Source organism: Pseudomonas sp. P97.38, from assembly GCF_001269745.1.
GTDB classification, from domain to species: Bacteria; Pseudomonadota; Gammaproteobacteria; order Pseudomonadales; family Pseudomonadaceae; genus Aquipseudomonas; species Aquipseudomonas chlororaphis_E.
The window spans coordinates 1-56,837 of sequence record NZ_LHVJ01000027.1 but is presented as its reverse complement, the minus strand read 5'-3'; the positions used below and the strand labels follow the sequence as shown (position 1 = coordinate 56,837).

Here is a 56,837-nt window from a genome sequence, read left to right as displayed (position 1 = left end):
CAAGTGATCGTGCCCGTATAGCCTGACCACGCCATCGACGGTGGAGCGAATGATCGAATCGCCCGACATCGCGCCCGGCAGATCGTGATTGAACAGGTTCTCCTCGGACAGTGGCCGGCCGATCCGCGCCTCATCGAAGGGGCGACGGGCCAACAGCGTCCCGTCGGACAAGGCCAGGGCCATCTCGCCTTTATCGTCCAGGCTGAAGCTTCTGAAGAACTTCTCGAAGTAGGACATCTTGATGCCGGCCATCAGGACGCCCTGGAAATCACCGTTCGCATCGTTCAGGCGCCGGGAGATCGGAATGATCCATTCACCGTTCTGGCGGCTGTGAATCGCTGGCCCGATGTGGGCGATCAGGGACGCATTCTGTTGGTGGAAACGGAAGTACTCCCGGTCCGCCACCCCTGCCCCCCTTTGCAGATTGTCAAAGGAGGTCACGACCCAGTGGCCGTGCTTGTCGAACAGAAACAGACCATGCAACTGCTCGAGCGATTGCACCCGGCGAGCGAAGTTGTTTTGCAGGCGCGACTGCAAGGCCGGACCGAACCCATCGACCTGAATCCAGTCCGCCAGGCTGTCGAGGACCACGTCGGCCTGCAGGAACGTGTCCTGGGCCTGTTGGGCCATGGCCCGGGTCAGGTTGGCCGAGGCGATCCGCGCCGTCTCCAGGTCGTGACGGCGGGACTGCTCCACTTGCAGGTAAAGCAGACCACACAGGCACAGGCACACCGCCGCAATGAAAATGACTGCGGCCTTGAGCAAGGGTAGGCGTTTGAGGGCACCGCCGGGGGGATGGAACGGGTCGATAATGGGGATAGGCAAGCGAATTCCTGAGGGGGGCAAAACCCTGGGCAAACCGCTCAAAGCCCCCAATGCGCAAGAGCTTAGCCTACCGCTTGTGGAGCAGCAATTTGCCTGTATTTGCCAGCCGATAGGTGGCGTAATGGATCCAAAATCCGCCCGTGGGTCGCGACACGTTACGGGCAAAAAAAGCGCATGGTCTTGCTTGACTGCCCGACATCAGCCCGGCTATCTAGGTCAACCCGCGCCTGCCGGCGCAACTCGTCCTCGACTGCCAAGTGCCCTCGCCGACCATGAACACACCGACCCGAACCGTCGACGAAGCCTTGTCCCGCCCTTCTGCCGTAGGCCTGCGTGAAGCCTTCTGGTTCTGGCTCAAACTGGGTTTCATCAGCTTCGGCGGCCCCGCCGGACAAATCTCGATCATGCACCAGGAACTGGTGGAGCGCCGGCGCTGGATCTCCGAGCGACGCTTTCTGCACGCGCTCAACTACTGCATGGTGTTGCCCGGGCCGGAAGCCCAGCAACTGGCGACCTACCTGGGCTGGCTGATGCATCGCAGTTGGGGTGGCGTCATCGCCGGAGCGCTGTTCGTGCTGCCCTCGTTGTTCATTCTCATCATCTTGTCGTGGCTGTACATCGCCTTTGGCGAAGTGCCGGTGGTGGCGGGCCTCTTCTACGGAATCAAGCCGGCCGTGACAGCCATCGTGGTGCATGCCGCCCACCGGATTGGTGCCCGCGCGCTGAAGAACAGCTGGCTGTGGGCGATCGCCGCCGCCTCGTTCACCGCCCTATTCGCCTTCAACGTGCCCTTCCCGCTGATCGTGCTGGGTGCCGCTGCCGTCGGTTACCTGGGCGGCCGCTGGGCGCCGGAAAAATTCAGCCTGGGCGGCCAGGATGCCAGGCACTCATCCTTCGGCCCGGCGCTGATCGATGACGACACCCCGCCCCCGGACCATGCCCGGTTTAGCGCCTTCAGGCTCTCTCGGTTGGCGATCGTCGGCGCCCTGCTCTGGATCTTGCCAATGGGGCTGCTTACCGCTGTGTTCGGCTGGGACGGCACCCTGACGCAAATGGCCTGGTTCTTCACCAAGGCCGCGCTGCTGACCTTTGGTGGCGCCTACGCGGTCTTGCCCTACGTGTACCAGGGCGCCGTCGAACACTTCGGCTGGCTGACGCCGACCCAAATGATCGACGGCCTGGCCCTGGGCGAAACCACCCCTGGCCCGCTGATCATGGTGGTGGCGTTCGTCGGTTTCGTCGGCGGCTATGTGACGCAAGTGTTCGGCCCCGACCAGGTTTTCCTCGCCGGCGCCATGGCCGCCGCGCTGGTGACCTGGTTCACCTTCCTGCCGTCGTTCCTGTTTATCCTGGCGGGTGGCCCCCTGGTGGAATCGACCCACAACGCGCTGACATTCACCGCACCGCTCACCGCAATCACCGCCGCCGTGGTCGGGGTGATCCTCAACCTGGCCTGCTTCTTCGGCTACCACGTGCTCTGGCCCCAAGGCTTCTCCGGTGCCTTGGACTGGCCCTCGGCAATCATCGCCTGCGCCGCGGCCGTGGCCCTGTTCCGCTACAGGCGCGGAGTGATCCAGGTGTTGCTGGCGTGCGGGCTGACCGGGTTGGCGGTGCATCTGTTGCGTTAGCTTTATCCACGATAACGTCGGCTACCGCCTCGACCATCGCAACCGCACAGCAGCGCTCATGACGCAGCGCAAGACGGACGCAGGTGTCCTTAAGCTAAGCTCAACCCCATCATCACGACAGGGACAATCGACATGAGCAAGGCAGACGAGCTGGCCACCAAACTGAGGCAAGCCCAGCAGACCCAGGCCGACAACGACCACTGCGCCGACCTGGCAATCGAACACTGGCCCGCCCAGGTCAACGAGCTGTACCGCCAGATCGAAGCCTGGCTGGCCCCGGTCTGCGAGGCCGGCCTCGACATTCGGCGTAACCCTACCCACGTCTTTGAAAGTCATTTCAGCGGGTCGACATACAACTATGCGATCGATCAACTGGTCATCGAGGGCAATGCCCGGCGCCTGACCTTCGATCCCGTTGCCCGCTTCACCCCAGGCGGCGCCGGGCGCATCGACATTCACATGACCGGCCAGCAAAGCTGCCTGCTTCGCAGCCTGGGTGAACATGGCGAATCGGTGTGGCACATAAAAACCGTGGATCAAGCCGAGCAGTCGCAGCCTGACCCCATTGCCATGGACGAAGAGGCGATGCTTTCGGTGGTGGAAAAAGGCCTGGGCCTTTAATGAAAAGGGGCGACCTTCACAGGTCGCCCCTTTTCGTTGAACAGAACCGATCAGCCGCCGGTTGGCGTGGCGGTGGCGACGAGCACATCGGGCAGGATGTCGATCGACGAGGGTGTCACTCGCGTCGCCGACCTGCCTATCAGCAGGTTCAAGGCGTTGTCGATTTCGTCCGCCGCGCCTTGGGCGTAATGGGCGTTCGCCCAGCTCCAGTAGCGTTCGGACACCAGCCCGCCGACCGCCTGTGCGCACAATTCGTCACTGCTGAGACCCATCTTTCCCGCAGCAGCGATCACGGCCATAAGGGCTTGTTCCAAATGGGAAATACGCTCGGTGGTCACAACGAAAAACTCGGAAGATCACGAGCACGAAGTTTACCAGCATATCAATATGCCACCAACCACAGGCGCTCAACGGTCGTCGCCTTTCGCCGCGCGGGAGCGCCTTCGTAGGCCGGCGGGCATTGGTCATGAATACACTCTTTAACAACTTAATCACTGCTGGCGCCTAAAGCCCCTCGTTAGCGAGCCGATAGCCTCGAACACCTACACATTCAGGCGTGAACATGATCAACATCAACGCACAAATCTCCAGCAGCCTCCAACAATCGCTGATCAAACTGGAGCCCAAGAAGTCCGAAGATGAATCGCAGACATCGGCGATCGCCCCCGCCACCGGCGCGCCGGTGGCGGGCGTGAAGGTCTCGCTGTCGGGTGTCGGCCTGCAAAAATCCGCAGATGAACGCGCAGCCAATGCCAACAAGGACATTGAAGAAAGCGGGCTGCCTGACACCGTGCAGAAGATCCTGAAAATGATCCGGGAACTGAAGCAGAAGATCGCAGAGAAGCAATCGGAAATGCAGGCGCTGATGGCCGACCAGAGCATGACTCCAGAGACCAAGCAGACCAGGATGGGCGCGCTCCAGGCAACGCTTTCCACCCTGACCGCCAGCCTGCTGACAGCGACCGCGTCCCTGGACAAACTCACCAAGAACGGCAACTTGTCCGCTACCCAGGTGCAACAGGCCAGTCAGTTGGCGATGAAGGGCTAAAGCGCGAACCCGTTACGCTCACAAAACCCTACCCATGGTGCGGATGGGGGGATTGAAAAGCAGCTAGCAGCCCTGACGGAAGAGTTGCATAGAATGTTCGCTACGCCCAAGCCTGGCCCATTCAAAGCCCAGGCCTGGATGTGAGCTGAAAAGCCCAATCAATCAGGCGTGAGGCACACGCCCAACGAGGTGCCGTCATTTCTCGCGGCCACCACAATCCGCTTGCCTGCCTGCTCCTTCACCTCTATCGCCTGCCCATCACGCTGCTTACCCTGGCGCGCCTGCCCGACCAATTGGGGAATCAATCCGCCCTCCGGCAGGTGCTGCCAGAAGCGTCCGGGCATGTGCTGGCGCAACGCCTGGGGATTGAGCCGCGCCGGGTTGAAGATGTGTCGGTAATAGGTGCGCCACAGCTCGGCGCCCGGATCGTCGGCGTGACGTGCCCATTGTCGCCACTGCTCAGGGCACTGGCGCCGGTAGTCAAGTGACTGGCCGTCGAAGCGGATACCGTCGCGGGGCGTTGCGATCAGCCAGCGTTGCCGTCCCAGTCGTTCGGCAAAATGACCACTGGCGCTCTCGAGAATGTCATGGGCGGGCTCATGGAACGACACAAGGTCCAGTTGCAGTCGCTCGGCCAACGCGGGTGGCAAAGGAACGAAGCGCACGAAGGCGTGCAGGTGATGAGCTTCGCGACTGACCTGTTTGATCCGTCGCTGCAGTTCACTGCCCAGGCGATCGCCGGCGAGCATGGCGGTGCGGTCGCCATGGGCCACGCGCCAGAGCACTTCATACAGCAGGTTCCAGCGTTGTTCGCCGAGGTAACGGCCCGCCTGTTCGAGTTGCGCCAACAAGGCCGCCGGCACCCGCGTGCGGAACGGGCCAGGGCCTGATGGCAGCGGCATCGGCACGGCCAACAGGTCGGTGATCGGACCTTGGGCCCATGTCACGTCACTGGGGTCGATGCCATGCCCAAGCAGCGTCCGGGCCTGGTCGCGCCAGGTCGAAAAGTCGTCATCGCAATCCAGCGCGATCATCCCCATAGCCCCATCTGCACAGGTCGCTGGGGATCGCGCAGACGCGCCCGCAAAAGGCCGCTGCGCACCTGGGCTTCAGCGGGTCGGTAGTCACTGGTGATGATGAACGGCCGCGCCTTTCCCAGTACGCAACGCAACTGCACCAGGTCGTCATAGCGGACCCGACGCTCCCGGCGTAGCGCCACCAGTCGTTGCACGCTGCGCAGGCCGATCCCGGGAATACGCGCCAGCAACGCAGGCTCGGCGCGGTTCACATCCAGCGGGAAAACCTCCCGGTTGGCCAGCGCCCAGGCGAGCTTGGGGTCGATGTCCAGATCGAGGTTGCCGGCGTTACCCAAGAGTTCGCCGGCCTTGTAGCCGTAGCCGCGCATGAGAAAGTCAGCCTGGTAGAGCCTGTGCTCGCGCAACAAGGGCGGCGCCGCCAACGGCACGCTGGCGGGGCTATCGGGAATAGGGCTGAACGCCGAGTAATAGACCCGGCGCAAACCATAGCCCTGGTACAGCGATTCGGCGTTCTGCAAGATGGCATGGTCATCGGTGGCATCGGCGCCGACGATGACCTGGGTGCTTTGCCCGGCTGGCGCGAACCGCGGCGCCCTCGCCTCCCCGGCCACCGCCTGCTGTCCGTCATGGATGGTGCCCATGGCCTGGCGAATCGTGGTCAGTTGCTTTTCCGGCGCCAGGCGCTTGAGGCTCGCCTCGCTGGACAGCTCGATATTCACGCTCAAGCGATCGGCCAGCCGCCCGGCCTCTTCGATCAACAGCGGGTCGGCGTCGGGAATGGTCTTGAGGTGGATATAGCCACGAAACTGATGGTCCTCGCGCAGCAACCGTGCCACCCGCACCAATTGCTCCATGGTGTAGTCGGCCGAGCGAATGATGCCGGAGCTCAGGAACAGGCCACTGATGCAATTGCGGCGATAGAAATCGAGGGTCAAGCGCACCACTTCCTCTGGCGTGAAGCGCGCCCTCGGCACGTTGCTGGAACGACGGTTGACGCAATACTGGCAGTCATACAAGCAAAAATTGGTCAGCAGCACCTTCAACAGCGACACACAACGCCCATCCGGCGTATAGCTATGACAAATGCCCATGCCATCCGTAGCGCCCAAGCCATCGCGCCCCCGGGAGCTGCGCTTGGGGGCACCACTGCTGGCGCAGGAAGCATCATACTTGGCAGCGTCGGCGAGAATGCCGAGCTTGGCGATAAGTTGCATGAAGGCCTCTCGATACTGGTTATAAATACAGTATTTTGAGATGCACGGCATTGCAAGGGCCATTGATCAGCTCAATTCCCCAAGGAAGGCCCATAGAGGCTGTGACATAGGCCCGGCCTCGCGAGATGGGCTATAATCGGCCTACGTTCGCCATTGAGATCAAGCCCATGGGCACTGTCAGCCTTGAAGCGAAAAAGGCCTACGCGGCCAGGACACGTCGTTCCAACTATGCCGCCAGCCTGCGCCTGGAAGGTTTCAAAGTGAGCTTTTCCGAGAGCGATTGCAAAATGCCAACGCGCGAAGAAGTGTTGAAGACCTTCACCAAGACCCGAGCCTGATGCCGGACAAATATGGTGTCGGCGAAGACGCCTATTGCTACCCCGGCTCTACAATCCTGCGTAATAAACTCGATATCCGCGACGAGTCGACCTTGAGCGAAGCCGAACAACAGCTCTCGGCCATCGCCGCGGACAACGTCGAATTCAGCCCTCCCCCTTATAGCCTGGGTTATCTTCAGAGCATTCATCAGGTGCTCTTCTGCGACCTGTATGAATGGGCCGGACAATTGCGAACCGTTGGAATGGCCAAGCAGGACACCCGTTTCTGCCAGCCGTCATTCATGGAGGCGCAAGCCGGAAAAATCTTCAAGGGCATGGCTGCACAAAACTGGTTTGAAGGCATGGGTCGCGCAGACCTGATAAACGCCGTGGCAGAGGCCTATTCAGAGATCAACGTCATCCATCCTTTTCGCGAAGGCAATGGCCGTGCTCAAAGGATTCTCTTCGAACACCTCATCATGAACGCCGGTTTTGAGATCAGTTGGTGGGGCATTGAGAAAGAACAGTGGATCGACGCCAACATCGCGGCTTATCACTGCATGCTCGAGCCCATGCAGCACGTGTTTGAAAAATGTATTGGCAGCCCGATTCGCCCGTAAGATAGCACCGGTCATCTGAAACGCGTTTTCCACAATCTTGCTTGCGACTTCCCCCCTAGAACATCGGCATGAATACAATAAGCACATTTCCCTCCAACCCAGAAGGCCGCGACTTTGTCGTGGGGGACGTTCACGGCCACTTCAAACTTTTAAGCATCCTGCTGGAACGCTCGAAGTTCGACGTGGAACGGGACCGTCTTTTCTCCGTCGGCGACCTGATCGACCGCGGCCCCGACTCCCTGGAAGTGCTCGACTGGCTTTCGCAACCCTGGTTTCATGCCGTGCGAGGCAATCATGAACAGATGCTGATCGACTGCATCAGCGGCGACGGCGACATTCCCAGACATACCCGCAACGGCGGAGCCTGGCTCTATGAACTACCGCCCCCCGTCCAGCAGGAACTTTCCAAGGCTCTCCAGGCGCTGCCATGGATCATCGAAGTCGACTTGCTGGACGGCAACACCGTCGGCGTCGTGCATGCCGAAGCGCCACAAACGCAAAAAGGGGACGACTGGCAGAAAGCCAAAGCAGCCTTGCAAGGGCAACTGGGAGAGATTTGCCGCCTGCGCGCGCTAAGCATGGCGCTGTATGCCAGGGAAAGGATCGAGGAGCAAAACAATGACCCGATCAAGGGAATACACCAACTCTACGTCGGTCACTCGACCGTACCGAGCGTGAAGCGCCTGGGCAACGTCGTCTACATCGACACCGGCTGCTCCTTTGGCGACGGTGCCTTGAGCCTGATCGAGCTCAACAGCGAAACCGTCACCCACCTGCGCATGAGTCCATGATCGCTGCGCCACACAGGGCTCCGTGCCCATTCAATCGGCTTTGAATCAACGATATTCAACTCGCGCCGCCGTGAACAGGAGAACGCCATGCATGAGCAGCCTCAAAACCACCGCATTCACGAACTGCTGACCCTCGTCGGCCTGCGTGTAGCGCCACAAGTGGCAGCCACGTTTCGCCCACCCGCCACTCACGCAGATATCACCCGGATCGAACAAACCCTGGGCGCGCCACTGCCGCCGAGCCTGGCTCAGCTATTGCTTTGGCATGACGGACAAGAATGGAACGCCCCACTGCGCGACAGCGACAACCGCCGCCTCCTTGCAGCCCATGAAATTGTCGAGGTGATGACGTTTTTCCTCGATCCAGAGGAGGAATTTCTCGAGCCATGGGGGCGCTATTGGGTGCCGTTTTTGACCAATGATTCGGGCGACTATGTGGTCGTCGATGCCTCGCCAACAGGCCACGGGGAGCTCATCGCCTATTGGCACGACTGGGAAAACCGGGATGTGGAGCATTCGTCCTTGCTTGACTGGGTGGCTGAGTGGGTTCAAGAGATCGGGTGATCGATTGGAGAAGGCTTCGAGCGCCGCTCAGGTCTTGTTGCCACTGTGCGCGGCAACGAACATCGCGACGGCCGACCGACAGTACGATTCGATCTCATGGTCGTCCTGTGCTTTCGCCTCATCAAAGCGTGCAATGATCAGGAGATCGGATCCTTTGATGAGCGCGGCAAACAAGCGAGCGGACTGGAGGGGATCGGGCACGTTCAAAACAGCCTTCGCGTGCAGCTGTTGCAGCAGGGCCTCGATTTGGGCGATGACGTGGGCGGGGCCGGCTTCGTATTGGAGCTTGCCCAGCGACTTTTGATTCGTCTTGTCAGCCATGATCATGGCTTCGACACCGCGGACGTCCGGGCTCATGAGCGTGCGCATCAAGGATGATCCCACCGCCATGAGCTGATCTTCGGCCGAACCGTCTACGCCTTCAGAAAAATCCTGCGGTGCAAACTGATGACAGCGGGCCGCGATAGCCGCGCTGAACAGTGCTTCCTTGTTCTCGAAGTGCCGATAGATGCTTAGCTTGGATATCTTCGCGCGCTGGGCGACCTTGTCCATCGTCGTCGCTTGAAAACCCAGCTCCACAAAAAGTTCGCATGCGGCGTCGACTATCGTTTGGCCAAGCGCCTCGTTGGCGGGCCGGCCGCGCCGGGCCCGACTGTTTTCGGTCATAAAAATTCCAGTACTTGACAGTATTCCAATTCGTGAATTAGGGTACTTCAAAGTATCTTAAGCGTACAAGCCGATGCTCAGGTTTCTGCCTGTTTTTCCAGCCAGGCTCCTGGGCGGCACGGCGGTATCGACGCCTATCGTTGGATGACCTTGCGCACCACCCTGGTCCTCGCACCTTCACCCAAAGCACGGAGCCCCATCACCATGAATGACGTCGTTATCATCGGTGGCAGCTTTGCCGGTCTCGCCGCCGCCCTGCAACTCGGTCGTGCCCGCCGCAAGGTCACCGTTCTCGATACCGGAAGGCCGCGCAACCGCTTTGCCGGTCATTCGCATGGTCTGCTCGGCCACGATCACAAGCCACCGTTGGACATCCTGGTCGAGGCGCGGCAGCAACTGGCACGCTATCCAACGATCAGGCTGGTCAATGCCCGAGCCGAGAGCGTGTCTGGCGCAATCGACGATTTCTGCGTCTTCACCGACGACAACGAATGCCTGAAGGCACGCCGCGTGATCCTGAGCTACGGCGTCGTCGACCAGATGCCTGAGGTACCGGGCTTTGCCGAAAACTGGGGCAAGGCCATTGTGCCCTGCCCCTATTGCGATGGATTTGAAGTCGCCGATCAGCATTGGGGCCTCGTCTGGTCCGGCCCACAGTCGCACAATTACGTCAGGCTGTACCACGATTGGACCGATGCGCTAACGGTCTTCGCCGATGGTCACGAGATTGCACCCGATATCCGGGCCGATCTGGCGAGCCGTCGTATACCTGTCGTCGAGGGCCGGATCACCGAAATCGCCCGACACGGGGACCATAATGCCACCGTCAGGCTCGATACCAGCCCCCATGTTGCAGTCGATATCCTGTTCGCGCATCCGCGCAACACGCCATCCGCAAGCCTGCATGAATCACTGGGTCTCGCCACAGTTAATACACCCTTCGGTATCGCCCTCAAGGTCGACGAGCGTCGCGAAACCAGCGTACCCGGTATCTACGCCGCAGGTGACCTCGCAAATCCCCTCATGGCTTCGGTCACCCTGGCAACGTCGCACGGCGCGACGGCAGGTATCTTCGCCCAGCAATCGATGTTGGTTTGAGAGCAGATTACCTTCTGTGAAAAACGAAACAGAGCAAGGAGATCCCATGACAGATCACAATGCCTATCAGGTCGCCGATTGGAATGGCCGAAGCGGGGAGTACTGGGTCGCCAACCAGGCCCGGCTCGACGCCATGATGGCGGTGTTCGGCCAAGCCGCGATTGAAGCCGCCGCACCCGCGACGGGCGAACACGTGCTGGACGTTGGCTGCGGCGCTGGGGCGTCCAGTCTGGATCTGGCCGCCCGCGTCGGCGCGAGCGGCCAAGTGCTGGGCGTGGACATCTCCGAACCGCTGATCGGCCAAGCACGCCTACTGGCGCCACAAGATACGCCGGCCCTGTTCCAAGTGGCCGATGCCAGCAGCGCCGAACTGCCCGTGGCCGCGTTCGACATCCTGTTCTCGCGTTTCGGGGTGATGTTCTTCGAGGATCCGACAGGCGCGTTCGCCCACATGCGACGCGCCCTCCGGCCCGGCGGGCGGGTCGCTTTCGTCTGCTGGCGCAGCGTGACCGAAAACGATTGGGTGCGCCTGCCGATGGCCGCGATCAAGGGCATCATTCCAGCAACCGCACCGCGCGATCCCGAAGCGCCCGGCCCCTTCTCGTTCGGCGACCGGGCGCGCGTAGCCCGCATCCTGACAGCGGCCGGCTTCACCGATATCGCTATTGCACCTTTCGATGCGCTCATCTCGTTCGGCAAGGGCGAGACGCGCGACGCGGCGATCGACGATGCGGTGAAAATGGCGTTCGAGGGCGGTCCGCTGTCGCTGGTGCTCGCTGATCAGCCCGATGACATCCGCGCCCACGCATGGGCCGCGGTTCGTGCCGCCTTCGCGGGCCTGCCCGGCGAGCGGTCGGTGATGATCGACGGCGCAACATGGATCGTCACGGCACGCAATCCGGCAAACTGACGGGGTTCCATTCCTGATAAACTGCGCCCCTCCGCCTTCCCACCCAGATCCCCGATGCCTTTATACCCAGTACCTCAGCAATCCTTGTCTCGGCGCTTCAGTGTGGCGCCGATGATGGACTGGACTGACCCCCACTGCCGCTACTTCCTGCGCATCTTGTCCAAGCACGCCCTGCTCTACACCGAGATGGTCACCACCGGTGCCTTGCTCAACGGTGACCATGAGCGTTTCCTGCGGCATCACGAAGCCGAACATCCCCTGGCGTTGCAGTTGGGCGGCAGTGTTCCGGCCGATCTGGCCGCTTGCTCGCGCATGGCCCAGGAGCACGGTTATGACGAGGTCAATCTCAATGTCGGCTGCCCCAGCGACAGGGTGCAGAACAATATGATCGGCGCGTGCCTGATGGGGCATCCGGGCTTGGTGGCCGATTGTGTGAAGGCCATGCGTGATGCGGTGTCGATTCCGGTGACGGTCAAGCATCGGATCGGGATCAACGGGCGTGACAGTTACGAGCAGTTGTGCGATTTCGTGGGGACTGTGCGTGACGCTGGCTGTACCAGTTTTACCGTTCACGCGCGGATCGCCATCCTGGAAGGCCTGTCGCCGAAGGAGAATCGCGATATCCCGCCGCTGCGTTATGACGTGGTGGCGCGGTTGAAGGCGGATTTTCCAGAGCTGGAAATCGTGCTCAACGGCGGGATCAAGACACTGGCGGCCTGCCATGAGCACTTGCAGACCTTCGACGGGGTGATGCTGGGCCGCGAGGCGTATCACAACCCGTATCTGCTGGCCGAGGTGGACCAACAATTGTTCGGCAGCACCGCGCCGGTCATCAGCCGGGCCGAGGCATTGGCGCAGCTGCGACCTTATATCGCCAGCCACCTGGCCGCCGGTGGCGCGATGCACCACATCACTCGCCATGTGCTCGGGCTGGGCACCGGCTTTCCGGGGGCGCGGCGGTTTCGGCAATTATTGTCGGTGGACATCCACAAGACCCAGGACCCGTTGGCCCTGCTGGACCAGGCCGGGCAGTTGCTGGAAGGACGCTAACCGTCACTTGCTTTGAACCTGCGTCCGCTTTTGGCATCGTATCTACCGATACCGCCCCGGCCTTTCAAACAGCCGTTTTCAGGTTGTTGCCGCTGGGGCCTTTCGATACCTCTACACGCCCTTGAGTGGCTGCCGGCCCTCGGGTAATGTCAACAGACCCATAGGACAGAGCACGCTCATGACTTCCAAGCTGGAACAACTCAAGCAATTCACCACCGTCGTCGCCGATACCGGCGACTTCGAAGCCATCGCCCGCATCAAACCCGTGGACGCCACCACCAACCCTTCCCTGCTGCTCAAGGCCTCGGCCATGAGTGGCTATGCCGAGCTGCTCAATGCTTGCGTGGCAGACTGCAAGGGCGATGTCGGCCTGGCCAGCGACCGTTTTGGCGTGGCCGTGGGCGGGGAAATCCTGAAGGTGATTCCGGGGCGCATTTCCACCGAAGTGGACGCACGTCTTTCTTTCGACACCAACGCCATGCTCAAGCGTGCACATCGCCTGATCGACCTGTATGAAAAGGCCGGTATTGGCCGTGATCGCGTACTGATCAAGATCGCATCCACCTGGGAAGGCATTCGTGCCGCCGAGCAGTTGGAGCGTGAAGGCATCCAGTGCAACCTGACCCTGCTGTTCTCCTTCGCCCAGGCCGCCGCTTGCGCCGACGCCGGGGTTTTCCTGATCTCGCCGTTCGTGGGCCGTATCTACGACTGGTACAAGAAAGCCAATGGCAACGACTACACCGGCGCCGATGATCCGGGCGTTCAGTCGGTGACGCGCATCTACAACTATTACAAGGCCAATGACTACAAGACCGTGGTCATGGGTGCCAGCTTCCGTAACCTCAACCAGATCGAACAACTGGCCGGTTGCGACCGCTTGACCGTCAGCCCGGAACTGCTGGAGAAACTGGCCGCCGACGAAGGCAAGCTGGAACGCAAGCTGGCGCCGGGGCAGGCTGGGGAAGCACGCCTGAACCTCAATGAAGCGCAATTCCGCTGGTTGTCCAACGAGGACGCCATGGCGACCGAGAAACTGGCCGAAGGTATTCGTCAGTTTGCGCGGGACCAGGAAAAACTGGAAGCGCTGCTGCAAGCCAAGTTTTGAGGTGAGGCGCTAGCAAATAAAAGGGGCGAACCTTGAAAGGTTCGCCCCTTTTGCGTTTATGGAAGCGGGTTTACTCGTAAAGAGACCAGCACTCCAGCATTGATGTCGCCTGTTATCCCCTCTTTGCGAGCAAGCCCGCTCCCACAGGGTCGAGGGGCTTCAGCCGCCTGGGCGCTCCAGGGCGTTCACCAGGTCATGGAAGGCTTCACGATTGGAATCGTTCAGGCCCATCAGGATCTTGTGGGCTTCGAGCACCTTGATTCGCACTTCTTCTTCGGACTGGTCCTGGTCAGGCAGGTCGTCCAGGCATTCCGGGCACGGCACAGGGTCGCCAACGATGTTGAAGACCTGGTCGAAGCCCATCGATTGCAAGAGGCGGGTGATGTCGTTATGGGTGGTGACGACCGTTGGCAACAGGCCGACCTTCTGCCGCGACAGGATCGACAGCTTGGCCAGCAGGCCCAGAGTGGTGCTGTCGATGCTGCGGGTTTCGGTCAGGTCAATCACGATGGCGCTGAAGTTCAGCGCCGTGAAGATCCGCTCAATAGTCGCATCCAGCGCCGAACACAGGGTCAGGCGCACTTCACCGACAAACTTCAGGACAAAGGTGCCGTCCTGCTCGGCGAACTGGATTCTACCGGTACTCATCAAAGGTTCCTGCTCAACACTAACAGGGCGATATCATCCGGCATCTCCCCGAGCGTGGCTAATCCAAACACTTGGCGCAAGCCTTCCAGGCTGCCGCCCGCTGCACTCACCCGCTCAGGCAAGGCCGCTTCTTTCTCTTTGAGTGTAGGCTCTGTCAAAAGATCCAAAATGCCATCAGACATCAGCGTCAGGCTGAACGTCGGCGGCAGTTCCAGTACGTGGTCTTCGTAAGTGGCCTCGTTGAACAGGCCCACCGGCAAGCCACGCCCTTCCAGGTAACGAACACTGTCTGGCGTATATAACACAGGCAACGGCAGGTGACCGCCGATGCTATAGGTCAACAAACCAGTCTCCTCGTCGATGACTCCACCGACCATTGTGACGTGTTTGCCCAGCTTACAACTGATCAGGCCTCGGTTGATATGCCCAAGGACCTCAGAAGGCTTGAACTCCGGCAACGTGCCATTGCGCTTGGACTCGAACAGCAAGCGCGTGGTCATGAACTTCAGCAGCACCGTGACGAACGCCGACGACGCGCCGTGGCCGGAAACGTCCGCCAGGTAGAATGCCACGCGCCGCTCATCGACTCGGAAATAGTCGACGAAATCCCCCGATAGGTACAACGACGGGATGATCTGGTGGGCAAACCGGAAGCCATCGACAGTCCAGGGGCTCACCGGCAGCATGTTCATCTGCACCTGGCGGCCGGCGTTCTGGTCTTCCTGCAGCAGGTTCAGGCTGGCTTCCAGCTCGCGGTTGGCGGTCTCCAGCTTCTCGCGGTAGCGCTGGTTCTCCACCAGCAGGCGCGAACGGTCCAGGGCCCGGCGCACGGAGTGCTCGAGCACCGCAAGGTCTTCAAGGGGCTTGATCAGGTAGTCGGCCGCGCCCAGGCGCAATGCCTCGACCGCGTCGTTCATCACGCCCGCGCCCGAAACCACGATCACCGGGGTCTGCGAGGAGATCCCGCTGACCTGGCGAATGAGTTCGAGTCCGCCCATCTGCGGCATGCGCAGGTCGCAGATGACCAGGTCGGGCTTGTCTTGCTCGAATACCTGAAGACCCTGTTGGCCATTGCTGGCCTGCAGGACGCTGAAACCACTGTCTTCCAAGTAGGCCGCGAGGCTCGCTCGCACCACTTCGTCATCATCGATTATCAGCAGCGTGGCACTGGTTTTTGGCATGTGGGCAAACGGCGCCAGAATTAGGTTGGCGTAGCGGGCTGGACCGTCAGGCCTTTGCACGCACTACTGGATTCGCTTTCTAGCCTCTCTGTCGTACCGGTTTCAGGTCGCTGCCCTGCACGCGGATTCATCAGAGGTGCCCTTCTAAGGCGCAGACGGTACTCCCATCCGCGGGGCGTTTCAAGCTCAGGCGGATCGCCGCTTGCCGTCTTTATTTGTCAAAGTACAGAGAGTTATAAGAACCGAGCGAAGCGTAACCCAATGGAAGGATCACACCCCTTGAACGCACCACAAAAACACAAAAGGCGGCTCGTGGGCATTCATGCCAGGGCCGCCTTTCGCTCAGTCAGGAGCCGATATCAAAAATCGTCTTCGACCTGGCCGTCCTTGACCTTGAATTCGCGGTTTTGCAGATAGGCGTTGCGAATGAAGACGTATTTGTCGCCGCTCACCAGCTTCTCGGCCGACAGCAGGCTGGCGCGCGTGTCGACGATGTTCAGGCCGAAGATCGAGTTACGCACCGAGACATTGTCGATATAGCGATAAGGCGCGGCGTAGCTGTCGACATACTTGGCCGGCGCATCACGCAGGGTGCTTGGCCCCAAGAGTGGAAGCACCACATAAGGACCGCTGCTCACGCCCCAATAGCCCAGGGTCTGGCCGAAATCCTCGTCGCTGCGTTGCAGGCCCATCTGGGTGCCCACGTCGAAGAAGCCCAGCAGGCCGAAGGTGGTATTGAAGATCAACCGGGCGGTGTCGACCCCGGCAGCGGCCGGTTTGGCCTGCAGCACGTTGTTGGCCAGGTTGCCCACGTCACCGATGTTGCGGAACATGTTGTGGATGCCGTCTTCCAGGAATTGCGGCGTCACGTACTGATACCCCTGGGCCAGCGGCTTGAGCGCATAGGTGTCGAGGGTGTCGTTGAAGGTAAAGATCGGACGGTTGATGCTTTCCCAAGGATCTTCTTCCGTGGCGGCCTGGGCTGCAAACGGAACCAGCAGGACGCTGGCGGACAGACTCAGCTGAGCTAGACGATGGCTCCAGCGCATAGGGGAAAACTCCTCGGTTTATTCAGGCAAGGGCGCCGAGCCCAGGCGGTAAGGTCGCTAGTATAAGACGGAAAGCGAGGATAGGCAGCATGGAAAAGAGAAGGCGGCTGTAGGACGTTTCTGCTGCCGAGCACCTTCACAACGCTGTCACCGGACTGTCATTGAGGCCCGTTAGGCTGCGGGTTATTTCAAGGACGTTCCCATGCCTCGCGCCGAAGCCCTGCCCTTCCCTGTTCCCGGCCTGACCGCGGTTCTGTTCGGCCTGAGTGGTTGCCTGGTGGACTTCGGCGCCAGGGTTCGTCAGCCGGGCGCCAAGCCGGCCGAGCACGCGCAACCGACGCCGGGGGCGCTGGAAAGCCTGCATCACTTGCAGCAACTGGGCATTCCCTGCGCCTGGCTCGACGACTTACCGCCAGCCACCAGCCATGGCCTGGCGGCGGCCCTGCCGAGTTGGGTCAAACCTCCGCAACTTCCTGCAACAAATAATCCTTGGCCCGCCCCCCACGCCTGCTGGCAGGCACTCATGGCGCTGAACGTCCAGCAATTGGACGGTTGCGTACTGGTCAGTGGCGAACCGGGGTTGCTGCAATCGGGGCTCAACGCCGGGCTGTGGACCATCGGCCTGGCGTCCTGTGGCTCGCTGTGTGGCCTGGCACCAGGCGAGTGGCAGGCGCTGGGGCAGCAGGAACGCGAGTCCAGGCGCGCCAGGGCCACCGTGCAATTGTTCAGCCTGGGCGTGCATTCGGTGATCGATCACCTGGGCGAACTCGACACCTGCCTGGCCGACATCAGCCTGCGCCGGCTCAAAGGCGAGAAGCCATGACCGGGATCATGCAGGGTGCGTGAGGGTGGATTACTCTTAAGGCAGGCCACGGACTTTTGACGCACCGTCGCGGTCCATGGCTGTGCCTATCAATAAAGGGAGTACGCCAATGCCTGCCCGCCGCAAACTGCAAGCTCAACTCGATACCCTGCGCGAGCAATTGGACCAGAACCCGCCACTGTCCGAGCCAGAGCGCGAGAATCTGCATCAACTGATGGCTCAGATCGAGGCTGAGATCCAACTGGAAAATCAGCTTCAGGACAGCAACCTGGTCGACGGCGTGAACCTTGCCGTGGAACGCTTCGAACTGGAACACCCGACCATCGCCGGGACATTGCGCAACATTGTGCAGACCCTGGGCAACATCGGGATCTGAACCTCTCGGACAAAAAAGCCCCGCGCCCTGGCGTAACGCTGTTCACTTAAGATTTATCACTGGTCGTGGCGAGGGAGCTTGCTCCCGCTGGTGCGCGCAGCGGTCCCACGCTTTTGGGGCCGCTACGCAGCCCAGCGGGAGCAAGCTCCCTCGCCACGACGGTAACGTCCTTAATGAACGGTACTACGCGCCATCGCGGGGCTTTTCTATTTCCCGCCACCTGAAATGCCATTTGTTGTGGAAGGATTCGCTATTACCGTGGGTTATTGGCGAACCAGGCGCTGATTGGGCAGTTGCACCGCTTCAGTGCTGCGATACGGGTTGATGTCCAGGCCGCCACGGCGCACATACCGCGCGTACACCGTCAACTTCTGCGGCTTGAGCAGTCGCTGCAGGTCAAGGAAGATCCGCTCCACGCATTGCTCGTGGAAATCCGAATGCTGGCGGAAGCTGACGAGGTAGGCCAGCAGGCTCGCATGATCCAGTGCCGCGCCACGATACTCCACCGCCACGCTGCCCCAGTCCGGCTGACTGGTGACCGGGCAGTTGGACTTGAGCAAGTGGCTGTGCAGGCTTTCCTCGACCATGCGCGAGTCATCGCACCGCAGCAATTCCGGGCGCGGGTGTTCGTACGAATCGACACGGATGTCCAGGTCATCGATGCACACGCCCGGCAACGCCACGACGCCCTCGCGCTCCACATCCTTGAGACTGCGGATCCGCACGCCTACCGGCTTGCCGGCGGCGGCCGACAGGTCTTGGCGCAGGGTCGCCTCCAGGCTTGCCGTGTCAGCGAACGAGGTCTGGTTCAAGGAATTGAGGTACAGCTTGAAGGATTTGGACTCGATGATATTCGGTGAATCCGCCGGGATCGCGAATTCCCCGATAGCCACCACGGGCTTGCCGGACGGCAACAGCCATGACAGCTCGAAACAGTTCCAGAAATCCACGCCCTTGTAGGGAAGGGTCTCGGCCGTCAGGCCCAGTTCCGCCCATTTCGCGGTGCGCGGGATCGGGAACAGCAATGACGGCGTGTACGTGGCGATGTATTCACTGGATTTGCCCAGCGGCGAATGTTCGGCTGCGGGATGCATGACGGAAACCTGACTGAAGAATCAGCCGATTCTATCAGCCTTTGCCGCAGCCTTTGAGTGCTTACTGACTGACTGTCAGGTCTCCCTTCATTCCGGCCTGGTAATGCCCGGGGATGTTGCAGGCAAATTCAAGGCGCGTGGCCTTGCTGAACGTCCAGGTCAGCTCGGCGGTCTTGCCCGGCTCCACCAGGACGCTGTTCGGGTCATCGTGACGCATGCCGGGCGAGCCTTGGCCCATGTCGCCATGGGCCATCCCGTGCGTCATGGCGGTCGGCGTCAACTGGCCGCTCTGCTGCATCTTGAGCATTTCCTGCTGGTGTTCGGCGTGCATGGCGGCATCGCCGAGGTTGAACTCGTGCAGCAACCGGCCTTTATTGATGAGCACGAACCGCACGGTTTCACCGGCCTTGATCTGGAGCGCGCCGGGGTCGAACGACATGTCCCCCATCACCACTTCGATACTGCGCCCGGCCGTGGCCGCCGGCGCAGGCTGGCCAAAATCAAGATGCCCCGGCGACGCCCATGACGGTACACCGAACATCAGCGTGCAGGCGGCCAGGGCCAGGCGACTTCCCCTCAACATGTTTCAAACTCCATTCGGATTCAGCTTGTGGGAAACTCTAGCTCGCCGCGCCTGCCAGCCGGCTGACGGCATGATTACAACTTTGTCAGGTTGCGCCACCGCCCCGCCTGCCACGGTATAACGCCCCCGTCCCAACCTGTCTTGAGCTGCCCATGAAACTGCTGATCGTCGAAGACCAAACGAAAACCGGCCAATACCTGCGCCAGGGCCTGAGCGAAGCCGGCTTCAACGCCGACCTGGTGGCCGACGGCATCACCGGCCAGCAGTTGGCCCTGAGTGGCGAATACGCCGTGTTGATCCTCGACGTGATGCTGCCCGGCCGCGATGGCTGGCAGATTCTGCAAGCCGTCCGCGGGGCCGGCCTGGACACGCCGGTGCTGTTCCTCACAGCCCGGGACGCCATACAAGACCGGGTGCACGGCCTGGAACTGGGCGCCGATGATTACCTGGTCAAGCCTTTTGCCTTTTCCGAGTTGCTGGCACGGGTCCGCAGCCTGTTGCGCCGTGGCGGCTCGACACCCCAGGAAACCAGCCTGCAACTGGCGGACCTGCGCCTGGACCTGATCCGCCGCCGCGTCGAGCGCGCCGGCCGACGCATCGATCTCACCGCCAAGGAATTCGCCTTACTGGAAATGCTCCTGCGCCGCCAGGGCGAGGTGCTGCCCAAGTCGCTGATCGCTTCGCAGGTCTGGGACATGAATTTCGACAGCGACACCAACGTCATCGAAGTGGCGATCCGGCGCCTGCGCCTCAAGATCGACGATGAATTTCCCAGCAAACTCATCCACACCGTACGCGGCATGGGCTACGTGCTTGAAGAGCGTGGCCTGTGAGGGGCCCATGGTCGCTGAGCAGTCGCCTGGCATTGCTGTTCGCCGCCTGCACCGCCGTGGTGTCGCTGTTGGCCGGGGTGCTGTTCAGCCGGGCCAGCGAAGCGCACTTCATCGAACTCGACCAGCAACTGCTGGAGGGCAAGCTGATCGGCCTGCGCCGCGCCTTGCAAGACCTCAACGCCGAGCAGGCCCAACGCCGCCTGGAAGATGAACTGAGCCGCCAGGCCGACCTGGCCCTGCGCATCAAGGGCAGCGACGGTGTGCGCTGGTACGACAGTTCGATCCGGATTCCGGCCCGGCTGCCGGAGCGTGCCGGCCTGTCGACCGTCAGCGAAGCCGACAGTGACTACCGCGTGCTGAACGCGCCGCTGTACCCCGAGCGCGCAGACTCGCCGCAACTGACCCTGCTGCTGGACATCACCCACCACCAGCATTTTCTCCAGCGCATGCAACGGCTGATCTGGCTGACGGTCGGCCTCTCGGCCCTGGCCACCGCCCTGCTCGGCGCCTGGACCGCCCGGCGCGCCCTGCGACCCTTGCGGCGCATGGGGGTGATCACCGGCGGCGTTTCGGCCCGCTCCCTCAACGCCCGCCTACCCGAAGCGCAAATGCCCGCCGAGCTGGCGGAACTGGCCCACAGCATCAACGCCATGCTCGGACGCCTGGATGACGCCTTCCAACGGCTTTCGGCGTTCTCCGCCGACATTGCCCATGAACTACGCACCCCGCTGTCGAACCTGCTGACCCATACCCAGGTCACCCTCACCCGCGAGCGTTCTCTGGAGGATTACCGCGAGGCATTGCACAGCAACCTCGAAGAACTGCAGTGGATGGCGCAACTGGTCAATGACATGTTGTACCTGGCCAAGGCCGACCATGGGCTGCTGGCGCCGAATCGCGAGCCGCTGGCGTTGGCCGAGGAAGTGGACGTGTTGCTGGAATTCTTCGCGCCCCTGGCCGAGGACGCCAACGTGCGCTTGAGCCGCGAGGGCGATGGCGGCCTCGACGGCGACCGCAACATGTTGCGCCGGGCCCTTTCCAACCTGCTGGACAATGCACTGCGCTTCACCCCCGAAGGGGGTGACGTGCGGGTGCGCATTGTCGATGAGGTCCAGAGGCTCCGCGTCAGCGTGGAGAACAGCGGCGAAGGGATCCCGGCAGATCGGCTGCCGCGCCTGTTCGACCGTTTCTATCGCGCCGACCCGGCCCGCCAGGAAGGCAGCAGCGAACACGCCGGCCTTGGCCTGGCCATCACCCGCTCGATCATCCACGCCCACGGCGGGGAGATCCGCTGTGAATCAGCCGATGGCTGGACGCGTTTTCTAATTGACTTGCCGAAGCTCCATCAAGCCTGACACCTCCCCTTCTGTGGCGAGGGAGCTTGCTCCCGCTTGACCGGGCTGGCGCTCCAGTGCGCAGCGCTCGCCATCTTTGGGGCCGCTACGCAGCCCAGCGGGAGCGAGCTCCCTCGCCACAGGGGGCTGCGCCGGTCTCAGGAATACCGCAACGCCTGCGCCGGCTCGATCTTCGCCGCGCGCCAGGCCGGGTAGACGGTGGCGAGGAAACTCAGGATGAACCCGGCCGAGCAGATCAATACCACATCGCCGCGTTGAAGCTCCGACGGCAGGTTGCTGACGAAGTACACATCGGAACTGAAGATATGCTGGCCGCTGACCCGCTCCAGCCAGCCCACCAGCGCACTGACATTCAACGCCGCGATCACCCCCAGCACGCCGCCAATCAGCGTACCGACGACGCCGATCACCGTGCCCTGGACCATGAAGATCGCCATGATCTGTCCTGGCGTGGCGCCGATGGTACGCAGGATCGCGATGTCCGCACCCTTGTCGTTCACCACCATAATCAGGGTGGCGATGATGTTGAATGCCGCCACCGCGACAATCATCAACAACAGCAGGCCAATCATGGTCTTTTCCATTTTCATGGCACTGAACAGGCTGCCCTGGGTATGGGTCCAGTCGTCGGCCTTGTAGCCGGCACCCAGGCCCGCGGCGATGTCACCGGAAACCTTCGGCGCCGCGTACAGATCCTTCACCGCCAGGCGCACGCTCTGCACCTGGTTCGGCTGCCAATGCTGCATCTGCGCGGCGTCGGCCAGGTGGATCAGGGCCATGGAACCGTCCAGCTCGGCGCCCACCTTGAACACGCCAACCACGTTCAAGCGCTGCATGCGCGGGGTGATGCCGCCGGGCGCGGTGCTGACTTCCGGCACGATCAGGGTCAGCTTGTCGCCGACGTTCAGGCGAAAACGCCGGGCGGTGATTTCACCGATCACCACGCCAAACTCGCCCGGCTTCAAGGCGTCGAGGCGGCCTTGGACGATATGCTGGGCGACGATGGACACCTTGCCTTCCTGGGCCGGGTCGACACCGCTGATCTGGATCGGCTGCATCGAGCCCTTGTAGCTCAACATGCCCTCCAGCTCAGTGAACGGCACGGCGGCGGTCACTTCGGGATTTTTCAGCGCGGCCGCGGCGACCGGTTGCCAGTCGTCGATCGGATTGACGCCGACAAGGGTGGCATGGGGCACCATGCCGAGGATGCGCGAGCTCATTTCGCGCTGGAAGCCGTTCATCACCGACAACACCACGATCATCGCCAGCACCCCCAGGGCGAGGCCGATCATCGAGGTCATGGAAATGAACGAGACAAAGCGATTGCGGCGCTTGGCGCGGGTATAGCGCGTGCCGATAAAGATCGATAACGGTCTGAACATTCGCGGAGCACCGTATGAAAATAAATGACCCGGCACGTGCATCGCGTGCCGGGTTGCGGTCGGTCAGATGGGCGTCAGGCAGCCTTCCTGCAAGTGCAGGACGCGGTCCATCTGCCGGGCCAGGTTCATGTCGTGGGTCACCACCAGGAACGCAGTGCGCATCGAGGTGCTCAGCTCCAGCATCAGGTCCTGGATGCCTTGGGCGGTGTGGGAGTCGAGGTTGCCGGTCGGCTCGTCGAGCATCACCAGCCCAGGCTTGTTGACCAGGGCCCGGGCAATCGCCACGCGCTGGCGCTCGCCACCGGACAGCTCGGCCGGTTTGTGCTCCAGGCGATGCCCCAACCCTACCCGCTCCAACAACGCCGTGGCCCGTTGGCGGGCTTCAGGAATCGCGGTGCGGCCGATCAGCAACGGCATGCAGACGTTTTCCAGGGCGGTGAATTCAGGCAGCAAATGGTGGAATTGGTAGACGAAACCCAGGGCGCGGTTACGCAGCAGGCCACGGGCCTTCTCGTTCAGCGCCGAGAGCTCTTCGCCCGCCAGCCAGACACTGCCGGAGGTCGGCGTATCGAGGCCGCCCAACAGATTGAGCAAGGTACTTTTGCCAGACCCGGAGGTGCCGACGATCGCCACGCGCTCGCCAGGGTGCAACTCCAACTGCAGGCCCGACAACACCACCACCGACTCCGGGCCTTCCTCGTAGGATTTGCCCAGGTTGCGGCAACTCAAGATCGCTTTTTCACTCATGCCCGACTCACTCATAACGTAACGCCTCCGCCGGCTGGGTGCGTGCGGCACGCCAGGCTGGATACAGGGTGGCGAGGAAACTCAGGACCAACGCGGCGCCGCAGACCATCAACACGTCATCGGCTTGCAACTGCGACGGCAGGTAGTCGATGAAGTACACGTCGGCGTTGAGAAACTTGTGCCCGATCAGGCCTTCGAGGGCAGCGATCGCGGCGCTGACGTTCAGCGCGGCGAACATGCCGACCAGGGCGCCGACGACCGTGCCGATCACGCCGATGACCGTGCCCTGGACCATGAAGATCCGCATGATCTGCCCCGGCGTGGCGCCGAGGGTCCGCAGGATGGCGATGTCGCCCTTCTTGTCGTTGACCACCATCACCAGCGTGGAAATGATGTTGAACGCCGCCACGGCGACGATCAGCAGCAACAGCAGGCCGATCATGGCTTTTTCCATGCGGATCGCCTGGTACAGGTTGCCGTGGGTGCGGGTCCAGTCCCGGGCGTAGTAGCGGTCTTCGCCGAGCTGCTGGGCGATGTTCCAGGCGGCACGCGGCGCCTGGAACAGATCGTCGAACTTCAACCGCAGGCCCTGGACCTGGTCCGGTTTCCAGCGATGCAGGCGCGCCAGGTCCTGGAGGTTGGTCACGCCCAGGTAACCGTCCAGCTCACCGGCGCCGACGTGGAAAATGCCGACCACGGTAAAGCGTTTCATGCGCGGGAACATGCCCCCGGGTGTCACGGTGACTTCCGGCGCGACGAACGTCAGCTTGTCGCCGATGGCGGCGCCGAGCTTGGCCGCGGCCTTGTCGCCGATGACGATGCCGAAGCTGCCGGGCGCCAGGTCATCGAGTTTGCCCTGCTTCATGAAGTTGTCGATGATCGACACCTGTCGCTCCAGCCCGGGGTCGATACCGTTGAGCAGTACCTTGGAGACCTTGCCGTTGTTGGTCAGTAATCCCTGCATCTGGGTGAACGGCGCAACGGCCAGCACCTGCGGGTTCTGCTTGACCTTGGCGGCCAGGCTCGGCCAGTCGCTGATGGCTTCGCCGGTTTCGAGGGTCGCGTGCGGGACCATGCCCAGCACACGGGTGCGCATTTCATGATCGAAGCCGTTCATCACCGACAACACGACGATCATCACGACCACGCCAAGGGCCAGGCCGATGATGGAGGTCAAGGAAATGAACGATACGAAATGGTTGCGACGCTTTGCACGGGTATAACGCGTGCCGATAAATACGAAGAGAGGTCTGAACATGTCGGGGCTTGTTCGGAGGGAAAAGGAACGTCCTTGTGGCGGGGGTCACAAACCAGCTTTACACTCAGACCACCGCCGCTACCATGGGTTCGCCATGTCGACATTAGATGAAGAAGATCGCCGCGAATACTACCGTATCGAGGACATGATCGCACTGGAAATTCGGCCCCTGTCCATTCCTGAAGCTGCCGGCCAGGAAGTGTTGCAGGATGCGTCTCCATTGTTCAACTTGCTCAGCGAACTGCACCTGAGCGAATTCGAGTCCCAGCATCTGCTGCGCCAGATCAGTGAGCGCGAACGCAGCATCGCGGCGTACCTCAAGGCCATGAACCGGCGTATCGACCTGCTCAGCCAGGTCGTGGCCCTGACCGTGCTCGGCGAGATCGGCGAGCCGCAGCCGGTGATCATTTCCGAAGGCGGCATCGATTTCCAATACCCCACGCCCGTCGCCGTCGGCGCCCACCTGTCGATCAAGCTGGTGCTGATGCCCCAGGCCCTGGGGCTGTTGCTGCGCGCCCGGGTGACCCATTGCGATCCCAAGGGCGATGGCTATGACGTCGGCACCGAATTTGAACGCCCGACCGACGCCCAGCGCCAGTTGCTGGCCCGCTACATCCTGCAGAAACAGGCGCAAGAGCGGCGCCTGGCGCGGGAACTGAACGAATCAGGTATCAATAAGGAAGAACCGTGACCCTCATCTATGGCCACCGCGGCGCCAAGGGCGAAGCACCGGAAAACACCCTGACCGGTTTTCAGGAATGCCTCAAGCACGGCGTACGCCGTTGCGAACTGGACCTGCATTTATCCATGGACGGCGAGCTGATGGTGATCCATGACCCGACCCTCAAGCGCACCACGGACCGTCGGGGCAAGGTGGTGGAGCATTCCGCCGCCGAGCTGGTGACCTACGATGCGCGCAAGGGTGGCCCGGGCTGGGTCCAGCCATGTCCGATCCCGCGTCTGGAGGAACTGTTCGAGAAGTGTGATTTCGAGCATTGGCAACTGGAAGTCAAAAGCGCTTCACGCACCCGCGCCGCCGCCACGGTCCTGGGGATCCGTGAAATGGCCCAGCGCTTCGGCCTGCTGGACAAGGTCACCATCACCTCCAGCTCCCGGGAGGTGCTCAAGGCGGCCCTCGAACTGACCCCGGACATTTCCCGCGGCCTGGTGGCCGAGTACGCCTGGCTCGACCCGCTGAAGGTCGCCCAGGGCTACGGCTGTGAGATTCTGGCGTTGAACTGGACCTTGTGCACCCCCGAGCGCCTGATCAAGGCCCAGCGCCAGGGTTTGCATGTGTCGGTGTGGACCGTCAACGAGCCCGCGCTGATGCGCAGGCTCGCCGACTTTGGCGCTGACAGCCTGATTACAGACTTTCCCGGTTTGGCCACCGCCACGCTCGGGAATGGCTGAAATCGGTCTCCCCGGCCGGCTCAGGCCACCGGCCGGAGCCGCTCAAAAAAGCCGGTTGAGCCCGTCGTAGGCCGCTACCCGATAGGCTTCGGCCATGGTCGGGTAGTTGAACGTGGTGTTGACGAAGTACTTCAACGTGTTCAACTCGCCCGGCTGGTTCATGATTGCCTGGCCGATGTGCACGATCTCGGAGGCCTGGTAGCCGAAGCAGTGCACGCCGAGCACTTCCAGGGTTTCGCGGTGGAACAGGATCTTGAGCATGCCTTGCGGCTCACCGGCGATCTGCGCCCGCGCCATGCTCTTGAAGAAGGCCTTGCCCACCTCATACGGCACCTTGGCCTGGGTCAACTCCTGCTCGTTCTTGCCGATCGAGCTGATCTCCGGAATGGTATAGATCCCGGTCGGTACGTCGTTGACGAAGCGCCAGCTGCCGTTGTCGACGATGCTGCCGGCGGCCGAACGGCCCTGGTCATGGGCAGCACTGGCCAGGCTTGGCCAGCCGATCACGTCACCGGCGCCGTAGATGTTCGGTACACAGGTGCGGTAGTTCTCGTCGACTTCGATCTGGCCGCGGCTGTTGACCTTCACGCCGATGTTTTCCAGGCCCAAGGTATCGGTGTTACCGGTACGGCCGTTACACCAGAGCAAGGCGTCGGCCTTGATCTTCTTGCCTGACTTGAGGTGCAGGATCACGCCATTGTCGACACCTTCGACGCGGTCGTAGTCTTCGTTATGACGCACCGTGATGTTGTTGTTGCTGAAGTGATAGCTCAGCGCCTGGGAGATTTCCGAGTCCAGGAAGCTCAGCAACTGGCCGCGGTTATCCACCAGTTCCACCAGCACACCCAGGCCGCTGAAGATCGAGGCGTATTCGCAACCGATCACGCCGGCGCCGTAGACGATCAGCTTACGCGGGGTATGGCCCAGGCTCAGGATGGTGTCGCTGTCGTAGATACGCGCGTGGTTGAAATCGATGTCGGCCGGACGGTACGGGCGCGAACCGGTGGCGATGATGATGTGCTTGGCCACCAGTTTTTCGACCACGCCATTGCCGCAGACCACTTCCACCGTCTGCTCGTCGGCGAAGCTGCCGGTGCCGAAGAACACGTCGACCCGGTTACGGGCGTAGTAGCCGGTACGCGAGGCCACTTGCTTGGAGATGACCTTCTCGGCGCTCTTGAGCACGTCCGGGAAGGAGAACCAGCGCGGCTCGCCGATGGCCCGGAACATCGGGTTGGTGTTGAACTGCATGATCTGCCGGACCGAGTGACGCAAGGCCTTGGACGGGATGGTGCCCAAGTGGGTGCAGTTGCCGCCGACCTGCCGACGGCTGTCGACCATCGCCACCTTGCGCCCTGCCTTGGCGGCGTTCATTGCCGCGCCTTCCCCCGCCGGGCCGGAACCCAGTACCACCACGTCGTAGTTGTAGACAGCCATGCGTACTCCTCAGAACAGGCCGCGGTACCCGGTATGGTACCTGCGGCTAAATCATGCCGGGTCGCGGCATGAAGGAACAATTTTCAGGCCGGTTCACGAGCCCGGCCACAGTCTATAGAAGCGTCAACGCCGCGCACATTACCCCTTGGTCGCGTCAGAGGCTAGGGGGCGTTCTCAATTAGTTTTCCCACCGCGTTGTGCCTAAAAGCGGGCCAGGCAAGGCGCAGGCCGCAGGGAATGGTGCTCCCTTTCCAAGGCCTGCAACGCAGCCTGGCCCGCTTTTAGGCACAACCCGGAGGGCCGGGCCTGCTGTTATGCAGGGCTGCGTTGCTCGAAGCTTATTTGGAATAACCAAACCTCGCTTCTCGCGCCTTGCCCTGCACAACAGCAGACCCGGCGCGGTGGGAAAACTAATTGAGAACGCCCCCTTTGCCTACGCTATTTCGCCACACCTGGGCTTTCAACAGGCTGTCATTCATGTTCTTTCAAAGCTCACTTCACTTTATGTGGCGAGGGAGCTTGCTCCCGCTTGACCGGGCTGGCGCTCCAGTGCGAAGCGCTCACAACAAGGGTCTGCTGCGCAGCCCAGCGGGAGCAAGCTCCCTCACCACAGGTCGCCGTGCATCCTGAAGGCTGTCAACGTTGGTTTTTAGCGCCACTGATCCGTTCAAACGCATCGTTGGTCCGGGTAACAAAACGATCGCCATCGCGCATCACGAAAAATACCCCGATGCCGTGTTTCTCGGCATAGTCCCACCCCCGTTCAGGGCCGAGAATCAGCAACAGCGTCGACAGTCCATCGGCCATCAGCGCCGAAGGATGAATCACCGTGACCGACGCCAGGTTGTGCAGGACCGGTGCACCGGTGTGCGCATCGAAGGTGTGGGAATAGCGCGCGCCGTCCTGTTCGAAATATCGGCGGTAATCGCCAGATGTTGAAACCCCGTAGCCATCGACTTCGATAACGCGTTCAGCCACCTGCCGGTCATCCCGGGGCTCTTCCAGGGCGACGCGCCAGGGCGAGCCATCGGGCTTGCGCCCAACCGCCTTGAGTTCGCCGGTGGCTTCGGCCAGGTAACTGTCGATGCCCAGGGTCTGGAGCCGGGCAGCGATCCGGTCGACCGCGTAGCCGGCGGCGATACTGTTGAAGTCGACTTCCACCGCGGCGTCCTTGCACAACCGGTCGCCCTCGATGCGCAAATGACCATGACCGACGCGCTGGCGGGCCCGGGCCAAAGCCTCGGCGCTGGGCACTTGCTCGCCCCGGGACTGCGGGCCGAACCCCCACAGGTTCAGCAACGGTTCCACCGTCAGGTCAAAGGCGCCGTCGCTCTGGACGGACAACTGCTCGCCCACCCGCACCAACTCCAGCACCGCAGCCGGCATCACCTGGCAACTGTTGGCCGGCAGCGCGTTGAAGCGCTCGATGTCCGAGTCGCTGCGGTAGGTCGAAAACTGCCGATCCACATCGGCGAGGATACTTTCCACCTCGGCTTGCACCGCGTTCGGACGAGGCGTGGCCCGATGGCTGACGTATTGAATGGAATAGCGACTGCCCATGGTCGGACCGTCGAAACGCTCCAGGGTGTCGCCGTTGCCACAGCCGGACAGGATGCCCACGAAAAACACAAGCTTGCGCCAGCGTCCAGTTAACAAATCTTCATCTCCCCTCAAAACCACGCCCGCCATTATGGGCTTGAGCGCCAGTCAGTCCAGACGCAAAACCTGTGGCAGCGGACTTGCGCGCGAACGCGATTGCGCGGGCGGCATCTCTCTTGGATGTGCCGTCCTCTTCGCGAGCAAGCCCGCTCCCACAGAGAGATACAATCCCTACAAGATTTGCCAGAGTGAGTACCCCTTCATGTCTTCCAATACAAGCAACGGCAAGGCGATTTTCCGCGTTGTCAGCGGCAACTTCCTGGAGATGTTCGACTTCATGGTCTATGGCTTCTACGCCACGGCCATCGCCAAGACGTTCTTCCCGACCGACAGCGCGTTCGCCTCGCTGATGCTGTCCCTGGCCACGTTCGGTGCCGGGTTCCTGATGCGCCCCCTGGGGGCGATTTTCCTCGGTGCGTACATTGACCGCCACGGCCGGCGCAAAGGCCTGATCATCACCCTGGCAATGATGGCCGCCGGCACGATTCTGATCGCCTGCGTGCCCGGCTACGCCACCCTGGGCGTGGCGGCTCCCTTGCTGGTGCTGCTGGGCCGCCTGTTGCAAGGCTTTTCCGCCGGGGTCGAACTGGGTGGCGTATCGGTGTACCTGGCGGAAATCTCCACGCCGGGGCGCAAGGGCTTCTTCGTCAGTTGGCAATCGGCCAGCCAACAAGCGGCCGTGGTCTTCGCCGGCCTGCTGGGAGTGGGCCTCAATCACTGGCTCAGCCCACAGGAGATGGGTGAATGGGGTTGGCGCGTGCCGTTCCTGGTGGGTTGCATGATCGTCCCGGCGATTTTCGTGATCCGTCGCTCCCTGGAAGAAACACCTGAGTTCCAGGCGAGAAAACATCGCCCTACCCTGTCGGAAATCATCCGCTCCATCGGTCAGAACTTCGGTATCGTCCTGGCCGGCATGGCGCTGGTGGTGATGACCACGGTGTCGTTCTACCTGATCACCGCCTACACGCCGACCTTCGGCAAAGCCGAGTTGAACCTGTCGGACCTGGATGCATTGCTGGTCACCGTGTGCATCGGCTTGTCGAACTTCTTCTGGCTGCCGGTGATGGGGGCACTTTCGGACAAGATCGGACGCAAGCCCTTACTGCTCGCCGCGACGACCCTGGCCATCCTGACCGCCTACCCGGCGCTGTCCTGGCTGGTGGCGAACCCCAGTTTCAGCCATTTGCTGATCGTCGAATTGTGGCTGTCGTTCCTGTACGGATCGTACAACGGCGCCATGGTGGTGGCCTTGACGGAAATCATGCCGGTCGAAGTGCGCACCACCGGTTTCTCCCTGGCCTACAGCCTGGCGACCGCAACGTTCGGCGGGTTTACGCCGGCGGCCTGTACTTATCTGATCCATGTGCTCGATAACAAGGCTGCGCCGGGGATATGGCTCAGTGGTGCGGCGGTGCTGGGGCTGATTGCAACCCTGGTGCTGTTCAAGGGCAATCGGCATGCGTTGCGCACTGCGCAGGCTTCGGTAGTCGGAGGCGCCTGATCGATCGCCTTCGCGGGCAAGCCCGCTCCCACAGAACGTCAGTGGACAAATTGTGGGAGCGGGCTTGCCCGCGAAGACGGCCTACCCGTCACGGCAAAAAATCCAGACAAAAAAACGCCCCGACAAGTCGGGGCGTTTTCATGTGCGGCGAGAGCTTAGCGCGGGAACGCTGGCGGGTTCACACCGGCCATGTCTTCCATCACGCGAACCACCTGGCAGCTGTAACCGAACTCGTTGTCGTACCAGACGTACAACACAACGCGGTTGTCGTTGCAGATGGTGGCTTCGGCATCGACCACACCGGCGTGGCGCGAGCCCACGAAGTCGGTGGACACCACTTCCTGCGAATTGACGAAGTCGATCTGCTTGTGCAGGTCGGAGTGCAGCGCCATGTAGCGCAGGTACTCGTTCATCTCTTCGCGGCTGGTGGCTTTCTCAAGGTTCAGGTTGAGAATGGCCATCGATACGTTTGGCGTCGGAACGCGGATCGCGTTGCCGGTCAGCTTGCCGGCCAGTTCAGGCAGGGCCTTGGCAGCGGCGGTGGCCGCACCGGTCTCGGTGATGACCATGTTCAGCGCGGCACTGCGGCCACGACGATCGCCCTTGTGGAAGTTGTCGATCAGGTTCTGGTCGTTGGTGTACGAGTGAACCGTCTCAACGTGACCGTTGACGATACCGAACTTGTCGTTCACGGCCTTGAGCACCGGCACGATGGCGTTGGTGGTGCAGGAGGCGGCGGAAACGATCTTGTCGTCAGCGGTGATATCGCCGTGGTTGATACCGTGGACGATGTTCTTCAGCTTGCCTTTGCCAGGCGCGGTCAGGACCACGCGGTCGATACCCGGGCAGGCCAGGTGCTGGCCCAGGCCGTCGGCGTCACGCCATACGCCGGTGTTGTCCACCAGCAGTGCGTCCTTGATGCCGTACTGGGTGTAGTCCACCTCGGTCGGGTTCTTCGCGTAGATCACCTGGATCAGGTTGCCGTTGGCGCAGATGGTGTTGTTTTCTTCGTCGATGGTAATGGTGCCATTGAACGAACCATGGACCGAATCGCGGCGCAGCAGGCTGGCACGCTTGGTCAGGTCGTTCTCGGCGCCCTTGCGCACCACGATGGCCCGCAGGCGCAGGCCGTCGCCACCACCGGTCTTCTCGATCAGGATGCGCGCCAGCAGGCGGCCGATGCGGCCGAAGCCGTACAGGACCACGTCAGTGCCTTTACGCGCCGAAGCGTTCTGCTGGCCAACCACGTCGGCCATTTCCTCGCGCACGAACTGCTCGGCAGTACGGCCGTTGGCCTGGGTCTTGAACTTGACGGCCAGCTTGCCCAGGTCCACCGAGGCGGCGCCGAGCTTGAGCTCGCTCATCGCCTTGAGCAGGGGGAAAGTTTCGTGGACGGACAATTCGCTGTCGTCGGACTGACGGTGGCGAGCAAAGCGGTGGGCTTTGAGAATCGCGATGACAGACTGGTTGATCAGGCTGCGGCCATAGATCGAGCTCACCACGTTGTTATTGCGGTAGAGCTGACCGATGAGAGGGATCATCGCTTCGGCGAGCGCTTCACGATCGATCCATTCACCAAGACACTGGTCGGGCTTCTGAGTCACGGGAACCTTCCACATGTAGGGGCTGAAAAAAGGGGCTACATTATGCCGCCGAGTCCTCGGCGGAGCAATGCGCGCCTGTCGCACCGTGGTTTTCCTGTCTGCCTGGGTAGTCTGCGACTGACAGCAGCCCCCTTCCCCCGCTACACTTGTCGACTTTGTCGCAACGCTGGAGCTCAATCTTCCGTGCCCGTTCTGCGTCTTCCGCATCTCCCTGCCGCGGCAGGTAAACAGCACTGGGGCAACCTGCCCGGTGCCGCCCTGAGCCTGGCCATAGCCGAGGCTGCAAGCGCTGCCAAGCGCTTTACCCTGCTGCTGACCGCCGACAGCCAAAGTGCCGAACGGCTGGAACAGGCGCTGGGGTTCTTCGCGCCGGACTTGCCCGTGCTGCATTTCCCGGACTGGGAAACCCTGCCCTACGATCTTTTTTCGCCTCACCAGGACATCATTTCCCAGCGAATCGCCAGCCTCTACCGGCTGCCGGAGCTCAGTCATGGCGTTTTGGTAGTGCCGATCACCACGGCCCTACATCGCCTGGCACCGACCCAATTCCTGCTGGGCAGCAGCCTGGTGCTGGACATCGGCCAGAAGCTCGACGTCGAGCAAATGCGCACCCGCCTGGAGGCCAGCGGCTATCGCTGCGTCGACACGGTGTACGAGCACGGCGAGTTCGCGGTACGTGGCGCACTGATCGACCTGTTCCCGATGGGCAGCAAGCTGCCGTATCGCATCGACCTGTTCGATGACGAAATCGAGACCCTGCGCACCTTCGACCCGGAAAACCAGCGTTCCATCGACAAGGTCCAGTCGATCCGCCTGTTGCCGGCCAAGGAATTCCCGCTGCAGAAAGAGGCAGTGACGCGCTTCAAGGCGCGCTTTCGCGAACGCTTCGACGTGGACTTCCGGCGTTGCCCGATCTTCCAGGACCTGAGCAGTGGGATCACTCCCGCCGGCATCGAGTACTACCTGCCGCTGTTCTTCGAAGAAACCTCGACCCTGTTCGACTACCTGCCCCAGGACACTCAGGTGTTCTCCTTGCCCGGTATCGAACAGGCGGCGGAGAACTTCTGGAACGACGTGCGCAACCGCTACGAAGAGCGCCGCGTCGACCCTTCCCGGCCTCTATTGCCGCCGGCCGAGCTGTTCCTGCCGGTCGAAGACTGTTTCGCCCGCCTCAAGCACTGGCCACGCGTGGTGGCGAGCCAGCAGGACGTGGAAACCGGCGTTGGCCGTGAGCGCTTTCCGGCCAGGCCGTTGCCCGACCTGGCGATCGAAGCCAAGGCCTCGCAACCGTTGGCGGCGCTGGCGGGTTTTCTCGACGGTTTTCCTGGTCGTGTGCTGTTCACCGCCGAAACCGCAGGGCGCCGCGAAGTGCTGCTGGAACTGCTGGAACGCCTGAAGCTGCGACCCAAGACGGTCGAAAGCTGGCCGGACTTCGTCACCAGCAAGGATCGCCTGGCGATCACCATCGCACCGCTGGATGAAGGCCTGGTACTCGACGACCCGGCGTTGGCCCTGGTGGCCGAAAGCCCGCTGTTCGGCCAACGCGTCATGCAGCGTCGGCGCCGCGAGAAACGCGCCGACGCCGCCAACGACGCCGTCATCAAGAACCTCACCGAGTTGCGCGAAGGCGCCCCGGTGGTGCACATCGACCACGGCGTGGGCCGCTACCTGGGCCTGGCGACGCTGGAAATCGACGGCCAGGCCGCCGAATTCCTGACCCTCGAATACGCCGAAGGCGCCAAGCTCTACGTTCCCGTGGCGAACCTGCACCTGATCGCGCGCTACACCGGCAGCGACGATGCCCTCGCCCCCCTGCATCGCCTGGGCTCGGAAACCTGGCAGAAAGCCAAGCGCAAAGCCGCCGAACAGGTGCGCGACGTGGCCGCCGAATTGCTCGACATCTACGCCCGCCGCGCCGCCCGCGAAGGGTATGCGTTCGCCGACCCGAAGGCCGACTACGAAACCTTCAGCGCCGGGTTCCCGTTCGAGGAAACCGTCGACCAGCAGACCACCATCGAAGCCGTGCGCGCCGACATGCTCGCACCCAAGCCGATGGACCGCCTGGTGTGTGGCGACGTGGGCTTCGGCAAGACCGAAGTGGCCATGCGCGCCGCGTTCATCGCCGTGCACGCCGGCAAGCAGGTGGCGATCCTGGTGCCCACCACCCTGCTCGCCCAACAGCACTACAACAGTTTCCGCGACCGCTTCGCCGACTGGCCGGTGACCGTGGAAGTGATGAGCCGCTTCAAGTCCGCCAAGGAAGTGAACGCCGCCGTCGCCGACCTGGCCGAGGGCAAGATCGACATCGTCATCGGCACGCACAAGCTGCTGCAGGACGATGTGAAGATCAAGAACCTCGGGCTGGTGATCATCGACGAAGAACACCGCTTCGGCGTGCGCCAGAAAGAACAGCTCAAGGCCCTGCGCAGCGAAGTCGACATCCTCACCCTGACCGCCACGCCGATCCCGCGCACGCTGAACATGGCGGTGTCGGGCATGCGCGACCTGTCGATCATCGCCACGCCACCGGCCCGGCGCCTGTCGGTGCGTACGTTCGTCATGGAGCAGAACAAGAGCACGGTCAAGGAAGCCCTGCTGCGCGAGTTGCTGCGTGGCGGCCAGGTCTATTACCTGCACAACGACGTGAAGACCATCGAGAAATGCGCCGCTGACCTGGCCGAACTGGTGCCGGAAGCCCGCATCGGCATCGGCCACGGGCAGATGCGCGAACGCGAACTCGAACAGGTGATGAGCGACTTCTACCACAAGCGCTTCAACGTGCTGATCGCCTCGACCATCATCGAGACCGGCATCGACGTGCCGAGCGCCAACACCATCATCATCGAACGGGCCGACAAATTCGGCCTGGCCCAGTTGCACCAACTGCGCGGCCGGGTCGGACGCAGTCACCACCAGGCCTATGCCTACCTGTTGACACCGCCGCGCCAGCAGATCACCCCGGACGCGGAAAAACGCCTGGAGGCCATCGCCAACACCCAGGACCTGGGCGCCGGCTTCGTGCTGGCCACCAACGACCTGGAAATCCGCGGCGCCGGCGAATTGCTGGGCGACGGCCAGAGCGGCCAGATCCAGGCCGTCGGCTTCACCCTGTACATGGAAATGCTCGAACGGGCGGTCAAGTCGATCCGCAAGGGCGAACAGCCGAACCTCGACCAACCGCTGGGCGGCGGTCCGGAAATCAACCTGCGGGTGCCGGCGCTGATCCCCGAAGATTACCTGCCGGACGTCCACGCGCGGCTGATCCTCTACAAACGCATCGCCTCGGCCAGCGACGAGGAAGGCCTCAAGGACCTGCAAGTGGAGATGATCGACCGCTTCGGCCTGCTGCCGGAACCGACCAAGCACCTGGTCCGCACCACGCTGCTCAAGCTCAAGGCCGAGCAACTGGGCATCAAGAAAGTCGACGGCGGCCCCAATGGCGGACGCATCGAGTTCGAGGCCCAGACACCGGTCGATCCGCTGGTGCTGATCAAGCTGATCCAGGGCCAGCCCAAACGCTACAAGTTCGAAGGCGCCACGATGTTCAAGTTCATGGTGCCCATGGAACGCCCGGAAGAGCGTTTCAATACCGTAGAAGCGCTGTTCGAGCGCCTAACCCCGACCACTGCTTGAAGGACGCCACATGCGCCTGTTTCGCTCACTGACCTTGTTGATGACCCTGGTCGCTCCCCTGGCGTTTGCCGACGACCTGTATCAGGTTGAAATGATCCTGGTGCGGCAGAACGCGGAGCCGGCAATCATCAGCCGCGCCGCGCCGGAAGACTGGGACGCCGGCGCGCGACGCCTGGACGCCGATGCCCAACGCACGCCGGCACTGGGCGCCATCGTGGAAAAACTCAACGCCAGCGGCCAATACACGGTACTGATGCACAAGGCCTGGCAGCAGAACATCGGCGAGCAGGGCAGCAAGATTGCCATCAGCGACGGCACCGAACAGTTCGGGCAATTCCCCATCGAGGGCACCTTGGAACTGAAACTGGGCCGTTTCACCGACGTCGATGCCGACTTCTGGATCAACCAGATCGACGCCAATGGGCTGGTCACCGCCAGCGAACGCCTGAAACAGCAGAGCCACACCAAGAATGGCCAGCTGAACTTCCTCGACAATGGCCACCTTGGCCTGCTGATCAAGCTCACCTCGCTGACCGCGCCTGCACCCCGCCAGTCCCCTGACGTCATTCCGGACTGAGTGGCGCACCTATGCCCTCGCCCCTGAGCAAACCCCTGGCCCCTTCCTGGGTCAATCGATTCAAGGAACAGAGCCTGGAGCGTGGGCGCCGCTACGCGCTGGAAAACCGGGTCAGGATCGTCGAGGCCGGCGACAGCACCATCACCGCCAGTTGCGAAGGCTCTGGCAGTAGCGTCTACCGTCAGACCATTCGCCTCAAGGAGTCGGCCAAAGGCACGCTGATCCTGCTTGACGCCGCGTGCTCCTGCCCGGTGCGCATCAATTGCAAACATTGCGCGGCGGTTCTTCTGCAAGTGCAGGAAACCCTGGCCTACCCGGCAGCCGAAAAAGACGCGCAATTGCTGGAGAAACTCCAGTCGGTGCTGGACAACCGCAGCCCCAAGGCACCGCCCCAGGTGCTGGTGGACAATGTGCAACCACTGCCCCGCCTGTGGCTGGCAAGCATCGAGTTCAGCGCCTTCGAGCCGCGCAACGGCAAGATGCAACGCTACATCCAGCACCGTGCGGCGCTGTCCTTCAGCTATTTGGGTGAATACGTCAGCGGCCAACGCAACAGCGACGTGCTGCTGCGCCAGGAAACCCAGACGCTGCGGATAAAGCGCCATACAGATGTGGAACAGTCCTACCGCGAACAACTGCGAATCCTCGGATTCAAGGTCGCGACCCGACAGAGCAAGGCGTTGCCGGAAAGCGCCGGCGAGCTGTACGAAATGGTCAACGACAGCGCCTGGTTGACCTTCACCCTCAATGACCTGCCCAAGCTTCGTGAGCAAGGTTGGGAGTTGCAGATCGACGAGGAATTCGGCTTCGACCTGACCGCCGTGGATGACTGGTATGCCACGGTAGAGGAAACGCCGGAGCGGGACTGGTTCGACCTCGAGCTGGGGATCATCGTCAATGGCGAGCGCCTGAGCCTGCTGCCAATCCTGTTGAACCTGATGCGCTCGCACATCGAGCTGTTCAACCCGGAACGCCTGGCCAGGCGCCGCGACGACGAGCTTATCCTGGTCAACCTGCCCACTCGCCCGAACGCCGAGTTCGGCCCACAACAAGTGGCCCTGCCCTACGGTCGGCTGAAACCGGTGCTGGCGACCCTGGGCGAGTTCTACCTGCAAGAGCCCGGCACCACCAAGCTGCGCTTGAACAGCGCGGACGCCTTGCGCCTGAACCCGCTGCAAGACATGCCGCTGAGTTGGGAAGGCGGCGAATACATTCGTGGCCTCGCCCAACGCCTACGCGACATCAAGGACTACTCCGCCGCCGCGCCCGAAGGCCTGAACGCGACGCTGCGGCCCTACCAGCTCGAAGGCCTGAGCTGGATGCAGTCGCTGCGCCAGCTGGAGGTCGGCGGCATCCTGGCGGATGACATGGGCCTGGGCAAAACCCTACAGACCCTGGCGCACATTCTCAGCGAAAAAAATGCCGGGCGCCTCGACCGGCCATGCATGGTGGTGATGCCCACCAGCCTGATTCCCAACTGGCTCGACGAAGCGGCCCATTTCACGCCGCAGCTCAAGGTGCTGGCGCTGTATGGCGCCGGGCGCAAGAAACACTTCGAGCGACTGGCCGACTACGACCTGGTCCTCACCACCTATGCGCTGCTGCCCAAGGACGTCGAGCGCCTGGCTGCACAGCCGCTGCATGTGCTGATCCTCGATGAGGCCCAATACATCAAGAACCCCACCAGCAAGGCCGCCCAGGCCGCCCGTGAGCTCAATGCCCGGCAACGGCTGTGCCTGTCCGGCACACCGCTGGAAAACCACCTGGGCGAACTCTGGTCGCTGTTCCACTTCCTGTTGCCGGGCTGGCTCGGGGACGTCAAGAGCTTCAACCGCGATTACCGTACCCCCATTGAAAAGCGCGGCAGCGACGTCAGATTGCAGCACCTCAACGGTCGGATAAAACCTTTCCTGCTGCGCCGGACCAAGGAGCAAGTGGCGACCGAGTTGCCACCCAAGACCGAGATCATTCATTGGGTGGAACTCAGCGACGCCCAGCGGGACGTCTACGAAACCATGCGCCTGGCCATGGACAAGAAAGTGCGCGACGAAATCACCCGCAAAGGCGTCGCCCGCAGTCAGATCATTATCCTCGAAGCGTTGCTCAAGCTCCGCCAGGTGTGCTGCGATCTGCGCCTGATCAACGATGCCGCCCTCCCTACCCGAGGCAGCACTTCGGGCAAGCTCGACAGCCTGATGGGCATGCTGGAGGAACTGTTCGAAGAAGGCCGGCGGGTGCTGCTGTTTTCCCAGTTCACCTCGATGCTGGCGCTGATCGAAGATGAGCTGAAGAAACGCGGCGTCGACTACGCCATCCTGACCGGACAGACCCGCGACCGACGCACCCCCGTCAAGGAATTCCAGAGCGGCAAGCGTCAGATTTTCCTGATCAGCCTGAAGGCCGGCGGCGTAGGCCTGAACCTGACCGAAGCCGACACGGTGATTCACTACGACCCATGGTGGAACCCGGCCACCGAAAACCAGGCGACCGACCGCGCTTACCGTATCGGCCAGGAAAAACCGGTGTTCGTCTACAAATTGATTGCCCGGGGCACGGTAGAGGAAAAGATTCAGCTACTGCAAAAGGAAAAATCCGACCTCGCCGCCGGCGTCCTGGATGGCCGCGTGGCCGGCGACTGGAAGTTGCAGAGCGACGATATCGAAGCGCTGTTTGCGCCGTTGCCGGATAAGCTGGAAAAGCGCTGAGGCGGCGCAGTGTTGCGTTGGCCTTGATGACACCTGCTCGCGAATACGGGAGGTCAGTCGCCTCGGTACTGACTGACCTCAATCCTTGCGGGCAACCTGCCCCAACCAACGCCAGTCAATCGATCAATTGCGCCGCTTTCAACGCGCCGACCGCGGTCAGCCAGCGTGGGTCCTGGCGGTACTCGGTGGAGGCAAAGGCGCGGCCGCGCATCCGGGCGATCCGCGCCGAGGGCGTGACCTTCAAGCGCTGGGCGGCACTCAAGGCCAGCTCGGCGGCCGCGCGATCGTTGCACACCAGGCCCATGTCGCAACCGGCCGTCAAGGCGGCTTCGATACGACTGGCGGCATCGCCCACCACATGGGCGCCGGCCATCGACAGGTCATCGCTGAAAATCACCCCGTCAAAACCCAGCTCGCCGCGCAGGATATCCTGCAGCCAGCGCCGGGAAAATCCGGCCGGGTTGGGATCGACCTGAGGATAGATCACATGGGCCGGCATGACTGCCGCCAGTTGCTGGCTGAGCCTGGCAAAGGGTACCAGGTCGTTGGCGCGGATCTGTTCCAGGCTCCGCTCGTCGTTGGGGATCGCCACATGGGAGTCCGCCTCGGCCCAGCCGTGCCCGGGGAAATGCTTGCCGGTGGCGGCCATCCCCGCGGCGCTCATGCCACGGATGAAGGCCCCGGCCAATAGGGCTGCACGCTCGGGATCACCTTCGAAGGCGCGACTGCCGACGACCGCGCTGCGCTGGTAGTCGAGGTCCAGCACTGGGGCGAAACTCAAGTCCAGGCCGACCGCCAGCACTTCGGTCGCCATGATCCAGCCGCACTGCTCGGCCAGGTATTCGGCATTCGGGTTATCGGCGATGGCCCGCATCGCCGGCAAGCGCACGAACCCCTGGCGCAGGCGCTGGACGCGGCCGCCTTCCTGATCCACCGCCAACAGGAGGTCGGGGCGAATGGCACGGATCGACGCGCTCAACTCCCGCACCTGACGCGGGTGCTCGATGTTACGGGCAAAAATGATCAGACCGCCCACTTCGGGCTGACGCAACAGGTGGCGATCTTCGGCCGTCAGCCAGGTACCGGCGACGTCCACCATCAACGAGCCTTGCAGGCCAGCAGTCATGGGATTTCCTTGATAAAGATGAACCCGCGCGCAACAACACTGCCAGGAAACAGGCCCGGCAGGTCGCGGTGACGCAATGGAAGATAGGACGGATTCGAAACGAGAGTCGGCATGGGCAGCTAGCTTAGCGGATGTAGGCCGCTGCGCCCACCCATGCCCTTAGGCCTTGGCGAGCGCCGGGGCGGATTTGCTGCGCGGGCGCAATTGCGCGGCCGCCATGGCTTCATCGGTCACGCCGGTTTCGGCGCGCATGCCGGCAGCCAGGAACGGCACCATCAACCGCATCACCTGCTCGATGGAGGTGTTCACGCCGAAATCGGTTTCCGCGATGGCTCGCAGCGCCTTGATACCGGACATGCTGAACGCGGCGGCACCGAGCATGAAGTGCACGCGCCAGAACAACTCGATCGGCGGGATACGCGGCGCCGCCTCATTGACCAGCAACATGTAGCGGCGGAACACCTTGCCGTACATGTCTTCCAGGTAACGCCGCAAGTGCCCCTGGCTCTGGCTGAACGCCAGGCCCAACAGGCGCATGAAGATGGACAGGTCGTTGCCGCTGCGAGGTTGCACGACAAGGGCTTGCTCGACCAGGATTTCCAACAGCTCTTCCAGGGTCGGCTTGACCTCGGGCTTGGCCTGGCGACGCTCCAGCTCGCGGTCGAGGCTCAGGCAGAACGGCCCGAGGAAGCGCGAGAACACGGCCTGGATCAAGGCCTTTTTCGAACCGAAGTGATAGTTCACCGCCGCCAGGTTGACCCCGGCCTTGCTGGTGATCAGGCGCAACGAGGTTTCGGCGAAACCTTTTTCCGCGAACAACTGCTCGGCAGCATCGAGGATGCGTTCAACGGTTTCCGACTGGGCCATGACTACTCCGCCTGACAAACACTTGTTTGAAACATACGTTTCAGCCTGTGGCTTGTCAAGTCTGCCGGGGCGTTTTGCGAACGCCCGGTCAGCTATTTAACCACACCTTTGAACGGGCTGTAGCCATGGCGCGGGCGACCGTCCAGCGCCTGGTGAAAAAAGGAGGATTGCCAAGCGTCGCCCACTGTATATAATCCCAGTCACTGTATAAAAAGACAGAGCGATCAATATGCTAAAGCTGACGCCACGCCAAGCAGAGATTCTGGCCTTCATCAAACGTTGCCTTGAAGACAACGGCTACCCGCCGACCCGTGCGGAAATCGCCCAGGAACTGGGGTTCAAGTCGCCCAATGCGGCTGAAGAACACCTCAAAGCGCTGGCCCGCAAGGGTGCAATCGAAATGACCCCGGGGGCGTCCCGCGGCATTCGTATTCCGGGCTTCGAAGCCAAGGCCGACGAGACTACCCTGCCGATCATTGGCCGCGTGGCCGCCGGTGCTCCCATCCTCGCCGAGCAACACGTCGAGGAGTCCTGCAACATCAATCCTTCGTTCTTCCACCCGCGAGCTGATTACCTGCTTCGGGTACACGGCATGAGCATGAAGGACATCGGCATCTTCGACGGCGACCTGCTGGCCGTTCATACCACCCGCGAAGCCCGTAATGGCCAGATCGTGGTGGCACGCATCGGCGACGAAGTGACCGTCAAGCGCTTCAAGCGCGACGGCAGCAAGGTCTGGTTGATTGCCGAGAACCCCGAGTTCGCGCCTATCGAAGTAAACCTGAAAGATCAGGACCTGGTCATCGAAGGCTTGAGCGTCGGCGTGATCCGCCGCTAAAGGAGGCTTTATGCAATTCCCTCACACCCCACAACACACACAACTGCCGCTGTTCGAGGCATTCATGGCCCAACCGCTGGTTCCAGTCCTGAAAGAGGTCATCGAATCGCCCTGGGGCGTCGAACCCGAGGCTTTCAGCGAACTGTCGTTACGGGGTGCAGCCGGGAATTGCCTGAACCTGCTGGCGCCGATCCTGCGAGAGCTGAGCCAAGACCAGGATGCTCGCTGGTTGACGCTGATCGCCCCACCGGCCAGCGTCACCCAAGCCTGGTTGCGCGATGCCGGCCTGAATCGCGAACGGATCCTGCTGCTTCAACCACGCGGGACCCAAAGCGCGCAACAATTGACCTGCGAAGCGTTGCGCCTGGGCCGCAGCCATACCGTCGTCAGCTGGATCAATCCGTTGACCGCGACCGCGCGACAACAATTGATCAGCGCCGCCCGCACCGGGGACGCACAAAGCTTGAATATTCGATTGGGCTAAGACAAGCGCAGGGCTTCTCCAGAACAGAGAAGCCGGTCAGAACAGTAGTGCTTCTAAAAAGCCGACAGACGGGATCAATGAAGAACCCGAGGGCCCTCTTCCTTGTTGAGTTCGCCTTCAACCAGGCGCCCCGCCATCTGGACACCCACGCTCAGCATCGCCTTGGCGACCTCGACGTGCTGGCCCTGAAGGAACGCCTTGGCGTCTTCGGAGAAGTTCAGCGTTACCAGGGAACCCTCATCCTCGGCCCTGCGCAGCTCGATGCGGCCATCAGGAAGTTCGACAATTTCTAGAAAGGACGTAGGCATAAAAGTCTGTTCTCCACGAAAGGCGAGGATTATATAGTCATCGGAACCGCTTCGCTCGGGATCTTGACCAAGCGTTGTCGGCGAATGTCTTGGGCCGAGCCGTAACTCAGCACTCGTTCAGCCCTTCGCGAAAGCGTAGTGCCAGGCTCTTGAGGTTCTGCCGCCAGCTTTCCAGCTCCTCCCGACTCAACACCTGCTCAGGCTCTTCTTCGTCCAGGTTGACCACGACGATCAGCGGCTGGGTCACGTCCCCCTTGGGCTTGCGGGGGGCCCGTGGCGGCTCGAAGAGCGCCGCATGGGCAGCCAACAGTTTCGCCAGCCAGGTTTCCGGGTTGTGGGCCAGCTCGACCATTTCAGCCAACTCCGGGATGGCGAGGGTTTCCAGCACTTCGCGGGTCAGCAATTGTTCGGCCCGGGAGGCATTCGCTTGCGGCAGGCGATAGAACCCTGCAATTTCATGGCACAACCCCAATAGAGCACCGTAAAGGTGGAACAGCACGGACTCACGCCCCGCCTGCAACAGCGCCGGGGAATTCATCGCGCGCCCATCCTCGGCCCTGGCGAGTGCTTCGAGCGACAGGCCGGCGAAATAAATCTTTTGATTGGTGCGGGTATAGAGTTCGTGGGCCATGGCGGCACCTCTCCAACGAAATAAAAGCGTCACGCAAGGGCGACAGTGTCGTGGATCGACCGAAGGCCCGCAAGCCAAAAACAGGAAGGCCGCATGAAAACCCCGGGGTCGTCATGCGGCCTTCCTGTTCATTGGGGCTTACAAGGGGTTCTCACCCGACGAGTAGCCGCCCTATCGGTCAGCGCTTGTCTTCAACGGTCCACTTGCCACCGTCGTAGAACGCCTTCCAGCCGGTTGGCTTGCCATCGACCTCGGTCTGCACGTACTGCTCCTTGGTCTTGCGGCTGTAGCGGATGACCGCCGGACGCCCTTCCGGGTCCTTCTGCGGGGCTTCGCAAAGGAAATGGTACTTCGGATCGATCTCGTCCTTGTGCGGCACGATCTCCATCACCAGCGGCGCACGGGTCTCGCGGTTTTTCGGGAACTGGCTGGCCGCCAGGAACAGACCGGAAGCACCATCGCGCAGGATGTAGGTGTCGTTGACCTTCTCGCACTGGAGTTCAGGCATTTTCACCGGGTCCATCTTCGGCGGCGCCGCGTCGCCGCTCTTGAGCAGCTTGCGGGTGTTCTTGCAGGTGGGGTTGGTGCAACCGAAGAACTTGCCGAAACGACCGGTCTTGAGCTGCATCTCGCTGCCGCACTTGTCGCATTCCAGGCTTGGGCCTTCATAGCCCTTGATGCGATAGGTGCCCTCTTCGATCTCGTAGCCGGCGCAGTCCGGGTTGTTGCCGCAGATGTGCAACTTGCGCTTTTCATCCAGCAGGTAAGCGTCCATCGCCGTGCTGCAGATCGGGCAGCGATGCTTGCCACGCAGCACCAGGGATTCGGACTCACCCTCGTCGTCCGCGGCGATTTCATCGCCAGGCACCAGGTTGACGGTCGCCTTGCAGCGCTCCTTGGGCGGCAGGCTGTAGCCCGAGCAACCGAGGAACACACCGGTCGATGCAGTACGGATCTGCATCGGACGACCGCAGGTCAGGCATGGAATGTCGGTCATGACCGGCTGGTTCGCCCGCATGCCACTTTCCGGACTTTCGGCCACTTCGAGTTTTTTCTTGAAGTCGCCATAGAACTCGTCGAGCACGTTTTTCCAGTCGCGCTCGCCCTGGGCCACGTCGTCGAGGTTTTCTTCCATGCCGGCGGTAAAACCGTAGTCCATCAGGTTCGAGAAGCTCTCGGACAGGCGCTCGGTAACGATGTCACCCATCTTTTCCGAATAGAACCGACGGTTGTGCAGTGCCACATAGCCACGATCCTGAATGGTGGAAATGATCGCCGCATAGGTCGAAGGACGACCGATGCCACGTTTTTCCATTTCCTTGACCAGGCTGGCTTCCGAATAGCGAGCAGGCGGCTTGGTGAAATGCTGGGTCGGATCAAGCTTGATCAGCTTCATCACGTCGCCCTGGGCCATATCCGGCAGAACGTCGTCATCCCCTGGCTTGGTGATTTGCGGCATGACGCGGGTGTAGCCGTCGAACTTGAGGATGCGGCCCTTGGCGCGCAGCTCGAAATCGCCAGCACCCACGCTGACCGTCGTCGACAGGTATTGCGCCGGCAGCATCTGGCAGGCCAGGAACTGGCGCCAGATCAGCTCGTAGAGACGCTCAGCATCGCGCTCCATGCCCGACAACTTGCTTGGCTCGGTATTGGCGTCGGACGGACGAATCGCTTCGTGAGCCTCTTGTGCGCCTTCCTTGCTGCTGTAGACGTTGGGCGTGTCCGGCAGGTATTTCTTGCCGAACTCGCTTTCTATATAAGTGCGCGCCATCGCCACGGCATCGGCCGAGAGGTTGGTCGAGTCGGTACGCATATAGGTGATGTAGCCGGCTTCGTACAGACGCTGGGCCATCATCATGGTTTTCTTCACGCCAAAGCCCAGGCGATTGCTCGCGGCCTGTTGCAGCGTGGAGGTAATGAACGGCGCCGACGGCTTGCTGCTGGTCGGCTTGTCCTCGCGCTTGACGATGCTGTAGCTGGACGCCTTGAGCTTCTCCAGCGCGGCCATGGCCTGGGCTTCATTGAGCGGCTTGAAGGCCTCGCCCTTCTCGCGGGCCACTTCGAAGCGCACGGTAGCGCCCTTGGCGGTTCCGAGGTCGGCGTGGACTTCCCAGTATTCCTCGGGGATGAACGCACGGATTTCCCGTTCGCGCTCCACCACCAGCTTGACCGCCACGGACTGTACGCGCCCGGCCGACAGGCCGCGGGCGATCTTGGCCCACAGCAGCGGCGAGACCATGTAGCCCACTACGCGATCGAGGAAGCGCCGCGCCTGCTGGGCGTTGACCCGGTGAATATCCAGTTCGCCCGGCTGGGAGAAGGCTTCCTGGATCGCCTTCTTGGTGATCTCGTTGAACACCACGCGCTTGTAGCGGCTGTCATCCCCACCGATGGCTTCGCGCAGGTGCCAGGCAATGGCTTCCCCTTCGCGGTCCAAGTCCGTCGCGAGATAGATGGTGTCGGCGTCCTTGGCGAGCCGACGCAGTTCTTCGATGACCTTTTCCTTGCCTGGGAGGATCTCGTACTTGGCTTTCCAGCCGTGTTCCGGATCAACCCCCATGCGCGAGACCAGCTGCTTGCGCGCCTTGTCTTTCGGCGACAGCGCCGGCGCTTCACCGGCAGCCGCCTTGCCGCGCTTGGCGGCTGGCTCCTTGCTGGCGCTAGCCGAACCGCTGGTGGGCAGGTCTCGGATATGGCCGATACTCGACTTCACCACGTATTGGTTGCCCAGATACTTGTTGATGGTCTTGGCCTTAGCCGGGGATTCCACAATGACCAGCGATTTGCCCATGGATCAGAAAATTCCTGAATGCTAAAAAGTGAAAGGCGGTTGGCGCCTGACGCGGCACCGCTATATATAGTGGCTGCAAGGTGAGGTCAAGCGCAGGGTTGCCCGCAGGTTGGCCTCAACGCTTGGGAAAAATGCTTTCCTCGGCCTGCACCAAAGCAAAGCGTGGCACCTGTTCGCCGTCAACCTCGACGGACTCCTGGAACATGCTCAAGGGACGCACCCAGAAGCCGTAATCGCCATACAGGGCTTGATAGAAGACCACTTCTTCCTCGGTCTCGGAATGCCGCGCAATACTGAATACGCGGTACTGCGGACCCTTGTAATGTTGGTAGAGCCCAGGTTGTATCGGCATGCTTTGGCCCTCACTGAATTTTTTTCAAAATAAAAACAAAATTTCTTTCTACTAAACCCGGAAAAACAAAAACCGGGGCACTTGGCCCCGGCTTCCATCGACGCAACGCTTAGACGCGTTCGAAGACAGTGGCGATGCCCTGGCCGAGACCAATGCACATGGTGGACACGCCAAACGTGCCGCCGTTCTGTTTCATCACGTTGAGCAACGTGCCGGAGATACGCGCACCGGAGCAACCGAATGGGTGGCCCAGGGCGATCGCGCCGCCGTGCAGGTTAACCTTCTCGTTCATCTTGTCGAGCACTTTCAGATCTTTCAGCACCGGCAGGGCCTGTGCGGCGAACGCTTCGTTGAGCTCGAAGAAGTCGATATCGGAGATGCTCAGGCCGGCACGCTTCAAGGCTTTCTGCGTGGCCGGTACCGGGCCATAACCCATGATCGCCGGGTCCACACCCGCCACGGCCATGGAGCGAATTACCGCCATCGGCTGGATGCCCAGGTCTTGGGCACGCTGGGCCGACATCACGATCATGCACGAGGCACCGTCGGTGATCTGCGACGACGTACCGGCAGTCACGGTGCCACCCTTCGGGTTGAACGCCGGCTTGAGGGTCGCCAGGCTTTCCAGGGTGGTTTCCGGACGAATGGTTTCGTCGTAGTCGAACAGCTTCAGGAAGCCGTTCTCGTCATAGCCCTGCATCGGGATGATTTCGTCCTTGAACTTGCCTTCCACGGTCGCCTTGTGGGCGAGCTGGTGGGAGCGCACGCCGAAGGCGTCCTGCTGCTCACGGGTGATGCCGTGCATCTTGCCGAGCATTTCCGCGGTCAGGCCCATCATGCCCGAGGCTTTCGCCGCGTACAGCGACATGTGCGGGTTCGGATCGACGCCGTGCATCATGCTCACGTGGCCCATGTGCTCGACACCGCCGACGACGAACACGTCGCCGTTGCCGGTCATGATCGCCTGGGCGGCGGTGTGCAGCGCACTCATGGACGAACCGCACAGGCGGCTGACCGTCTGGCCGGCTGCCGTGTGAGGAATCTGGGTCATCAGCGACGCCATGCGGGCGATGTTCCAGCCCTGCTCCAGGGTCTGGTTCACGCAGCCCCAGATCACGTCCTCGACTTCATTGGGGTCGACCTTGACGTTGCGTTCCAGCAGTTTGCTGATCAGGTGCGCCGACATGTCTTCGGCGCGGGTGTTGCGGTGCATGCCGCCCTTGGAGCGGCCCATCGGCGTACGACCGAAGTCGACAATCACGACGTCTCTAGGATTCAAGCTCATAAATGTTCTCTCGCTCTAGTCGTTGGGCGCTTAACCGAAGAAGCTCTGGCCGTTCTTGGCCATTTCACGCAGCTTCGCAGTCGGGTGGTACAGCGCGCCCAGATCAGCGTACTGGTCAGCCAGGGCAACGAACTCGGCCACACCGATCGAATCGATGTAGCGCAGCGCACCGCCACGGAATGGAGGGAAGCCGATACCGTAGACCAGGCCCATGTCGGCTTCGGCAGCCGTTTCGACGATGCCGTCTTCCAGGCAACGCACGGTTTCCAGGCACAGCGGGATCATCATCCAGTTGATGATGTCCTCGTCGGTGACCTCGCGCTGCTCGTAGACGATCGGCTTGAGCACTTCCAGCACCGACGGATCGGCGACTTTCTTCTGCTTGCCGCGCTTGTCGGTCTCGTAGGCATAGAAGCCCTTGCCGTTCTTCTGGCCCAGGCGCTTGGCCTCATAAAGCACGTCGACAGCCGAACGACGGTCGTCTTTCATGCGGTCCGGGAAGCCTTCGGCCATGACGTCGCGACCGTGGTGGCCGGTGTCGATGCCGACCACGTCCATCAGGTACGCCGGGCCCATCGGCCAGCCGAATTTTTCCATGATCTTGTCGATGCGCACGAAGTCCACGCCCGCGCTGACCAGCTTGGCGAAACCGCCAAAGTACGGGAACAGCACGCGGTTGACCAGGAAGCCCGGGCAATCGTTGACGACGATCGGGTTCTTGCCCATTTTCTTGGCGTAGGCCACGGTGGTGGCAATCGCCTGCTCGCTGGACTTCTCGCCACGGATCACTTCCACCAGCGGCATCATGTGCACCGGGTTGAAGAAGTGCATGCCGACGAAGTTTTCCGGGCGCTTGAGGGCCTTGGCCAGCAGCGAAATGGAGATGGTCGAGGTGTTCGACGCGAGGATGGTGTCCTCTTTGACCTTGTCTTCGACTTCAGCCAGTACCGCTTGCTTGACCTTCGGGTTTTCCACGACCGCTTCGACCACCAGGTCGACATGGCCGAAATCACCGTAGGACAGGGTCGGACGAATGCCGTTGAGCACTTCGGCCATCTTCGCAGCGGTCATGCGACCTTTATCGACGCGACCCACCAGCAGCTTGGCGGCTTCGGCCAGGCCCTGCTCGATCCCGTGCTCGTTGATGTCCTTCATCAAGATCGGCGTGCCCTTGGACGCCGACTGGTAGGCGATACCGCCACCCATGATGCCGGCGCCGAGCACGGCGGCCTGCTTCACGTCACGGGCGATTTCATCATAGGCCTTGGCCTTTTTCTTCAGTTCCTGATCATTGAGGAACAGGCCGATCAGGCTCTGTGCAGCCGAGGTCTTGGCCAGTTTGACGAAGCCGGCGGCTTCGACTTCCAGAGCCTTGTCGCGACCGAAGTTCGCGGCTTTCTGGATGGTCTTGATCGCTTCGACCGGGGCAGGGTAGTTCGGGCCAGCCTGGCCGGCAACGAAGCCCTTGGCGGTTTCGAAGGCCATCATCTGCTCGATGGCGTTGAGCTTGAGCTTTTCCAGCTTCGGCTGGCGCTTGGCCTTGTAGTCGAACTCGCCGCTGATGGCGCGCTTGATCGTCTCAAGGGCCGCAGCCTGGAGCTTGCCAGGTTCGACCACGGCATCCACGGCGCCGACTTTCAGCGCGTCTTCGGCACGGTTTTCCTTGCCGGCGGCAATCCACTCGATGGCGTTGTCGGCACCGATCAGGCGCGGCAGGCGCACGGTCCCGCCGAAGCCCGGGTAGATGCCCAGCTTGACTTCCGGCAGGCCGATCTTGGCGGTGGTGGACATGACGCGGTAGTCCGCCGCCAGGCACATTTCGAGGCCGCCACCCAGGGCGATGCCGTTGATGGCCACGACGGTCGGTACGTTGAGGTCTTCGAAATCGCTGAAAATGCGGTTGGCTTCGAGGTTGCCAGCGATCAGCTCGGCATCGGGCAGCTTGAAGTTGTCGACGAATTCGGTGATGTCGGCGCCGACGATGAACACGTCCTTGCCGCTGCTGACGATCACACCCTTGATCGAAGCATCTGCCTTGATAGTGTCCACGGCCTGACGCAGTTCATTCAGGGTAAGACGGTTGAACTTGTTGACGGACTCACCCTTGAGATCGAACTTCAGTTCGACGATGCCACTTTCAAGAGCCTTAACCGTGATGGCTTTACCTTCGTAAATCATCAACTGATCTCCACGATATGGAAGCTGAACAGTACACGTTGAACGCTGACCGCTGGTTGGGCATTGACGTTACCGTCGATGCTACGCCAATCCGCCAGGCACACCCGTCAACGCGATAGTCGGGTTCTGTAGGAACGTTCTGAAAATACAAACGCTCAATTCATACGCCCGTTTGATTTGGGTACGTCACCTTCACGGAATTTCCGACAATTGTCAATCGCCCTAAACAGAGGGCGCGAACACGACTTTACGGTCATTTTCGTACCGTACGGATCCGCAACACCCGGCCGCATGAGCAGCCATTCATAAGATCAATTATTAGAAAAGTCGCCCTAATCCCGGGCAAAGCCGACACAACCGACTACGCTGTCGCAAACACGCTGAAATTGTTCGAGCAAGGGCGTTACGAACGAACGCCCGGAAATGACATTTGGTTACCGGCCTGCCTGGCCAACCCGCCCGATGAGTCTGTCGGGCTTTTTTACGACTCAGGCCAGAGCCTTGAGCACCTCGGCAATATGCTGCAAAACACTGGTTTCGCCCTTTTCGCCCCAATACAAGGCGATCATTTGCCGATCAGCTTCGACCTTGTAGACGTTGGCCGGCAACTTTTCGAAATGCACAAGCAACGCCTCATCCTGGCAAACTTCTCGCCACTGGTTGACCCACACACCGGGCGCGGACTGCCAGTAACTCCAGCTGTCCGGCTGCTTGCCGCGCCGCGGCCGATGGTACTGGGCACAAGGGTTCGGCGGCTGCTGGCCGAGCCAGTGAGGCCATTCCTGCGGCGCCAATTGCATGGCCAGGCCAAGGCGCCGTGCCTCCATGCGCAGGGCCATCCGACCACTCTGAACACGGGAGGGCCGCAACCATGCCAGAGGACTTAACACCACCAACAGGATTGACACCACTATCCAGACCGTCATATTCGTACTCCCGAATTTTGAGGAGCCATTGACCTGCGTCGCCGTCAATGCGCTTGAAACCAGCCATACTTACCGTATCGCAATTCTCTGGAGTGCCTTCCATGTACTACGAACACGTTCTGGTCGCCGTCGACCTCACTGAAGAATGCGATCCCGTCGTCAAGCGCGCCCTCGCCCTTTGCGAAGGCCGGGAGACCAAACTGTCGCTGGTGCACATCGTCGAACCGATGGCCATGGCCTTTGGTGGCGACGTTCCCATGGACCTGTCCCAATTGCAGCAACAGCAATTCGACCAGGCCAAGGAGCGCCTTGACCGGCTGATCGTGAAGTATCCGGCGCTGAAAAAGGAATTCAGTCACTTGACCTACGGCCAACCGCGCCAGGAAATCCATCACCTGGCCAAGGAACAGGGTTGCGACCTGATCGTCGTCGGCAGCCATGGCCGCCACGGCCTGGCTCTGCTGCTGGGCTCCACCGCCAACGACGTGCTGCACGGCGCACCGTGCGATGTGCTGGCGGTGCACCTGATCAAGCGCAGCTGATTCACCAAGGAACTCAGCTCACTGACCGTGGCGAGGGAGCTTGCTCCCGCTGGCGGTGAGTGCCTCGCACTCAGGCGGCAGCAAATCCCCTCGCCACGGTCAGTGAGCGTGCGGGCTCAAGCGTCCAGCTCGGCCCAACGCTCGACCAATGCATCCAGCTCGGCCTGCAGTTGCTCCAGGTGCGCAATCACTTTGGCGGTTTCAGCAGCAGGTCGCTGGTAGAACCCGGTGTCGGCCATCTCGGCTTCCACCGCTGCGATCTGCTGCTCCTTCGCATCGATATCACCGGGCAAGGCTTCCAGCTCACGCTGCAGCTTGTAGCTGAGTTTCTTCTTCGCCGGGGCCGGAGCGGCGGCAGCGGGCACCGGGGCCGGCTCGGCCTTGACCACGGCCGAGTTCAGGTCGGCCTTGCCGGACTTGCTCTCGGTCACGCCCAGAAGACGCGGCGAACCGCCCTGGCGCAGCCAGTCCTGGTAACCGCCAACGTATTCGCGAACCCGGCCTTCGCCTTCGAACACCAGGGTGCTGGTGACCACGTTGTCGAGGAATGCCCGGTCGTGACTGACCATCAGCACCGTGCCATTGAAGGTCAGCAGCACTTCTTCCAGAAGTTCCAGGGTTTCCACGTCCAGGTCGTTGGTCGGTTCGTCGAGCACCAGCAGGTTTGCCGGCTTGCTGAACAGCTTGGCCAACAGCAAGCGCGCGCGCTCGCCACCCGACAGCGCCTTGACCGGCGTGCGGGCGCGCTGCGGGCTGAACAGGAAGTCGCCGAGGTAGCTCAATACGTGACGGCTCTGGCCATCGATCTCGATGAAATCGCGGCCTTCGGCGACGTTGTCGATCACGGTTTTTTCCAGATCCAACTGATGGCGCAATTGGTCGAAGTAGGCCACGTCGATCTTCGTGCCCTCTTCCACCTTGCCACTGCTCGGGACCAGGCCACCGAGCATCAGCTTGAGCAGAGTGGTCTTGCCGGTGCCGTTGGCACCCAGCAGGCCGATGCGGTCGCCACGCTGCAGGACCATGGAAAAATCCTTGACCAGGAACGGCCCGCCGGGATGGGCGAAGCTGACGTTCTCCAGCACCATGACCTGTTTGCCGGATTTTTCGGCCGTTTCCAGTTGGATATTGGCCTTGCCGGTGCGCTCACGGCGTTCGCTGCGCTCCACGCGCAGCGCCTTGAGGGCACGTACCCGGCCTTCGTTACGGGTACGACGGGCCTTGATACCCTGGCGGATCCAGACTTCTTCCTGGGCCAGGCGCTTGTCGAACAGGGCGTTGGCGGTCTCTTCCGCCGCCAGCACGGCTTCCTTGTGCACCAGGAAGCTGGCGTAGTCGCCGTTCCAGTCGATCAGGCCGCCACGGTCCAGCTCAAGGATGCGGGTGGCCAGGTTTTGCAGAAAGGAACGGTCGTGGGTGATGAACAGCACCGCCCCCTGGAAGTCCTTCAAGGCTTCTTCAAGCCAGGCAATCGCACCGATGTCCAGGTGGTTGGTCGGTTCGTCGAGCAGGAGCAGGTCCGGCTCGGACACCAGGGCCTGGGCCAGCAAAACGCGACGACGCCAGCCGCCGGACAATTCGGCGAGGGTCTTGTCGGCCGGCAGTTGCAGGCGGCTCAGGGTGCTGTCGACCAGTTGCTGCAGACGCCAGCCATCACGGGCTTCGAGGTCCTGCTGGACGTGCATCAGCTTGTCCAGGTCCGCGTCGGTGACGATGTTCTGGCTCAGGTGGTGATATTCGGCCAGCAGCGCGCCGACACCGTCGAGGCCCTCGGCAACCACGTCGAACACGGTCCGCTCGTCGGCTACCGGCAGTTCCTGGGGCAGTTCGCCGATTTTCAGGCCTGGCGCACGCCAGACCGAGCCGTCATCGGGCTTCTGATCGCCCTTGACCAGCTTCATCATGCTGGACTTGCCAGTGCCATTGCGGCCGATGATGCACACCCGCTCACCACGGGCGATCTGCCAGGACACCTTGTCCAACAACGGCATCGCGCCGAAAGCAAGGGACACATCGCTGAATTTGAGCAGGGTCATGAGCTTCTCCAAAAACCGGGCGCGCATTCTACCTGAGAAGCGCCCGGCCAGGGCCGCCAATTTCGTCGCCAAGGCGCCCTTTAGCGGTTATGCCGCACAAATGTTGCGAACTGATACCAACGGCCCCGCAAAGCTTTCGCCGGTTGCTGGCAAAAGGCTAAGCTACAGACAGTTACCCCAGGTTCCCCCTGGGCTTGTCATGTTTTTTCTGCCCGGATGTCTCATGCGCAGTCGCCTTTTCAGTGTTCTATCGTGTCTATTTGTCTGTGCCACTGCCGTTCAATCCGCCCAGGCCGTGGATATTTCTACCCAGCGCCAGTACTACGATGAGGCCAAGCGCGCCCTGGCCAAAGGCGATTCAGGTCCTTACTTGCGCTACAGTCAGGCGCTGCGCGACTATCCGCTGGAACCGTACCTGGCCTACGACGAACTGACCGCTCGCCTCAAGAGCGCCAGCAACGCCGAAATCGAAAAATTCCTCGCCGAACACGGCGACCTGCCCCAGGCCAACTGGATGAAATTGCGCTGGTTGCGCTGGCTGGCCGAACGCGGCGACTGGGACACCTTCGTCAAGTACTACGACCCCAAGCTCAATTTCACCGAACTGGACTGCCTCAACGCGCAGTACCAGCTCAACCATGGCTTGAAGGCCGAGGGCTATGCCAATACCGAAAAACTCTGGCTCACCGGCAAATCCCAGCCCGACGCCTGCGACACCCTGTTCGGCGTGTGGGCAGCCCAGGGCCAGTTGACCGAACAGAAGCGCTGGGAGCGCGCCAAACTCGCCGCCCAGGCGCGTAACTACCCATTGGCCAACAGCCTGGTCAATGCCATGACCACCCTCGCCCCCCGTGGCAAGCTGCTGGTGGATGTGGCGCAAAAACCCGAATTGCTCAACCAGCCGTCGCGCTTCCTGCCGGCCGACGAACCGATGTCCGATATCGTCAGCCTGGGCCTGCGTCGCCTGGCCCGCCAGGACCCGGACAAAGCCATGGCCCTGCTGGACGGCTATGCCAGCACCATGCGTTTTTCCCGGGATGAGAAAGTCGCGATCGCCCGGGAAATCGGCCTGACCCTGGCCAAGCGTTTCGACAGTCGCGCCCTGGCCGTAATGACCCAATACGACCCGGAACTGCGGGACGATACCGTTTCCGAATGGCGCCTGCGCCTGCTGCTGCGCCTGGCTCGCTGGGACGACGCCTACCAATTGACCCGCCGCCTGCCCGAATCGCTGGCCAGCACCAACCGCTGGCGCTACTGGCAGGCCCGCACCCTCGAACTGGCCCAACCCCAGAACCCCGAGGCACTGACGCTCTACAAGCACCTGGCCCGCGAGCGCGATTTCTACGGTTTCCTGGCCGCTGACCGCTCCCAGTCGCCCTACTCGCTCGTCAACAAGCCGCTGGTGATGAGCCAGGCGCTGATCAACAAAGTACGCAACACCCCTGGCGTGCGCCGTGCACTGGAATTCCACGCCCGCGGCGACATCGTCGATGGTCGCCGCGAGTGGTACCACGTCAGCCGTCATTTCAATCGGGACGAAATGGTCGCCCAGGCCAAACTGGCCTACGACCTGAAGTGGTATTTCCCGGCCATCCGTACTATCAGCCAGGCCAAGTACTGGGACGACCTGGACATCCGCTTCCCGATGGCCCACCGCGACACCCTGGTACGCGAAGCCAAGGTCCGTGGCCTGCATTCGAGCTGGGTGTTCGCGATCACCCGCCAGGAAAGTGCCTTCATGGACGACGCCCGCTCCGGCGTCGGTGCTGCCGGCCTGATGCAACTGATGCCCGGCACGGCCAAGGAAACCGCACGCAAGTTCAGCATTCCGCTGGCGTCGCCGCAGCAAGTGCTGAGCCCGGACAAGAACATCCAGCTTGGCGCGGCCTACCTGAGCCAGGTCCACAGCCAGTTCAACGGCAACCGCGTCCTGGCCTCGGCGGCCTACAACGCCGGCCCAGGCCGCGTGCGCCAGTGGCTACGCGGCGCCGACCACCTGAGCTTCGACGTCTGGGTGGAAAGCATCCCCTTCGACGAAACGCGCCAATACGTGCAGAACGTCTTGTCGTACTCGGTGATCTACGGCCAGAAACTCAACTCACCGCAGCCGTTGGTGGACTGGCATGAGCGGTACTTTGATGATCAGTGATTACTAACGGAAGCTGTTGCTGAGAAGAAAAAATGCCCGCGTCGAAAGATGCGGGCATTTCTTTTTGCTCGCTTGCTGGACCCTGTGGGAGCGGGCTTGCCCGCGAATGCAGTGAATCAGTTGATGAAGAGGTTGGCTGACCCACCGCCTTCGCGGGCAAGCCCGCTTGTGTCTGAGTAAGGGAATAAACTCTGGGGTGAGAGGGGTAGATGGCAAGCTGTGAGTCCGCGGTGCTTGAAGCACGAGTGGGAGCAAAGCTGCCATCTACCTTTCTACTCTGGCCCATAAGCCCGAACAGTTGTACGAGCGGCACTCGAATCACAAGCGTGGGCAAAGCCAGAGCACTCTCATTTCTGAGTGTAAGAGGGTTTTGCCATGATTTCCTGGGTCGGTATCGATATATCCAAATCAAATCTCGTCGTTTGGGTTCGACCACAGAACCAAGGCTATGAGGTCCCCAATACGTCTGAGGGTTTTGCACAGCTGGTCGAACAGCTAAGCCAATACACGATTGGCCGGGTGTTACTGGAAGCCACGGGCGGCTATGAGCGAAAGGTTATGGCAGCACTGCAGGAGGCAGGTTTCAATGTGCTCAGGATCAACCCTCGCCGGGCTAGAGCCTTCGCCGTAGCTATGGGCAAGAATGCCAAGACCGACCCCATCGATGCGGCTGTTCTTGCCGATTTTGCCGAAGCTCTGCATGCGTCTCACGAAAAGCCCATTTCACCTGAGCGTGAAGCACTGCGGGAGCTGATTCAGCTGCGCGAACACTTCGTCCAGCAACGAGATGACAACAAGCGCCGACTACAGCAGGCTCAGCTTCCGGCGGTTATCGAGGTGATCAAAGATCATATTCGCTACCTGCAAATCCAAATCAAGCAGTTTGGCAAAGCCATTAATCAAAGCATGCGTAAGCTGGATGCGGAGAAAGCCGACCGACTCACATCAGTTAAAGGGATCGGCACTGTGGCG

General features: G+C 61.7%; 52 protein-coding genes (1 of these 52 running past the window's edge). 26 read left to right on the top strand and 26 right to left on the bottom strand.

Annotation, left to right across the window (positions count from 1 at the left end; all coding sequences use genetic code 11):
* Positions 1-825, bottom strand: the 5' portion of a protein-coding gene (locus AD664_RS21925) for a GGDEF domain-containing protein (RefSeq protein WP_053149661.1). It extends 747 nt beyond the left edge of the window; the window shows 825 of its 1,572 coding nt (coding positions 1-825); the start codon lies at positions 823-825; the stop codon falls past the left edge of the window.
* 272 nt (positions 826-1,097) lie between these two features.
* Here AD664_RS21925 and chrA point away from each other — a divergent pair, with 272 nt between their 5' ends.
* Positions 1,098-2,453 (top strand): chromate efflux transporter, encoded by a 1,356-nt coding sequence (chrA, locus tag AD664_RS21920; protein WP_053149658.1) that lies wholly within the window; start codon positions 1,098-1,100, stop codon positions 2,451-2,453.
* 132 nt (positions 2,454-2,585) lie between these two features.
* Positions 2,586-3,074, top strand: a complete 489-nt coding sequence (locus AD664_RS21915) for a hypothetical protein (RefSeq protein WP_053149656.1) — start codon at positions 2,586-2,588, stop codon at positions 3,072-3,074.
* Positions 3,075-3,124: 50 nt separating this feature from the next.
* Here the strand turns inward: AD664_RS21915 and AD664_RS27740 are convergent, their stop codons facing one another.
* Positions 3,125-3,373, bottom strand: a complete 249-nt coding sequence (locus AD664_RS27740; protein ID WP_177330202.1) for a hypothetical protein — start codon at positions 3,371-3,373, stop codon at positions 3,125-3,127.
* A gap of 263 nt (positions 3,374-3,636) precedes the next feature.
* On the opposite strand from AD664_RS27740, the gene AD664_RS21905 reads away from it, so the two are divergent.
* Positions 3,637-4,122 (top strand): hypothetical protein, encoded by a 486-nt coding sequence (locus tag AD664_RS21905; RefSeq protein WP_256207127.1) that lies wholly within the window; start codon positions 3,637-3,639, stop codon positions 4,120-4,122.
* 158 nt (positions 4,123-4,280) lie between these two features.
* Here AD664_RS21905 and AD664_RS21900 read toward each other — a convergent pair whose 3' ends face one another.
* Positions 4,281-5,162 carry a TIGR03915 family putative DNA repair protein gene (locus tag AD664_RS21900; RefSeq protein WP_083454236.1) on the bottom strand — a complete coding sequence of 294 codons (882 nt, stop codon included), beginning with the start codon at positions 5,160-5,162 and terminating at the stop codon, positions 4,281-4,283.
* Positions 5,153-6,373, bottom strand: a complete 1,221-nt coding sequence (locus AD664_RS21895) for a putative DNA modification/repair radical SAM protein (protein WP_053149651.1) — start codon at positions 6,371-6,373, stop codon at positions 5,153-5,155. The genes AD664_RS21900 and AD664_RS21895 overlap by 10 nt, the downstream gene beginning before the upstream one ends.
* Before the next feature lie 167 nt (positions 6,374-6,540).
* On the opposite strand from AD664_RS21895, the gene AD664_RS21890 reads away from it, so the two are divergent.
* The 4 genes from AD664_RS21890 (at position 6,541) to AD664_RS21875 (ending at position 8,665) form a co-directional block, all read left to right on the top strand.
* Complete coding sequence (locus tag AD664_RS21890) at positions 6,541-6,711, top strand: YhfG family protein (RefSeq protein WP_123579870.1); 171 nt, start codon at positions 6,541-6,543, stop codon at positions 6,709-6,711.
* Positions 6,711-7,310 (top strand): putative adenosine monophosphate-protein transferase Fic, encoded by a 600-nt coding sequence (locus AD664_RS21885; protein ID WP_053149645.1) that lies wholly within the window; start codon positions 6,711-6,713, stop codon positions 7,308-7,310. The genes AD664_RS21890 and AD664_RS21885 overlap by 1 nt, the downstream gene beginning before the upstream one ends.
* Positions 7,311-7,378: 68 nt before the next feature.
* Complete coding sequence (locus AD664_RS21880; RefSeq protein ID WP_053149642.1) at positions 7,379-8,101, top strand: metallophosphoesterase; 723 nt, start codon at positions 7,379-7,381, stop codon at positions 8,099-8,101.
* Between the two features lie 87 nt (positions 8,102-8,188).
* Positions 8,189-8,665 carry an SMI1/KNR4 family protein gene (locus AD664_RS21875; protein ID WP_053149639.1) on the top strand — a complete coding sequence of 159 codons (477 nt, stop codon included), beginning with the start codon at positions 8,189-8,191 and terminating at the stop codon, positions 8,663-8,665.
* A gap of 27 nt (positions 8,666-8,692) precedes the next feature.
* On the opposite strand, the gene AD664_RS21870 is transcribed toward AD664_RS21875, so the two are convergent.
* Complete coding sequence (locus AD664_RS21870) at positions 8,693-9,331, bottom strand: TetR/AcrR family transcriptional regulator (RefSeq protein WP_053149637.1); 639 nt, start codon at positions 9,329-9,331, stop codon at positions 8,693-8,695.
* A 204-nt stretch (positions 9,332-9,535) separates the two neighbouring features.
* Between AD664_RS21870 and AD664_RS21865 the strand changes: the two genes are divergently transcribed.
* From AD664_RS21865 to tal, 4 genes are all read left to right on the top strand, one after another.
* A complete protein-coding gene (locus AD664_RS21865; protein WP_053149635.1) occupies positions 9,536-10,429 on the top strand; it encodes an NAD(P)/FAD-dependent oxidoreductase in 894 nt (297 codons plus the stop codon).
* 46 nt (positions 10,430-10,475) lie between these two features.
* Positions 10,476-11,339, top strand: a complete 864-nt coding sequence (locus AD664_RS21860) for a class I SAM-dependent methyltransferase (protein ID WP_053149633.1) — start codon at positions 10,476-10,478, stop codon at positions 11,337-11,339.
* A gap of 54 nt (positions 11,340-11,393) precedes the next feature.
* Positions 11,394-12,389 (top strand): tRNA dihydrouridine(20/20a) synthase DusA, encoded by a 996-nt coding sequence (gene dusA, locus AD664_RS21855; protein WP_083454235.1) that lies wholly within the window; start codon positions 11,394-11,396, stop codon positions 12,387-12,389.
* 178 nt (positions 12,390-12,567) lie between these two features.
* Positions 12,568-13,494 (top strand): transaldolase, encoded by a 927-nt coding sequence (tal, locus tag AD664_RS21850; RefSeq protein WP_053149627.1) that lies wholly within the window; start codon positions 12,568-12,570, stop codon positions 13,492-13,494.
* A 159-nt stretch (positions 13,495-13,653) separates the two neighbouring features.
* Here tal and rssC read toward each other — a convergent pair whose 3' ends face one another.
* The 3 genes from rssC to AD664_RS21835 form a co-directional block, all read right to left on the bottom strand.
* Positions 13,654-14,142, bottom strand: a complete 489-nt coding sequence (gene rssC, locus AD664_RS21845; protein WP_003183367.1) for an anti-sigma factor antagonist RssC — start codon at positions 14,140-14,142, stop codon at positions 13,654-13,656.
* Entirely contained in the window at positions 14,142-15,323 is a 1,182-nt protein-coding gene (gene rssB / locus AD664_RS21840; protein WP_047737733.1) for a two-component system response regulator RssB, read from the bottom strand. Before rssB ends, rssC begins: the two co-directional genes overlap by 1 nt.
* Positions 15,324-15,682: 359 nt before the next feature.
* Positions 15,683-16,372 carry a VacJ family lipoprotein gene (locus AD664_RS21835; protein ID WP_042727868.1) on the bottom strand — a complete coding sequence of 230 codons (690 nt, stop codon included), beginning with the start codon at positions 16,370-16,372 and terminating at the stop codon, positions 15,683-15,685.
* Between the two features lie 202 nt (positions 16,373-16,574).
* Between AD664_RS21835 and AD664_RS21830 the strand changes: the two genes are divergently transcribed.
* Together AD664_RS21830 and AD664_RS21825 are read left to right on the top strand one after the other, a co-directional pair.
* Positions 16,575-17,195 carry a phosphatase gene (locus AD664_RS21830; protein ID WP_053149624.1) on the top strand — a complete coding sequence of 207 codons (621 nt, stop codon included), beginning with the start codon at positions 16,575-16,577 and terminating at the stop codon, positions 17,193-17,195.
* Between the two features lie 109 nt (positions 17,196-17,304).
* Positions 17,305-17,571: a DUF4404 family protein gene (locus tag AD664_RS21825; RefSeq protein WP_053149621.1), complete on the top strand. Its 267-nt coding sequence runs from the start codon at positions 17,305-17,307 to the stop codon at positions 17,569-17,571.
* A 263-nt stretch (positions 17,572-17,834) separates the two neighbouring features.
* Here AD664_RS21825 and queF read toward each other — a convergent pair whose 3' ends face one another.
* Both queF and AD664_RS21815 read right to left on the bottom strand, forming a co-directional pair.
* Entirely contained in the window at positions 17,835-18,665 is an 831-nt protein-coding gene (gene queF, locus AD664_RS21820; protein ID WP_053149618.1) for an NADPH-dependent 7-cyano-7-deazaguanine reductase QueF, read from the bottom strand.
* A gap of 61 nt (positions 18,666-18,726) precedes the next feature.
* On the bottom strand, positions 18,727-19,248 hold the full coding sequence (locus tag AD664_RS21815; protein ID WP_053149615.1) for a plastocyanin/azurin family copper-binding protein: 522 nt from the start codon (positions 19,246-19,248) through the stop codon (positions 18,727-18,729).
* 152 nt (positions 19,249-19,400) lie between these two features.
* Between AD664_RS21815 and AD664_RS21810 the strand changes: the two genes are divergently transcribed.
* Entirely contained in the window at positions 19,401-20,081 is a 681-nt protein-coding gene (locus AD664_RS21810; RefSeq protein WP_053149613.1) for a heavy metal response regulator transcription factor, read from the top strand.
* The gene (locus tag AD664_RS21805) at positions 20,078-21,436 is read left to right on the top strand and encodes a heavy metal sensor histidine kinase (RefSeq protein ID WP_053149610.1); all 1,359 of its coding nucleotides are present in this window, start codon (positions 20,078-20,080) and stop codon (positions 21,434-21,436) included. Before AD664_RS21810 ends, AD664_RS21805 begins: the two co-directional genes overlap by 4 nt.
* Positions 21,437-21,573: 137 nt before the next feature.
* Here the strand turns inward: AD664_RS21805 and AD664_RS21800 are convergent, their stop codons facing one another.
* The 3 genes from AD664_RS21800 to AD664_RS21790 all read right to left on the bottom strand — a co-directional run bounded on the left by AD664_RS21800 (position 21,574) and on the right by AD664_RS21790 (position 24,823).
* Positions 21,574-22,818, bottom strand: coding sequence for a lipoprotein-releasing ABC transporter permease subunit (locus AD664_RS21800; protein ID WP_053149608.1), 1,245 nt, complete (start codon positions 22,816-22,818; stop codon positions 21,574-21,576).
* A gap of 63 nt (positions 22,819-22,881) precedes the next feature.
* Positions 22,882-23,565: a lipoprotein-releasing ABC transporter ATP-binding protein LolD gene (lolD, locus tag AD664_RS21795; protein WP_172679754.1), complete on the bottom strand. Its 684-nt coding sequence runs from the start codon at positions 23,563-23,565 to the stop codon at positions 22,882-22,884.
* A 7-nt stretch (positions 23,566-23,572) separates the two neighbouring features.
* Positions 23,573-24,823: a lipoprotein-releasing ABC transporter permease subunit gene (locus AD664_RS21790; RefSeq protein WP_053149605.1), complete on the bottom strand. Its 1,251-nt coding sequence runs from the start codon at positions 24,821-24,823 to the stop codon at positions 23,573-23,575.
* Positions 24,824-24,917: 94 nt separating this feature from the next.
* Between AD664_RS21790 and AD664_RS21785 the strand changes: the two genes are divergently transcribed.
* Positions 24,918-25,514, top strand: a complete 597-nt coding sequence (locus tag AD664_RS21785) for a PilZ domain-containing protein (protein ID WP_047737755.1) — start codon at positions 24,918-24,920, stop codon at positions 25,512-25,514.
* Positions 25,511-26,233: a glycerophosphodiester phosphodiesterase family protein gene (locus tag AD664_RS21780; protein WP_053149603.1), complete on the top strand. Its 723-nt coding sequence runs from the start codon at positions 25,511-25,513 to the stop codon at positions 26,231-26,233. The genes AD664_RS21785 and AD664_RS21780 overlap by 4 nt, the downstream gene beginning before the upstream one ends.
* 42 nt (positions 26,234-26,275) lie before the next feature.
* Here the strand turns inward: AD664_RS21780 and sthA are convergent, their stop codons facing one another.
* Both sthA and AD664_RS21770 read right to left on the bottom strand, forming a co-directional pair.
* Entirely contained in the window at positions 26,276-27,670 is a 1,395-nt protein-coding gene (gene sthA, locus AD664_RS21775) for a Si-specific NAD(P)(+) transhydrogenase (protein WP_003183399.1), read from the bottom strand.
* Positions 27,671-28,306: 636 nt separating this feature from the next.
* Positions 28,307-29,230: an FAD:protein FMN transferase gene (locus AD664_RS21770; protein ID WP_371260982.1), complete on the bottom strand. Its 924-nt coding sequence runs from the start codon at positions 29,228-29,230 to the stop codon at positions 28,307-28,309.
* A 301-nt stretch (positions 29,231-29,531) separates the two neighbouring features.
* On the opposite strand from AD664_RS21770, the gene AD664_RS21765 reads away from it, so the two are divergent.
* Positions 29,532-30,830, top strand: coding sequence for an MFS transporter (locus tag AD664_RS21765; RefSeq protein WP_053149600.1), 1,299 nt, complete (start codon positions 29,532-29,534; stop codon positions 30,828-30,830).
* A gap of 155 nt (positions 30,831-30,985) precedes the next feature.
* Here the strand turns inward: AD664_RS21765 and AD664_RS21760 are convergent, their stop codons facing one another.
* Positions 30,986-32,449, bottom strand: coding sequence for a glyceraldehyde-3-phosphate dehydrogenase (locus AD664_RS21760; protein WP_042732681.1), 1,464 nt, complete (start codon positions 32,447-32,449; stop codon positions 30,986-30,988).
* Between the two features lie 168 nt (positions 32,450-32,617).
* Between AD664_RS21760 and mfd the strand changes: the two genes are divergently transcribed.
* Genes mfd through AD664_RS21745 form a run of 3 tightly spaced genes read left to right on the top strand, consistent with a single transcriptional unit; the run spans position 32,618 to position 39,349 of the window.
* The gene (gene mfd / locus AD664_RS21755) at positions 32,618-36,067 is read left to right on the top strand and encodes a transcription-repair coupling factor (RefSeq protein ID WP_053149597.1); all 3,450 of its coding nucleotides are present in this window, start codon (positions 32,618-32,620) and stop codon (positions 36,065-36,067) included.
* 10 nt (positions 36,068-36,077) lie between these two features.
* Positions 36,078-36,644 carry a CsiV family protein gene (locus AD664_RS21750; protein ID WP_053149594.1) on the top strand — a complete coding sequence of 189 codons (567 nt, stop codon included), beginning with the start codon at positions 36,078-36,080 and terminating at the stop codon, positions 36,642-36,644.
* An 11-nt stretch (positions 36,645-36,655) separates the two neighbouring features.
* On the top strand, positions 36,656-39,349 hold the full coding sequence (locus AD664_RS21745; RefSeq protein WP_053149592.1) for a DEAD/DEAH box helicase: 2,694 nt from the start codon (positions 36,656-36,658) through the stop codon (positions 39,347-39,349).
* A 115-nt stretch (positions 39,350-39,464) separates the two neighbouring features.
* Here the strand turns inward: AD664_RS21745 and nagZ are convergent, their stop codons facing one another.
* Both nagZ and AD664_RS21735 read right to left on the bottom strand, forming a co-directional pair.
* Positions 39,465-40,463, bottom strand: a complete 999-nt coding sequence (gene nagZ, locus AD664_RS21740) for a beta-N-acetylhexosaminidase (RefSeq protein WP_172679759.1) — start codon at positions 40,461-40,463, stop codon at positions 39,465-39,467.
* A 171-nt stretch (positions 40,464-40,634) separates the two neighbouring features.
* Complete coding sequence (locus AD664_RS21735; protein WP_047737767.1) at positions 40,635-41,342, bottom strand: TetR/AcrR family transcriptional regulator; 708 nt, start codon at positions 41,340-41,342, stop codon at positions 40,635-40,637.
* A 229-nt stretch (positions 41,343-41,571) separates the two neighbouring features.
* Between AD664_RS21735 and lexA the strand changes: the two genes are divergently transcribed.
* Together lexA and sulA are read left to right on the top strand one after the other, a co-directional pair.
* Positions 41,572-42,180: a transcriptional repressor LexA gene (gene lexA / locus AD664_RS21730; RefSeq protein ID WP_047227210.1), complete on the top strand. Its 609-nt coding sequence runs from the start codon at positions 41,572-41,574 to the stop codon at positions 42,178-42,180.
* A gap of 10 nt (positions 42,181-42,190) precedes the next feature.
* Positions 42,191-42,664, top strand: coding sequence for an SOS-induced cell division inhibitor SulA (gene sulA / locus AD664_RS21725; protein WP_042729270.1), 474 nt, complete (start codon positions 42,191-42,193; stop codon positions 42,662-42,664).
* Between the two features lie 74 nt (positions 42,665-42,738).
* On the opposite strand, the gene AD664_RS21720 is transcribed toward sulA, so the two are convergent.
* The 7 genes from AD664_RS21720 to AD664_RS21690 form a co-directional block, all read right to left on the bottom strand.
* The gene (locus AD664_RS21720) at positions 42,739-42,972 is read right to left on the bottom strand and encodes a hypothetical protein (protein WP_053149590.1); all 234 of its coding nucleotides are present in this window, start codon (positions 42,970-42,972) and stop codon (positions 42,739-42,741) included.
* A gap of 106 nt (positions 42,973-43,078) precedes the next feature.
* Positions 43,079-43,603 (bottom strand): DUF6586 family protein, encoded by a 525-nt coding sequence (locus tag AD664_RS21715; protein ID WP_053149588.1) that lies wholly within the window; start codon positions 43,601-43,603, stop codon positions 43,079-43,081.
* Positions 43,604-43,781: 178 nt separating this feature from the next.
* The gene (gene topA / locus AD664_RS21710) at positions 43,782-46,394 is read right to left on the bottom strand and encodes a type I DNA topoisomerase (RefSeq protein ID WP_053149586.1); all 2,613 of its coding nucleotides are present in this window, start codon (positions 46,392-46,394) and stop codon (positions 43,782-43,784) included.
* Positions 46,395-46,509: 115 nt separating this feature from the next.
* A complete protein-coding gene (locus AD664_RS21705; protein ID WP_042729273.1) occupies positions 46,510-46,746 on the bottom strand; it encodes a DUF1653 domain-containing protein in 237 nt (78 codons plus the stop codon).
* Between the two features lie 109 nt (positions 46,747-46,855).
* A complete protein-coding gene (fadA, locus tag AD664_RS21700; RefSeq protein WP_042729274.1) occupies positions 46,856-48,031 on the bottom strand; it encodes an acetyl-CoA C-acyltransferase FadA in 1,176 nt (391 codons plus the stop codon).
* Positions 48,032-48,061: 30 nt separating this feature from the next.
* A complete protein-coding gene (fadB, locus tag AD664_RS21695) occupies positions 48,062-50,209 on the bottom strand; it encodes a fatty acid oxidation complex subunit alpha FadB (RefSeq protein ID WP_042729275.1) in 2,148 nt (715 codons plus the stop codon).
* Between the two features lie 488 nt (positions 50,210-50,697).
* Positions 50,698-51,135: a hypothetical protein gene (locus AD664_RS21690; protein WP_042729276.1), complete on the bottom strand. Its 438-nt coding sequence runs from the start codon at positions 51,133-51,135 to the stop codon at positions 50,698-50,700.
* A gap of 101 nt (positions 51,136-51,236) precedes the next feature.
* Here AD664_RS21690 and AD664_RS21685 point away from each other — a divergent pair, with 101 nt between their 5' ends.
* A complete protein-coding gene (locus AD664_RS21685; RefSeq protein ID WP_042729277.1) occupies positions 51,237-51,677 on the top strand; it encodes a universal stress protein in 441 nt (146 codons plus the stop codon).
* A gap of 116 nt (positions 51,678-51,793) precedes the next feature.
* On the opposite strand, the gene AD664_RS21680 is transcribed toward AD664_RS21685, so the two are convergent.
* Entirely contained in the window at positions 51,794-53,713 is a 1,920-nt protein-coding gene (locus AD664_RS21680) for an ATP-binding cassette domain-containing protein (protein ID WP_053149584.1), read from the bottom strand.
* Between the two features lie 223 nt (positions 53,714-53,936).
* Here AD664_RS21680 and AD664_RS21675 point away from each other — a divergent pair, with 223 nt between their 5' ends.
* Positions 53,937-55,865, top strand: coding sequence for a transglycosylase SLT domain-containing protein (locus AD664_RS21675; RefSeq protein ID WP_053149581.1), 1,929 nt, complete (start codon positions 53,937-53,939; stop codon positions 55,863-55,865).
* 375 nt (positions 55,866-56,240) lie between these two features.
* A partial coding sequence (locus AD664_RS21670) for a transposase (RefSeq protein ID WP_053149580.1) occupies positions 56,241-56,837 on the top strand: 597 nt, incomplete at its 3' end.

What these genes read in the sequence shown, in the direction of transcription:
- chrA (WP_053149658.1), top strand. Translation starts at nt 1,098, where the DNA reads ATGAACACACCGACCCGAACCGTCGACGAAGCCTTGTCCCGCCCTTCT.
- AD664_RS21915 (WP_053149656.1), top strand. Translation starts at nt 2,586, where the DNA reads ATGAGCAAGGCAGACGAGCTGGCCACCAAACTGAGGCAAGCCCAGCAG.
- AD664_RS27740 (WP_177330202.1), bottom strand. Translation starts at nt 3,373, where the DNA reads ATGGCCGTGATCGCTGCTGCGGGAAAGATGGGTCTCAGCAGTGACGAA.
- AD664_RS21905 (WP_256207127.1), top strand. Translation starts at nt 3,637, where the DNA reads ATGATCAACATCAACGCACAAATCTCCAGCAGCCTCCAACAATCGCTG.
- AD664_RS21900 (WP_083454236.1), bottom strand. Translation starts at nt 5,162, where the DNA reads ATGGGGATGATCGCGCTGGATTGCGATGACGACTTTTCGACCTGGCGC.
- AD664_RS21895 (WP_053149651.1), bottom strand. Translation starts at nt 6,373, where the DNA reads ATGCAACTTATCGCCAAGCTCGGCATTCTCGCCGACGCTGCCAAGTAT.
- AD664_RS21890 (WP_123579870.1), top strand. Translation starts at nt 6,541, where the DNA reads ATGGGCACTGTCAGCCTTGAAGCGAAAAAGGCCTACGCGGCCAGGACA.
- AD664_RS21885 (WP_053149645.1), top strand. Translation starts at nt 6,711, where the DNA reads ATGCCGGACAAATATGGTGTCGGCGAAGACGCCTATTGCTACCCCGGC.
- AD664_RS21880 (WP_053149642.1), top strand. Translation starts at nt 7,379, where the DNA reads ATGAATACAATAAGCACATTTCCCTCCAACCCAGAAGGCCGCGACTTT.
- AD664_RS21875 (WP_053149639.1), top strand. Translation starts at nt 8,189, where the DNA reads ATGCATGAGCAGCCTCAAAACCACCGCATTCACGAACTGCTGACCCTC.
- AD664_RS21870 (WP_053149637.1), bottom strand. Translation starts at nt 9,331, where the DNA reads ATGACCGAAAACAGTCGGGCCCGGCGCGGCCGGCCCGCCAACGAGGCG.
- AD664_RS21865 (WP_053149635.1), top strand. Translation starts at nt 9,536, where the DNA reads ATGAATGACGTCGTTATCATCGGTGGCAGCTTTGCCGGTCTCGCCGCC.
- AD664_RS21860 (WP_053149633.1), top strand. Translation starts at nt 10,476, where the DNA reads ATGACAGATCACAATGCCTATCAGGTCGCCGATTGGAATGGCCGAAGC.
- dusA (WP_083454235.1), top strand. Translation starts at nt 11,394, where the DNA reads ATGCCTTTATACCCAGTACCTCAGCAATCCTTGTCTCGGCGCTTCAGT.
- tal (WP_053149627.1), top strand. Translation starts at nt 12,568, where the DNA reads ATGACTTCCAAGCTGGAACAACTCAAGCAATTCACCACCGTCGTCGCC.
- rssC (WP_003183367.1), bottom strand. Translation starts at nt 14,142, where the DNA reads ATGAGTACCGGTAGAATCCAGTTCGCCGAGCAGGACGGCACCTTTGTC.
- rssB (WP_047737733.1), bottom strand. Translation starts at nt 15,323, where the DNA reads ATGCCAAAAACCAGTGCCACGCTGCTGATAATCGATGATGACGAAGTG.
- AD664_RS21835 (WP_042727868.1), bottom strand. Translation starts at nt 16,372, where the DNA reads ATGCGCTGGAGCCATCGTCTAGCTCAGCTGAGTCTGTCCGCCAGCGTC.
- AD664_RS21830 (WP_053149624.1), top strand. Translation starts at nt 16,575, where the DNA reads ATGCCTCGCGCCGAAGCCCTGCCCTTCCCTGTTCCCGGCCTGACCGCG.
- AD664_RS21825 (WP_053149621.1), top strand. Translation starts at nt 17,305, where the DNA reads ATGCCTGCCCGCCGCAAACTGCAAGCTCAACTCGATACCCTGCGCGAG.
- queF (WP_053149618.1), bottom strand. Translation starts at nt 18,665, where the DNA reads ATGCATCCCGCAGCCGAACATTCGCCGCTGGGCAAATCCAGTGAATAC.
- AD664_RS21815 (WP_053149615.1), bottom strand. Translation starts at nt 19,248, where the DNA reads ATGTTGAGGGGAAGTCGCCTGGCCCTGGCCGCCTGCACGCTGATGTTC.
- AD664_RS21810 (WP_053149613.1), top strand. Translation starts at nt 19,401, where the DNA reads ATGAAACTGCTGATCGTCGAAGACCAAACGAAAACCGGCCAATACCTG.
- AD664_RS21800 (WP_053149608.1), bottom strand. Translation starts at nt 22,818, where the DNA reads ATGTTCAGACCGTTATCGATCTTTATCGGCACGCGCTATACCCGCGCC.
- lolD (WP_172679754.1), bottom strand. Translation starts at nt 23,565, where the DNA reads ATGAGTGAAAAAGCGATCTTGAGTTGCCGCAACCTGGGCAAATCCTAC.
- AD664_RS21790 (WP_053149605.1), bottom strand. Translation starts at nt 24,823, where the DNA reads ATGTTCAGACCTCTCTTCGTATTTATCGGCACGCGTTATACCCGTGCA.
- AD664_RS21785 (WP_047737755.1), top strand. Translation starts at nt 24,918, where the DNA reads ATGTCGACATTAGATGAAGAAGATCGCCGCGAATACTACCGTATCGAG.
- sthA (WP_003183399.1), bottom strand. Translation starts at nt 27,670, where the DNA reads ATGGCTGTCTACAACTACGACGTGGTGGTACTGGGTTCCGGCCCGGCG.
- AD664_RS21770 (WP_371260982.1), bottom strand. Translation starts at nt 29,230, where the DNA reads ATGGGCAGTCGCTATTCCATTCAATACGTCAGCCATCGGGCCACGCCT.
- AD664_RS21765 (WP_053149600.1), top strand. Translation starts at nt 29,532, where the DNA reads ATGTCTTCCAATACAAGCAACGGCAAGGCGATTTTCCGCGTTGTCAGC.
- AD664_RS21760 (WP_042732681.1), bottom strand. Translation starts at nt 32,449, where the DNA reads ATGTGGAAGGTTCCCGTGACTCAGAAGCCCGACCAGTGTCTTGGTGAA.
- AD664_RS21750 (WP_053149594.1), top strand. Translation starts at nt 36,078, where the DNA reads ATGCGCCTGTTTCGCTCACTGACCTTGTTGATGACCCTGGTCGCTCCC.
- AD664_RS21745 (WP_053149592.1), top strand. Translation starts at nt 36,656, where the DNA reads ATGCCCTCGCCCCTGAGCAAACCCCTGGCCCCTTCCTGGGTCAATCGA.
- AD664_RS21735 (WP_047737767.1), bottom strand. Translation starts at nt 41,342, where the DNA reads ATGGCCCAGTCGGAAACCGTTGAACGCATCCTCGATGCTGCCGAGCAG.
- lexA (WP_047227210.1), top strand. Translation starts at nt 41,572, where the DNA reads ATGCTAAAGCTGACGCCACGCCAAGCAGAGATTCTGGCCTTCATCAAA.
- sulA (WP_042729270.1), top strand. Translation starts at nt 42,191, where the DNA reads ATGCAATTCCCTCACACCCCACAACACACACAACTGCCGCTGTTCGAG.
- AD664_RS21720 (WP_053149590.1), bottom strand. Translation starts at nt 42,972, where the DNA reads ATGCCTACGTCCTTTCTAGAAATTGTCGAACTTCCTGATGGCCGCATC.
- AD664_RS21715 (WP_053149588.1), bottom strand. Translation starts at nt 43,603, where the DNA reads ATGGCCCACGAACTCTATACCCGCACCAATCAAAAGATTTATTTCGCC.
- topA (WP_053149586.1), bottom strand. Translation starts at nt 46,394, where the DNA reads ATGGGCAAATCGCTGGTCATTGTGGAATCCCCGGCTAAGGCCAAGACC.
- AD664_RS21705 (WP_042729273.1), bottom strand. Translation starts at nt 46,746, where the DNA reads ATGCCGATACAACCTGGGCTCTACCAACATTACAAGGGTCCGCAGTAC.
- fadA (WP_042729274.1), bottom strand. Translation starts at nt 48,031, where the DNA reads ATGAGCTTGAATCCTAGAGACGTCGTGATTGTCGACTTCGGTCGTACG.
- fadB (WP_042729275.1), bottom strand. Translation starts at nt 50,209, where the DNA reads ATGATTTACGAAGGTAAAGCCATCACGGTTAAGGCTCTTGAAAGTGGC.
- AD664_RS21690 (WP_042729276.1), bottom strand. Translation starts at nt 51,135, where the DNA reads ATGACGGTCTGGATAGTGGTGTCAATCCTGTTGGTGGTGTTAAGTCCT.
- AD664_RS21685 (WP_042729277.1), top strand. Translation starts at nt 51,237, where the DNA reads ATGTACTACGAACACGTTCTGGTCGCCGTCGACCTCACTGAAGAATGC.
- AD664_RS21680 (WP_053149584.1), bottom strand. Translation starts at nt 53,713, where the DNA reads ATGACCCTGCTCAAATTCAGCGATGTGTCCCTTGCTTTCGGCGCGATG.
- AD664_RS21675 (WP_053149581.1), top strand. Translation starts at nt 53,937, where the DNA reads ATGCGCAGTCGCCTTTTCAGTGTTCTATCGTGTCTATTTGTCTGTGCC.